General features: G+C 41.7%; 65 protein-coding genes (2 of these 65 running past the window's edge). 54 read left to right on the top strand and 11 right to left on the bottom strand.

Features of this window, described 5'->3' with window-relative positions; genetic code table 11:
• The 6 genes from nagE to MKY63_RS27555 all read left to right on the top strand — a co-directional run.
• A protein-coding gene (gene nagE, locus MKY63_RS27580; protein ID WP_076135196.1) for an N-acetylglucosamine-specific PTS transporter subunit IIBC crosses the window boundary here: on the top strand, positions 1-1340 show its 3' portion. 115 nt of this gene lie to the left of the window's left edge; the window shows 1340 of its 1455 coding nt (coding positions 116-1455); the start codon falls outside the window, past its left edge; it ends in the stop codon at positions 1338-1340.
• A gap of 143 nt (positions 1341-1483) precedes the next feature.
• Positions 1484-1801: a hypothetical protein gene (locus tag MKY63_RS27575; RefSeq protein ID WP_076143974.1), complete on the top strand. Its 318-nt coding sequence runs from the start codon at positions 1484-1486 to the stop codon at positions 1799-1801.
• Positions 1802-1920: 119 nt separating this feature from the next.
• Entirely contained in the window at positions 1921-2439 is a 519-nt protein-coding gene (locus tag MKY63_RS27570) for a sigma-70 family RNA polymerase sigma factor (RefSeq protein ID WP_036686680.1), read from the top strand.
• Positions 2440-2485: 46 nt separating this feature from the next.
• Entirely contained in the window at positions 2486-3571 is a 1086-nt protein-coding gene (locus MKY63_RS27565) for a DUF4179 domain-containing protein (protein WP_076297197.1), read from the top strand.
• The gene (locus MKY63_RS27560) at positions 3571-4563 is read left to right on the top strand and encodes an ABC transporter ATP-binding protein (protein ID WP_076275186.1); all 993 of its coding nucleotides are present in this window, start codon (positions 3571-3573) and stop codon (positions 4561-4563) included. Before MKY63_RS27565 ends, MKY63_RS27560 begins: the two co-directional genes overlap by 1 nt.
• Positions 4560-5444, top strand: a complete 885-nt coding sequence (locus MKY63_RS27555; protein ID WP_036686685.1) for an ABC transporter permease subunit — start codon at positions 4560-4562, stop codon at positions 5442-5444. Before MKY63_RS27560 ends, MKY63_RS27555 begins: the two co-directional genes overlap by 4 nt.
• Before the next feature lie 77 nt (positions 5445-5521).
• On the opposite strand, the gene MKY63_RS27550 is transcribed toward MKY63_RS27555, so the two are convergent.
• Positions 5522-5848 carry a winged helix-turn-helix transcriptional regulator gene (locus MKY63_RS27550; protein ID WP_036686688.1) on the bottom strand — a complete coding sequence of 109 codons (327 nt, stop codon included), beginning with the start codon at positions 5846-5848 and terminating at the stop codon, positions 5522-5524.
• Positions 5849-6042: 194 nt separating this feature from the next.
• Here MKY63_RS27550 and MKY63_RS27545 point away from each other — a divergent pair, with 194 nt between their 5' ends.
• The 6 genes from MKY63_RS27545 to MKY63_RS27520 all read left to right on the top strand — a co-directional run bounded on the left by MKY63_RS27545 (position 6043) and on the right by MKY63_RS27520 (position 11538).
• Entirely contained in the window at positions 6043-6825 is a 783-nt protein-coding gene (locus MKY63_RS27545) for a GTP cyclohydrolase II (protein ID WP_036686690.1), read from the top strand.
• Between the two features lie 78 nt (positions 6826-6903).
• Positions 6904-7959 carry an ABC transporter ATP-binding protein gene (locus MKY63_RS27540; protein WP_038570639.1) on the top strand — a complete coding sequence of 352 codons (1056 nt, stop codon included), beginning with the start codon at positions 6904-6906 and terminating at the stop codon, positions 7957-7959.
• 127 nt (positions 7960-8086) lie between these two features.
• Positions 8087-8836, top strand: a complete 750-nt coding sequence (locus MKY63_RS27535; protein WP_051491475.1) for an ABC-2 family transporter protein — start codon at positions 8087-8089, stop codon at positions 8834-8836.
• 6 nt (positions 8837-8842) lie between these two features.
• Positions 8843-9628 (top strand): ABC-2 family transporter protein, encoded by a 786-nt coding sequence (locus MKY63_RS27530; RefSeq protein ID WP_036686696.1) that lies wholly within the window; start codon positions 8843-8845, stop codon positions 9626-9628.
• Positions 9629-9741: 113 nt separating this feature from the next.
• Entirely contained in the window at positions 9742-10371 is a 630-nt protein-coding gene (locus MKY63_RS27525; RefSeq protein ID WP_339810611.1) for a hypothetical protein, read from the top strand.
• A gap of 36 nt (positions 10372-10407) precedes the next feature.
• The gene (locus tag MKY63_RS27520) at positions 10408-11538 is read left to right on the top strand and encodes a GNAT family N-acetyltransferase (protein WP_339810609.1); all 1131 of its coding nucleotides are present in this window, start codon (positions 10408-10410) and stop codon (positions 11536-11538) included.
• Between the two features lie 101 nt (positions 11539-11639).
• On the opposite strand, the gene MKY63_RS27515 is transcribed toward MKY63_RS27520, so the two are convergent.
• Positions 11640-13943: an MMPL family transporter gene (locus tag MKY63_RS27515; RefSeq protein ID WP_339810607.1), complete on the bottom strand. Its 2304-nt coding sequence runs from the start codon at positions 13941-13943 to the stop codon at positions 11640-11642.
• A 47-nt stretch (positions 13944-13990) separates the two neighbouring features.
• A complete protein-coding gene (locus MKY63_RS27510) occupies positions 13991-14611 on the bottom strand; it encodes a TetR family transcriptional regulator (protein WP_036686703.1) in 621 nt (206 codons plus the stop codon).
• Positions 14612-14906: 295 nt separating this feature from the next.
• On the opposite strand from MKY63_RS27510, the gene mraY reads away from it, so the two are divergent.
• From mraY to MKY63_RS27440, 14 genes are all read left to right on the top strand, one after another.
• Positions 14907-15860 carry a phospho-N-acetylmuramoyl-pentapeptide-transferase gene (mraY, locus tag MKY63_RS27505; protein WP_339810604.1) on the top strand — a complete coding sequence of 318 codons (954 nt, stop codon included), beginning with the start codon at positions 14907-14909 and terminating at the stop codon, positions 15858-15860.
• Positions 15861-15966: 106 nt separating this feature from the next.
• Positions 15967-16278, top strand: coding sequence for a winged helix-turn-helix transcriptional regulator (locus tag MKY63_RS27500; RefSeq protein ID WP_051491476.1), 312 nt, complete (start codon positions 15967-15969; stop codon positions 16276-16278).
• Between the two features lie 81 nt (positions 16279-16359).
• Complete coding sequence (locus MKY63_RS27495) at positions 16360-17529, top strand: MFS transporter (RefSeq protein WP_036686708.1); 1170 nt, start codon at positions 16360-16362, stop codon at positions 17527-17529.
• Between the two features lie 152 nt (positions 17530-17681).
• Positions 17682-18302, top strand: a complete 621-nt coding sequence (locus MKY63_RS27490; RefSeq protein WP_076275184.1) for a thermonuclease family protein — start codon at positions 17682-17684, stop codon at positions 18300-18302.
• A 67-nt stretch (positions 18303-18369) separates the two neighbouring features.
• Positions 18370-18813, top strand: coding sequence for an NUDIX hydrolase (locus tag MKY63_RS27485; protein ID WP_038574424.1), 444 nt, complete (start codon positions 18370-18372; stop codon positions 18811-18813).
• Between the two features lie 103 nt (positions 18814-18916).
• Complete coding sequence (locus MKY63_RS27480) at positions 18917-20020, top strand: PRK06851 family protein (RefSeq protein WP_076100927.1); 1104 nt, start codon at positions 18917-18919, stop codon at positions 20018-20020.
• 148 nt (positions 20021-20168) lie between these two features.
• Entirely contained in the window at positions 20169-20885 is a 717-nt protein-coding gene (locus MKY63_RS27475) for an AzlC family ABC transporter permease (RefSeq protein ID WP_038570649.1), read from the top strand.
• A complete protein-coding gene (locus MKY63_RS27470) occupies positions 20882-21193 on the top strand; it encodes an AzlD domain-containing protein (protein WP_038570653.1) in 312 nt (103 codons plus the stop codon). The genes MKY63_RS27475 and MKY63_RS27470 overlap by 4 nt, the downstream gene beginning before the upstream one ends.
• Positions 21194-21224: 31 nt before the next feature.
• Positions 21225-22724 carry a PLP-dependent aminotransferase family protein gene (locus MKY63_RS27465; RefSeq protein ID WP_076224177.1) on the top strand — a complete coding sequence of 500 codons (1500 nt, stop codon included), beginning with the start codon at positions 21225-21227 and terminating at the stop codon, positions 22722-22724.
• 36 nt (positions 22725-22760) lie between these two features.
• Positions 22761-23750 carry an ROK family protein gene (locus MKY63_RS27460; protein WP_076275183.1) on the top strand — a complete coding sequence of 330 codons (990 nt, stop codon included), beginning with the start codon at positions 22761-22763 and terminating at the stop codon, positions 23748-23750.
• Positions 23751-23832: 82 nt separating this feature from the next.
• The gene (locus MKY63_RS27455) at positions 23833-24102 is read left to right on the top strand and encodes a PQ-loop domain-containing transporter (RefSeq protein ID WP_036686720.1); all 270 of its coding nucleotides are present in this window, start codon (positions 23833-23835) and stop codon (positions 24100-24102) included.
• 31 nt (positions 24103-24133) lie between these two features.
• Positions 24134-25024: a serine/threonine protein kinase gene (locus MKY63_RS27450; RefSeq protein ID WP_076100921.1), complete on the top strand. Its 891-nt coding sequence runs from the start codon at positions 24134-24136 to the stop codon at positions 25022-25024.
• A gap of 47 nt (positions 25025-25071) precedes the next feature.
• A complete protein-coding gene (locus tag MKY63_RS27445) occupies positions 25072-25491 on the top strand; it encodes an NUDIX domain-containing protein (RefSeq protein WP_143758684.1) in 420 nt (139 codons plus the stop codon).
• A gap of 64 nt (positions 25492-25555) precedes the next feature.
• Complete coding sequence (locus MKY63_RS27440; protein ID WP_038570668.1) at positions 25556-26089, top strand: hypothetical protein; 534 nt, start codon at positions 25556-25558, stop codon at positions 26087-26089.
• 12 nt (positions 26090-26101) lie between these two features.
• Here MKY63_RS27440 and MKY63_RS27435 read toward each other — a convergent pair whose 3' ends face one another.
• Positions 26102-26536 carry a DUF4395 domain-containing protein gene (locus MKY63_RS27435; protein ID WP_038570671.1) on the bottom strand — a complete coding sequence of 145 codons (435 nt, stop codon included), beginning with the start codon at positions 26534-26536 and terminating at the stop codon, positions 26102-26104.
• 96 nt (positions 26537-26632) lie between these two features.
• Between MKY63_RS27435 and MKY63_RS27430 the strand changes: the two genes are divergently transcribed.
• The 3 genes from MKY63_RS27430 to MKY63_RS27420 all read left to right on the top strand — a co-directional run bounded on the left by MKY63_RS27430 (position 26633) and on the right by MKY63_RS27420 (position 29759).
• The gene (locus MKY63_RS27430; protein ID WP_339810598.1) at positions 26633-27022 is read left to right on the top strand and encodes a hypothetical protein; all 390 of its coding nucleotides are present in this window, start codon (positions 26633-26635) and stop codon (positions 27020-27022) included.
• Positions 27023-27684: 662 nt separating this feature from the next.
• Positions 27685-28254: a TetR/AcrR family transcriptional regulator gene (locus MKY63_RS27425; RefSeq protein ID WP_036684998.1), complete on the top strand. Its 570-nt coding sequence runs from the start codon at positions 27685-27687 to the stop codon at positions 28252-28254.
• A gap of 50 nt (positions 28255-28304) precedes the next feature.
• A complete protein-coding gene (locus MKY63_RS27420) occupies positions 28305-29759 on the top strand; it encodes a DHA2 family efflux MFS transporter permease subunit (RefSeq protein ID WP_036685000.1) in 1455 nt (484 codons plus the stop codon).
• Between the two features lie 119 nt (positions 29760-29878).
• Here MKY63_RS27420 and MKY63_RS27415 read toward each other — a convergent pair whose 3' ends face one another.
• Complete coding sequence (locus MKY63_RS27415; protein WP_143766229.1) at positions 29879-30172, bottom strand: hypothetical protein; 294 nt, start codon at positions 30170-30172, stop codon at positions 29879-29881.
• A 261-nt stretch (positions 30173-30433) separates the two neighbouring features.
• A complete protein-coding gene (locus MKY63_RS27410) occupies positions 30434-31108 on the bottom strand; it encodes a hypothetical protein (RefSeq protein ID WP_339810595.1) in 675 nt (224 codons plus the stop codon).
• Positions 31109-31247: 139 nt separating this feature from the next.
• Between MKY63_RS27410 and MKY63_RS27405 the strand changes: the two genes are divergently transcribed.
• The 6 genes from MKY63_RS27405 (at position 31248) to MKY63_RS27380 (ending at position 37272) form a co-directional block, all read left to right on the top strand.
• The gene (locus MKY63_RS27405; protein WP_076141697.1) at positions 31248-31580 is read left to right on the top strand and encodes a PadR family transcriptional regulator; all 333 of its coding nucleotides are present in this window, start codon (positions 31248-31250) and stop codon (positions 31578-31580) included.
• Complete coding sequence (locus tag MKY63_RS27400; RefSeq protein ID WP_076222663.1) at positions 31577-32902, top strand: FtsW/RodA/SpoVE family cell cycle protein; 1326 nt, start codon at positions 31577-31579, stop codon at positions 32900-32902. Before MKY63_RS27405 ends, MKY63_RS27400 begins: the two co-directional genes overlap by 4 nt.
• A 59-nt stretch (positions 32903-32961) precedes the next feature.
• A complete protein-coding gene (locus tag MKY63_RS27395) occupies positions 32962-33873 on the top strand; it encodes a hypothetical protein (RefSeq protein ID WP_076222661.1) in 912 nt (303 codons plus the stop codon).
• Positions 33874-33887: 14 nt separating this feature from the next.
• Complete coding sequence (locus tag MKY63_RS27390; RefSeq protein WP_200870206.1) at positions 33888-34652, top strand: M15 family metallopeptidase; 765 nt, start codon at positions 33888-33890, stop codon at positions 34650-34652.
• Positions 34653-34784: 132 nt separating this feature from the next.
• Entirely contained in the window at positions 34785-35525 is a 741-nt protein-coding gene (locus tag MKY63_RS27385; protein WP_339810592.1) for a copper amine oxidase N-terminal domain-containing protein, read from the top strand.
• 247 nt (positions 35526-35772) lie between these two features.
• Positions 35773-37272 carry an MDR family MFS transporter gene (locus tag MKY63_RS27380; RefSeq protein WP_339810590.1) on the top strand — a complete coding sequence of 500 codons (1500 nt, stop codon included), beginning with the start codon at positions 35773-35775 and terminating at the stop codon, positions 37270-37272.
• A gap of 62 nt (positions 37273-37334) precedes the next feature.
• On the opposite strand, the gene MKY63_RS27375 is transcribed toward MKY63_RS27380, so the two are convergent.
• The gene (locus MKY63_RS27375) at positions 37335-38228 is read right to left on the bottom strand and encodes a DMT family transporter (protein ID WP_076141704.1); all 894 of its coding nucleotides are present in this window, start codon (positions 38226-38228) and stop codon (positions 37335-37337) included.
• A 128-nt stretch (positions 38229-38356) separates the two neighbouring features.
• Between MKY63_RS27375 and MKY63_RS27370 the strand changes: the two genes are divergently transcribed.
• The 7 genes from MKY63_RS27370 (at position 38357) to MKY63_RS27340 (ending at position 45481) form a co-directional block, all read left to right on the top strand.
• Entirely contained in the window at positions 38357-39232 is an 876-nt protein-coding gene (locus MKY63_RS27370; protein WP_038570683.1) for a LysR substrate-binding domain-containing protein, read from the top strand.
• 354 nt (positions 39233-39586) lie between these two features.
• On the top strand, positions 39587-40336 hold the full coding sequence (locus MKY63_RS27365) for a sulfite exporter TauE/SafE family protein (protein ID WP_076105574.1): 750 nt from the start codon (positions 39587-39589) through the stop codon (positions 40334-40336).
• A 188-nt stretch (positions 40337-40524) separates the two neighbouring features.
• A complete protein-coding gene (locus MKY63_RS27360) occupies positions 40525-41568 on the top strand; it encodes a LacI family DNA-binding transcriptional regulator (protein ID WP_076296761.1) in 1044 nt (347 codons plus the stop codon).
• Between the two features lie 10 nt (positions 41569-41578).
• Positions 41579-42739: a Gfo/Idh/MocA family oxidoreductase gene (locus MKY63_RS27355; protein WP_038570692.1), complete on the top strand. Its 1161-nt coding sequence runs from the start codon at positions 41579-41581 to the stop codon at positions 42737-42739.
• Between the two features lie 25 nt (positions 42740-42764).
• Positions 42765-43487 (top strand): ThuA domain-containing protein, encoded by a 723-nt coding sequence (locus MKY63_RS27350; RefSeq protein WP_076105575.1) that lies wholly within the window; start codon positions 42765-42767, stop codon positions 43485-43487.
• A gap of 20 nt (positions 43488-43507) precedes the next feature.
• Positions 43508-44611, top strand: a complete 1104-nt coding sequence (locus MKY63_RS27345) for a Gfo/Idh/MocA family oxidoreductase (RefSeq protein ID WP_076105576.1) — start codon at positions 43508-43510, stop codon at positions 44609-44611.
• A gap of 75 nt (positions 44612-44686) precedes the next feature.
• On the top strand, positions 44687-45481 hold the full coding sequence (locus MKY63_RS27340; RefSeq protein WP_076274419.1) for a hypothetical protein: 795 nt from the start codon (positions 44687-44689) through the stop codon (positions 45479-45481).
• 90 nt (positions 45482-45571) lie between these two features.
• On the opposite strand, the gene MKY63_RS27335 is transcribed toward MKY63_RS27340, so the two are convergent.
• Positions 45572-46393 carry a DUF2785 domain-containing protein gene (locus MKY63_RS27335; RefSeq protein ID WP_339810586.1) on the bottom strand — a complete coding sequence of 274 codons (822 nt, stop codon included), beginning with the start codon at positions 46391-46393 and terminating at the stop codon, positions 45572-45574.
• Positions 46394-46421: 28 nt separating this feature from the next.
• Positions 46422-47306, bottom strand: coding sequence for an AraC family transcriptional regulator (locus tag MKY63_RS27330; protein WP_076105579.1), 885 nt, complete (start codon positions 47304-47306; stop codon positions 46422-46424).
• 122 nt (positions 47307-47428) lie between these two features.
• On the opposite strand from MKY63_RS27330, the gene MKY63_RS27325 reads away from it, so the two are divergent.
• From MKY63_RS27325 to MKY63_RS27315, 3 genes are read left to right on the top strand one after another with little or no spacing between them, the layout of a single operon-like run.
• Entirely contained in the window at positions 47429-48316 is an 888-nt protein-coding gene (locus MKY63_RS27325) for a sugar phosphate isomerase/epimerase family protein (protein WP_038570709.1), read from the top strand.
• An 18-nt stretch (positions 48317-48334) separates the two neighbouring features.
• Complete coding sequence (locus MKY63_RS27320; RefSeq protein WP_036678288.1) at positions 48335-49366, top strand: Gfo/Idh/MocA family oxidoreductase; 1032 nt, start codon at positions 48335-48337, stop codon at positions 49364-49366.
• A gap of 41 nt (positions 49367-49407) precedes the next feature.
• A complete protein-coding gene (locus MKY63_RS27315; RefSeq protein ID WP_036678422.1) occupies positions 49408-49881 on the top strand; it encodes a GNAT family N-acetyltransferase in 474 nt (157 codons plus the stop codon).
• Positions 49882-49943: 62 nt separating this feature from the next.
• Here MKY63_RS27315 and MKY63_RS27310 read toward each other — a convergent pair whose 3' ends face one another.
• Positions 49944-50438, bottom strand: coding sequence for a hypothetical protein (locus tag MKY63_RS27310; RefSeq protein ID WP_076105582.1), 495 nt, complete (start codon positions 50436-50438; stop codon positions 49944-49946).
• A 170-nt stretch (positions 50439-50608) separates the two neighbouring features.
• Here MKY63_RS27310 and MKY63_RS27305 point away from each other — a divergent pair, with 170 nt between their 5' ends.
• The 9 genes from MKY63_RS27305 (at position 50609) to MKY63_RS27265 (ending at position 56675) form a co-directional block, all read left to right on the top strand.
• Positions 50609-51475 carry a S66 peptidase family protein gene (locus tag MKY63_RS27305; protein ID WP_076099342.1) on the top strand — a complete coding sequence of 289 codons (867 nt, stop codon included), beginning with the start codon at positions 50609-50611 and terminating at the stop codon, positions 51473-51475.
• Positions 51476-51492: 17 nt separating this feature from the next.
• Positions 51493-52065, top strand: coding sequence for a DJ-1/PfpI family protein (locus tag MKY63_RS27300; RefSeq protein WP_339810582.1), 573 nt, complete (start codon positions 51493-51495; stop codon positions 52063-52065).
• Positions 52066-52096: 31 nt separating this feature from the next.
• On the top strand, positions 52097-52603 hold the full coding sequence (locus MKY63_RS27295; protein ID WP_036678279.1) for a DUF2569 domain-containing protein: 507 nt from the start codon (positions 52097-52099) through the stop codon (positions 52601-52603).
• Between the two features lie 27 nt (positions 52604-52630).
• Complete coding sequence (locus MKY63_RS27290) at positions 52631-53158, top strand: ClbS/DfsB family four-helix bundle protein (protein WP_076141689.1); 528 nt, start codon at positions 52631-52633, stop codon at positions 53156-53158.
• Positions 53159-53173: 15 nt separating this feature from the next.
• Positions 53174-53689 (top strand): TlpA disulfide reductase family protein, encoded by a 516-nt coding sequence (locus tag MKY63_RS27285; RefSeq protein WP_051491011.1) that lies wholly within the window; start codon positions 53174-53176, stop codon positions 53687-53689.
• A 166-nt stretch (positions 53690-53855) separates the two neighbouring features.
• Entirely contained in the window at positions 53856-54290 is a 435-nt protein-coding gene (locus MKY63_RS27280) for a hypothetical protein (protein WP_176462545.1), read from the top strand.
• A 3-nt stretch (positions 54291-54293) separates the two neighbouring features.
• Entirely contained in the window at positions 54294-55337 is a 1044-nt protein-coding gene (locus MKY63_RS27275; RefSeq protein WP_036678270.1) for a serine hydrolase domain-containing protein, read from the top strand.
• 94 nt (positions 55338-55431) lie between these two features.
• Positions 55432-56325 carry a PhzF family phenazine biosynthesis isomerase gene (locus MKY63_RS27270; protein ID WP_339810578.1) on the top strand — a complete coding sequence of 298 codons (894 nt, stop codon included), beginning with the start codon at positions 55432-55434 and terminating at the stop codon, positions 56323-56325.
• Positions 56326-56459: 134 nt separating this feature from the next.
• Positions 56460-56675 carry a sulfurtransferase TusA family protein gene (locus MKY63_RS27265; RefSeq protein ID WP_076146126.1) on the top strand — a complete coding sequence of 72 codons (216 nt, stop codon included), beginning with the start codon at positions 56460-56462 and terminating at the stop codon, positions 56673-56675.
• Between the two features lie 2 nt (positions 56676-56677).
• Here MKY63_RS27265 and MKY63_RS27260 read toward each other — a convergent pair whose 3' ends face one another.
• Positions 56678-57352, bottom strand: partial view of a LysR family transcriptional regulator gene (locus tag MKY63_RS27260; protein WP_036678261.1) — the 3' portion only. The gene runs 210 nt beyond the window's last position; the window shows 675 of its 885 coding nt (coding positions 211-885); its start codon lies off the right edge, out of view — the gene reads right to left on this strand; it ends in the stop codon at positions 56678-56680.

Below are 57352 nucleotides of genomic sequence, written 5' to 3'. Positions count from 1 at the left end.
TAGGAGCGACCATTGGTGGATTTCTGAATCAATACTTTGCTCCATTTCTAAACGCCGGAGCGAATGCGATCTTCGGTAACCTAGCCTTAATCTTCGCGGTAGGGGTTGCCATTGGATTTGCCGGTGACGCCGTAGCAGCTTTGTCAGCAGTAATTTCTTACATGGTACTGACTAAGATTCTGCTTATCGTACCGCTTCAATTCTCTTTCATCAATGATGATGTTGTATTGAACATGGGTGTGCTTGGTGGTATTTTTGCCGGTGCTTGGGCAGCGTTCTTATACAAGAGATATCACAATATAAAAATGCCTGATTGGCTCGGATTTTTTGCAGGTAAACGTTTTGTCCCAATCATTACGGCAGCTTCTATGATGGTTCTTGCTGTATTTGTGGGTATGATCTGGAGTCCGATACAAGATGTTATTAGTGACTTCGGGAACTGGGTTGTGTCACTGGGGGCTGTTGGAGCATTCATCTTCGGTACAGCTAACCGCTTGCTGATTCCGTTCGGTCTTCACCACGTGCTTAATACGATTGCTTGGTTCCAAATTGGTGATTTTACGAATGCAGCTGGTGAACTGGTGCATGGTGACTTGTACCGCTTCTTCGCTGGAGATAAAACTGCTGGGATGTTTATGACTGGATTCTTCCCAATTATGATGTTTGCGCTTCCAGGGGCAGCACTTGCATTTATTCATACAGCTAAACCGGAAAAACGTAAAATGGTTGCTTCCATCTTCATCGGTTCTGCCATTGCTTCTTTCTTAACAGGGATCACTGAACCACTTGAGTTCTCCTTTATGTTCGTAGCACCACTCTTGTACGGAGTTCATGCTTTATTAACAGGATTCTCCATGGCCTTGATGTACATTTTAGATGTTAAGCTTGGTTTTGGTTTCTCCGCAGGTTTGATCGATTATCTTGTAAACCTGAAACTGTCTACTAATGCATGGATACTTATTCCTGTGGGTCTTGGATTCTTCGTCTTGTATTATGTACTATTCCGCTTTATTATCTCATTGTTCAAGCTAAAAACACCTGGACGTGAAGATGATGAGGAAGAAAGTCTGTTAGCACCACCTGGAGGTAATGGAACGCCTTCATCGTCTTCTAAAGCTGCTCAAATTCTTGAGAACATCGGCGGTCCATCGAACATCCGCAATATCGATGCATGTATTACACGTCTTCGGTTGATTGTTAATGACGAAAAAGCCGTTAAAGATTCCGCATTGAAACAGCTCGGAGCTTCCGGTGTTATGAGACTGGGTCAAGGGGCTGTGCAGATCGTATTTGGTCCAAAATCAGAGCAAATTAAAGACGATATTCAAAAGCTGTTATAACTAAATTGATCATGTTAAATTCATTAAACAGGGCTGGTTCTTATACCAGTCCTGTTTTTTTGCTGTGTCCAGAGATAAAGGGTTGCTTTATAGATAATGCCTAGTATAATACTTGGTATAAGTAGGAAAAGGAGTCGGTACACATGTCAGTCGATGATTATTTGGATCTTTTAAATTACGCCAAGGCGATTAAAGATGGACAGTGGCAGGCTGACATCATTGAGCGCTTAAAGAATCTTAGTGCAGCAGAGGAAAGTCCTCAGATTCAAGAAGAAAGTGTAATAGAATTATGGTCAAGATTTGATGCCATTAACATAATGATCATGAAGCTGTTTGAGAAGCTACGTGAGAATGAACATTCAGAGCAACAGTTTCAGTGGAAAGAGCAGCTCTGGGAGCTTAGGCTGGAACGAAGTATTTTATCAAAAAAGATTCTTAATCGTTACATTCGAATTAGGTAAACACTAAAAGACAGTTTCCTTATTAATTTAGGGGCTGTCTTTTTTTACGTAATCTTGATACAAAAATGCATTGATAGTCGTCTTACTTATAGCTGCAGCTGATAAGGAGGATTTACAAGATGGAAATTCCGGAATCTGAAATTTTTAAAGCAATATTCTATGAACATTATCCTATTGTCAGACGTAAGCTGACCGCTTTGGTTCGTGATGAGTCGGCAGCAGATGATTTGGCACAAGAAGTTTTTCTGAGATTGTATCGTAACCCCCCAGATGATCCAGCAGCGCTGGGTGCCTGGCTTCATAGAGTCCTTACTCGTATTGGATATGATTATCTAGACAAAAAAGCAAGGGAACGGCGGCTGCAAAATAAACAAGAACAGTTATACGAAGTGGGGGAATCACCTCCTTCAGGAGAGGAAGTCTTAATCAGTAAGCTGGATCAGGAGGATGTTCATGAATGGTTGAACGAGCTGCCTGACAGGGATAGACAAGCGCTTCTGCTTAGATACTCTGGTTACAGTTATGCGGAAATAGCAGGCGAGCTTGGTCTAAGACCTCCCGTAGTAGGGACATTACTGCACCGTGCGACCCTGAGGTTAAGACAAAATGCAGCAAAATCACTATCTCAGTCAGATTAACAAACCGAGATAAACGAAGCTCCAAATTATTTAGGAGGGTTTACTAATGACTAAACAACCGCTAAATCAAGATCATAATAAACAATATACAGATGAAGCCTGGGCCAAATTGCAAAACAAGTTAGCGTCTGAGCATGCAAGTCCTAAATGGGCTGTGTGGAGTCAGCAGTTGGCAGTGGATGTTATGAAAGATGATGATAAACCACACCCAGAAATGGGCCAGCCTCAATCTACAGATGACAATCCGATAACTAATCGCCGATCCAAGCGACCTCGCATGAATCGTCGGCGTAAGTGGGGAGTAGCAGTGGCAGGTGCCGCGATCTTTGCGGTTATACTTGGAACTCCAGTAGGAAATACGGCTATGGCATCGCTGCTGAATCAGTTTCGGATGGAAGAAGTTACAGTTGTGAATGAAAATGATATTCGGGATATTTTTTATCAGGTTAATGAAAGTCAATCCATGAATGAAGCTATGAACAAATTTGGTGTGTTTACAAGTACCTTTGGTTCAAATAAAGGGATTATTCCGTTAGATCAGGTGGAAGAGACTCTAGGTTTTACACTTCCAAGCGGAACTTTGCTCAAGAATGTGAAGAGCGCATATATAACCAATTCACAAGAAATAACCTTGAAGCTTAATATTGAAGCGGTTAATAAAGCAATGAAAAGATTGGGTGCAAAACAGCTTCTTCCAGAAGCCATAGATGGGAAAGAAATTAAATTAGATCTTTCGGAGATCGTGAATTATGATCTTTCGATGGATAATGATAAATGGGCTAATCTTACACAGACGAAGACTCCTTTAATTACTGTAGATCCAACTATAAAGGTTGATGAAGCTTTGGAAGCTATAATCGATTTTCCATTGCTGCCAGATTATCTGAAATCGAGCTTAAAGCAGAGCCGCATTTTATCAGGTGAAATTCCTCTGCCACTGGTAAAAGGCCTGAATACCGACCAAATAAAGATTAAAGATACTACGGTTCTACTGAATCAGAATGAATATAGTCAAGGGATTGTATACTCGGCCATTTGGGTACAGAACGGGCAATTGTTCGATTTCAACGGGGGAAGCGTGTATACAGATAAAGCTGTATTCTTAGAGAAGCTAGAGGAGTTGATTGAATAATGACGGCTGCTGCAATAGAAGCGAAGTCTTTGACCAAAGAATATGATAACGGACGTGGTTGCCGTGATGTAACGATTACTGTTGGGAAAGGGGAAGCCTTTGGCTTCCTCGGCCCTAATGGTGCGGGGAAAAGTACCTTTGTCAAAATGTTGGTAGGTCTCATTCGTCCATCGAATGGTAGTGCTACTCTATTAGGCCATAAGATCGGTTCACTTGAAGCCAAGTCCCAAATCGGATATTTACCGGAATTATATCGCTATCAAGAATGGCTTACCGGGGAAGAAGTAGTAAGACTGCATGCCAAGCTGTGCCGTGTAGAGCGATCTGTAGCCGATAAAAGAATTCCAGAGCTTCTAGCGGAAGTTGGAATTGGAAACCGTGGACGGGATCGTGTGAAACATTATTCCAAAGGGATGCAGCAGAGATTAGGGCTTGCTTGTGCTCTTGTAAACAATCCGGCCATCGTTTTTCTGGATGAGCCCTCATCGGCGCTAGACCCGATTGGACGTCAGGAAGTTCGGAATATTTTGCAGAGGCTAAAAGAGAAGGGAGTTACGATATTTCTTAACTCTCATCTACTGGAGGATGTTGAACTCATCTGCGACCGTATGGCACTGCTGAATAACGGAGTTATACTGCGGCATGGGAAAGTATCTGAGATCTTAAATAAGCGAACAAGCTGGCATTTTAAAGTGGGCGGTTTTACGCCTATTTTGTTGTCTTGGCTACAGGATAGTACTGATCTTAAGATCAAAGTTTCAGCGGATATTGGATCTCAATCTGAAAAAGGAGCTTCAATCCCAGCTACATTGGAAAGTAGCACAGTTTGGCTGGAAGCGGAACTGGAGAATGAGGAGCAAGTAGGCTGGCTGAACACGTTAATTATTGAACAAGGAATGACCTTATATGAAGTCTCACGAAAGCAAGTACGTCTGGAAGACTGGTTTATGAGTGCTGTATCCGGCCTAAGTCACAGAGGTGAACACGAATGAGAATAATCATGGGAATGACCTGGAAGGAATTGCTGCGGAAACGAGTAATGATATTAACACTGCTTATGACCATTGTCTTTCTTATAGGATTTTGGTTTGTGGCAAATACGATCGGACAAAGTGGAATACCGAATAGAACAGATATTAGCAGTGGCGAGCATCTCTTAGCTAATTTTACAAATGGTGCTTTTATATTATCACTTGGATTCTTTTTTGGCGCTTTTGTAATCGCCTTTTTGGCGATCTTCAGTTCCTTCTCAGCTATTGCAGGTGAAGCGGAACAAGGGGTTATGCAGGCTTTACTGCCAAGACCGCTGCCGCGGTGGAAATGGTACATAGGTCGCTGGCTTGGATATGTGACGCTTGGGATTGGTTATGCCCTGATTTTATTTATTTCTATTTTATGGATTACTGAGATCCATGCAACCGTTCCTAGAGATGCCGTAGTCCTATTGAAATCATTTTTGTTATTCTCCTCTATAGTGCCTTTGCTAATTACGATTTCTATGCTGGGTTCTGGATTCTTCTCAGCAGTGGGGAATGGCGTCTTTATGACAATGTTATATGGAGCGGGCTGGTTAGGTGGGATGATTGATAAGATCGGAGGATCGCTGAGATTAGAACCCGATGTTCTTGACACATTAAATAATCTGTCAGGAATGATGGCACTGCTTATGCCAGTGGATGGTTTACAGCGGAAAATGACCGCCGTCCTGTTCAGCGCTAATGAAATGAGTGGAATGATGGGATTGTTCGGCAGCATGAATGGATTGCTGGATTTTAATACGGTTCCGTCAAACATGTTTATTATTTATGCGATAGGATATACCCTGTTAGCTTTTGTTATAGGTCTACTTCGCTTCGAGCGAAAAGACTTATAAAGGGGATGTTAATCCAAAAAGAGCCCTCTTGTCTCATGATCGGGACAATTAGGGCTCTTTGTGTTGTGTAGCGGGAATCATTTCTTAATACCAAGCTCAATCCATTCGGTAGACCAGTTTCCAATTTCACCAAGTATAGGAGCAAGCGCTGTGCCTTTTGGAGTCAGAGAGTACTCAATACGTACTGGCATTTCAGGATATACAGTTCGCTCTATAATGCCTTCGGTTTCCATTTCCTTCAATCGGTCAGATAACACCTTGCCACTGAGATTGGACAGACAGCTCTCAATTTCACCAAAACGGCGTGGCCCTGGCATAAGCACGAAAACGATCAGCGCGACCCAACGTTTACTTAGCAAGTCTACCGCTTTTTCAAAGCGAGGACACATGTTGAAATCATTCATAATATCACCTCGACATTCATTATATCATAAACTTACATAAAGTAATTATAAATATTTAAAGATATATTATAACTTGACGAAGTTATATTACAATGATAAACTTACTTACAAATAGTTACTTATAATTTAACTAATATTTTATCCTTATGCTTAGCTCTATCTAAGCATTGATGAACAATGAGGAAGGTGTAATTATGATTAAACCAGAAATCACTTCTATTTTACAGAATAAAATCACGCGAATTCCTTTAGCAAATTCCACAAATATATTGGTTGGACCCATCACGTTACCGGTGAATTTAGACGGCGAGACCGTTGTTTTTAAATGGTACAACTGGCTGAATACAACGGATGCAGAGCTTCTTCAAGAGGATAGCAGTAAAGCAACGGCAGCTTTAATTTCACGTTTGCCATCCATGAACTTAGCAGAAGGACAACAATCAAGTGTGTTGGTATATGGCGATTTCGAAGGGTCTGAGGATGCATTGATCCGGATGCATAGCATCTGCCATACTGGCGATATTTTTGGCAGTAAACGTTGCGATTGCGGATTCCAGCTGCATCAATCCATGAAAATGATTGTTGAGCATGGCTCTGGGGCATTATTTTATCTCGCGAATCATGAAGGAAGAGGCATTGGCCTGTTCAGCAAATCTTTAGCGTATCTTTTACAGGAAGAAGGATACGATACAGTTGAGGCTAATTTAGAGTTGGGATTTGCTGATGATTCAAGAAACTACGAAGAAGCAATCAGTGTTCTGCAAACTTTACGTCACAAACCAGTGACGCTGATTACGAATAATCCGAAGAAATTGGATGCGCTCAAGGCTGCAGGGATGAATGCCGTAAAAAGAGTAGCGTTATGGGGAGATGTATCTTCTTTTAACGAGAAATATTTGCGGACTAAAGTCGCTCGCTCAGGGCATTTAGAAGCTGTGAAGGACACCCATTCGCTAAATGAAAGACTGGCTAAGTAAAGATTGAAGTAGTGCTTTTGCGCTTCTTCTATTATAATGGGGTACTGGGAACCAACTCTAAGCTTAGTGAGGTACAATATGACTGCTATTCAAGTACAAGACTTACGCAAAACATTCAAAGTACAAAAAAACCGCGAGGGTCTCAAAGGGGCCTTCGCTGATTTGTTTAAAAGGGAATATACGGAAGTGACTGCAGTGAAGGACATTTCCTTTTCCATTCCTGAAGGGGAGATCTGTGGTTATATCGGCGAGAACGGTGCTGGGAAATCGACCACGATCAAAATGCTCACAGGTATTCTCGTGCCGACTTCCGGAAACCTGACAGTAGGTGGGTATGTTCCGTATTTGGAGCGCGAGAAATTCGTGAAAAATATCGGTGTGGTATTCGGGCAACGCAGTCAGCTATGGTGGGACATTGGCGTGATTGAGTCGTTCCAGCTCCTGCGCAAGGTTTACCGGGTGTCTGAACAAGATTTCAAGAAACGGCTGGATGAATTGGTCGAACGACTGCAGCTGCAAGAACTGCTGAATCGTCCGGTTCGTAAGCTTAGTCTAGGTCAGCGGATGCGTTGTGAATTAGTGGCAGCATTGCTTCATAATCCGTCGATTGTATTTCTGGATGAACCGACCATTGGCTTAGATATTGTGGTGAAGTCAGAGATCCGTGAATTCCTAAAAGATATGAACCGCGAGCATGGGACAACCATACTGCTGACTACACATGACCTGCAAGATATTGAGGCGCTTTGCTCCCGAGTGATAATGCTTGATGATGGCCGTATCATTTATGACGGAGGACTGGAAGACCTGAAGCAGCGTTGGGGAACCGGACGTGAGGTTCAATTTCAATTTGGAAATGCAACGAAACGTCAGCAACTTGAGTTATGGACTGAGGGGTTGCCTGTTACTTGGTCTGCGGAGAACGATCTAGGGGCATCTGTCTGGATACCGCTAGATATAAATGTATCGGATGTATTAAGCAGAGTAGTGGGAAAAGCAGACATTACTGATATCAAAATCATAGAGACCAATACGGACGATATTGTTCGCAGTATTTATCAATCCGGGTCTGCAGACAAGCCTGATGAAATGGCTGCCGCTCTGAAGGATGAAAGAGAGGCTTTACATGTCTGATAAGCTTAATCCTGCAACGGCTATGTCCTCCTCCTCAGGAGGCGCGTCTTCTGGTGGTCCTCAGGAGAATAGCCGTAAATTACTATTCGGGGCTTACTTAGATTTTATACGCATCCGTTTCCTTACCATGCTTGCTTATCGGATTAACTACTACTCAGGTATTCTTATCTATTCACTGAATATTGGGGTTAACTATTTCACTTGGATGGCCATCTATGGTAATGGGGATTCATTGGGTGGATTTACTGCAACGCAAATGACATCATATGTTGCTGTGTCGTGGATGGCTAGAGCCTTTTATTTTAATAACCTAGACCGCGAGATCTCTACGGATATCCGTGATGGAAGTATCGCTATCCAGTTTATAAGGCCCTATAACTATGTCTTAGTCAAAATGATGCAAGGTCTTGGAGAGGGAATGTTCCGCTTCCTCTTATTTATGATTCCCGGCATGGCCATAGCGATGCTGCTGTTCCCGGTTCAATTGCCAACAGCGCCATCTGCTTGGGCAGGGTTCCTGGTGATGCTCTTTTTCAGCTTTTTAATTAATTCACAGATCAATATCATCACAGGGCTCTCGGCATTTTTCGTGGAAAATAATGAAGGCATGATGCGAATGAAGCGGGTGATTGTAGACTTATTCTCCGGCTTAATCGTACCGATCAGTCTGTTTCCTAACTGGTTATCTTCCGTACTTGAGGTGCTGCCGTTTCAGGCGATTACCTACTTGCCAGGTTCAGTGTTTACGGGACGGGTGCAAGGGGTTGGAATATGGAATGTATTAGGGATACAAATTATTTGGTTCCTGGTATTGCTGATTCCAATTGTCTGGTTATATCATGCGGCGCGGCAGCGTCTCTTCGTGCAGGGAGGTTGAGGAAACATGTATTACCTGGGATTATTAATTGAATATATCAAAAACTATATGAAGAGCCGGCTCACCTATCGCGCTGACTTTTGGGTAGAGGTCATTTCAGACTTACTTTTTCAAGCTACCAACTTTATCTTTATTCTCGTAATTTTTATGCATACAGATAGCCTGGGCGGTTGGAATCAGAATGAAGTAGTGTTCGTTTATGGATTCTTTATGGTGCCTTTTGGGGTGTTTAGTTGTTTTGTGAATCTATGGGGATTTAGTGAACGTTACATCGTTAAAGGTGAGATGGACCGTATTTTGACACGCCCAGCTCATAATTTGTTCCAGATCTTTTTGGAAAATGTTGATCCGCCAGCACTTATGGGCTCATTCATAGGTATTATTATTATGGCCATCAGTGGCAGCAATTTGGGTCTTCCCTTTGAATGGTGGACGATACCGGCTCTGATCATTCTAACGTTAAGTGCGGTCGCCATCTATACGGGGATTTACACAACGTTGACTTCATTGTCTTTCTATTCGGATGCTCCTACTGGCATTCTTCCGTTAATGTACAACATTCAGACTTATGGCCGTTATCCGGTAACGATTTACAATCGTGCTATACAGGTATTGCTTACTTGGATCATTCCATTTGCATTCGTCGGAGTGTATCCAGCCGCGCTTTTTCTGCAGCGGGAGGAGATGACCAGCCTTGCTCTGATGACACCTGTAGTAGGTGCTATATTTCTGGGGATTGGTTTGTTAGCCTGGAGTTATGGCGTTCGCAGATACAAAGGTGCGGGGTCTTAAGTTAAGCTAGTGTCTTGTTATGTTGGAAAGGCTACCTTCGGGTAGTCTTTTTTTCACCCGGAATTCATGAATATGCTAAAATCATTAATATCTACATTGGGGAGGAATCATAGATGAATGTGTTAGATATTTTACCAGCACCCGACAACTTAAAAAAACTTATGAAAATACTTGCTTCTCTAAATATTGTCCTATGTCCTGAGGAATGGCTTCGCTATCATAATTTTGATTCTAAATTTGATAAGAATGTTTCTCTAGCATCGATCGATAATGGCTCAGGCGATAATTTGTTTATTATTTTTACACCTCAAGGAACGATAATTAAAGGTTTTGATCATGAGTCCGAAGTAAGTCCATATGCGCGTGACGAACATGAAGTTTGGCCAGGAATCTTTGAAGAGGTCCCAACCTCGCTATTGTCTTTACTGGAAGATGAGGCGATAGCTAAGGATGATGTTACTTTTTGTTTTTGGCGTGAAAATAACGACTTGACGTGGCAGAAGGGGCAAGTAGAGATTCCAGCGGGGGCAGAAGATGGTTCGGACTTTTTGCTAGGGACTATTTTCCGCACAGCTGAGGATTTTGTGGAATTTGCCGAAGGTTATTTTGAACTCACACTTCCTTTAGAGGTTGTTGCACAAGTTTATGAGGGTGCAGCCATTACAAAAGAGATGATCAAAGCGTTAAATCCTGATGGTGATTTAGAGACAATCCTTCAGGAGTTAGCAGAGCTAGACTCTTAGGGACTTATCGATTTTGAAAACAAAGGGGGATGTGAAATGGAACTTTACGTGGAAAAGCTGAATGCTGATGCTGCTAAGGATATTTTAAGCTGGCAATATGATCCACCCTATGATTTTTACAATAATGAACTAACTCCTGAAGCTATAAGTGAAATGCTAGAGGAAGCATTTTTTTCTGTACTTGATACAGATGAACAATTGATTGGTTTCTTCTGTGTAGGAAGTCCGGCACAGGTTCCAAATGATATATATACATATTCTCAGGATTTTATAGATGTGGGTTTAGGAATGAAGCCAGAGTTAACCGGACAGGGGAATGGGACACTATTTTTCACAACAGTCCTTAACTATATTAATGAGAGATGCGAGGAAAAACCAAAGCGGCTGACAGTGGCGAAGTTCAACGATAGAGCGATACGCTTGTATGAAAAACTAGGATTTAGCCGGGAAGCTGAAATCGTTAAAGGAACTACAGAATTTATTATTATGATTTGTAATGAAAATGATAATCTTACTTCCATGTATGAGCGGGCAAAACCCGGTGAAATAATTACTTTTGGCTCTTATCTGCAAATGGCGGACGGAGCAGACAAAATGCCGATAAAGTGGCGGGTGCTGCAAAATTCAGGTAGAGAGCTGTTCATTTTGAGCGAGTACATTTTGGATTGCAGGCGGTATCACGGTGAATATGTTGAAGTTACATGGCATGACTCCGATTTGCGAAAGTGGTTGAACGATGAGTTTTATAATGCCGCTTTTAATGACTCCGAGCACAGACTCATCAAGACTACACAATGCACAGATAACGGAGAGGGAAGTATAAACACGGAAGATAAGATTTTTCTGCTCAGTGTTTCGGAGGCGAATGAATTGACCTTTAAACTTGGTGAAGATACTTTACGTGCGAAGCGTAGGGCGATAGGAACGGGATTCTCCAAAGTGAAAAAGAACGATGGATGTAAATTATATGTGTATGATAAAAAAGTCAAAGCTGATTATATCCTTGAGAAGGATGAAGAGTTTGGCTGCTCATGGTGGTGGCTGAGAACTCAACCTGCGATTTCTTCACGTGCGTATTTTGTAGGTACTCGTAGCAGTATTCGCAGTTACGGACATGTAAACTTAGCTTGTTACGGTGTGCGCCCCGCTATAATCCTTAATTATTAAGCTCTTTCTCCAACATCGTTTCATGGGAAGCGAATCTTACCACAGAAACAAAACAGCCTGAACCCCTAGGAATACAGGACTCAGGCTGTTTATTATTGTTTCTATTTCATGGAATTAGATTTGTCTTTAGCATTGAGTGTAGCAATCAGTTTCTCGCCTTCGACATCCAGGTTTGGCAGAATACGGTCGAGCCATTTTGGAAGTGCCCAAGCTTTGTTGCCGAAAATAGACATTACAGCAGGGACTAATCCCATACGAATGATGAAGGCATCGATTAAGATCCCTACGGCCAGTGTAAAGCCAATTTGTTTAATCATGACATCATCCGTAAAAATAAACCCTGCAAAAACGGAGATCATAATTATAGCAGCGCCTACTACGACACGACTCACCTGGTTGTATCCATGAACAACGGACTCTGATCCCTCATGACCATGAACGTACGATTCACGCATGGAACTGACAAGGAAAACCTGATAGTCCATCGCGAGCCCATAAAGGATACCTGTGACGATGATTGGCATAAAGCTTAGCAATGGGCCACCGGTGTCGAAACCAAAAAGAGAATGAAGCCAGCCCCATTGGAACACGGCTGTGGTGATCCCGAAGGTAGCGAGTATGCTAAGCAGAAAGCCGATCGTAGCTTTGATAGGAACGATAATCGAACGAAATACCAACAGAAGAATAATGAGCGATAGGAGAATGATGATTCCTACATAAATGGGAAATACATCTGCCAGTTTGGCCGACATATCGATGTTAACAGCGGTAAAGCCGGTAACCCCGAGTTTAACATCATTACTTTGAGCGATACTAGATTCCGCAGCCCGTAAATCATTCACCAGATTTTTGGTTGTTATATCGCTAGGACCCGTTTCTGGAATCAGACTGAAGATAGCTAAATCCTTAGTCATGCCCAGAGGAGTCACCTGCGCGACATTCTTTTGAGCTTGGAGCTCTTTTACAAGATTTCCCAGAAGCTCCGGAGTGACTGGAGTGGAAGAATTCTTTGGTTCTGCAACCAGAATAAGTGGTCCGTTAAACCCCTCTCCAAAACCCTCGGATATAGCATCATAACTTTGTCTTGCTACCGTGTCCAAATTCGCTGAGGCAGCTCCGGGAATGCCCATTTCCATTTTCGCTATGGGGGTTGCTGCTACGCCAAGTACCACGACGATGGCAACAATAGTGACCCAACGATACTTGATGATGAATTTAACCCATCTATCAGCTATACCGCGGTTACCCGTTTTATGATGATCCTTGTTTTTCTTGCGAGCTTTAGGCGAACAGATGCGTTCACCCACCAATCCGAGCAATGCCGGCAATAGGGTTAAGGCAACAAATACGTTGATGAGGACGGTAGCTGCTGCTACTAACGCCATCGTAGATAAGAAAGTGAGCCCGATTACAAGCATACCGCAGAGAGCGATAATAACCGTCAAACCGGCGAAAAATACGGCGCTGCCGGATGTGCCAATAGCTCTAGCCGCAGCTTCTTGTGCGCTTAATCCTTGATCAATAATCATCCGGCGTTGGCGATTTACAATGAAAAGAGCATAATCGATTCCGACGGCTAATCCAATCATAAGCGCCAAGACGGAAGTGACACTAGGCATTTCAATGAATTTGGAAATAGAAAATGCTCCACCCACACCGATGCCGACTCCAAGCAGTGCAGTTATAAGGGGCAGACCTGCTGCAACGACAGAGCCAAGCGTCACCAGCAAAACAATTGCAGCAATGACAAGTCCGACAATCTCAGCTGATCCTACACCGATAGATACTGATTTAAGTGTCTCGCCTGGCAGTACAGTAATGTTAGTATCTTTCTCGACATTCTTGACGGTATCAATTACAGAATCGAAAATATCTTGAGAGATAGCAGATTGCTCAATAGTAAACTGGAATTGGAACAATGCAATGCTACCGTCTGCGGAAAGAATAACTCCAGGTACTGGAACGCCATCTGCCATCAGAGGACCATAGGAAAGGGGTGCTGTGGCTGCTGCAGACTGATCCATACTGGCAGCCTGAGTTGCCTCAGTAGTTGAACTACTTGCTTCCGCTGCATAATCTGCAGGATTAATCACTTCGTTTATACCGTAAACCTCATTAACACCCTTAGTGATCGCTGCCAAACGTTCTGGCGTATCCAATCGCTCGTTTTGAGGTGCTTTGAACACGACACTCCCTTGTCCACCAGATGCAGCCGGAAGTTCTGTTGCTAATTGATCCAAAATCTTTTGCGATTCTGTGCCTTCAATCTTCATTTCTGAACTGATATGAATACCATTCATGCTGATCATAGAGATGACAATTCCTAAAATTAAAATCCAACCTAAAATGAAGTACCCAGGTTTGCGATAAGCGGTTTTTCCCACTCTGTACAATAATGTTGACATGTATCTATTTTACACTCCCTCGATGATGAAAACTGATGGTTAGCCTATTAGAATCCGTTGCGTAAATATCCGTAAATAGTTTCCAAAAATTGATCGAACGTAAGCGTTTCAGGACTTGGATCGTCGCTCGTCGTTTGTCCCGGAAGCAGCACATTAAGTTTTCCGTCAATTAAGGGAAGTACAGTTCCGTAAACCGAATTTATAAGCAGATAAGTATAGACCTCGTCATACTTACCATTTGACAAGTGCAACAATGTTTTTTGTGCTCCAGTTTGCGTAAGGTGTATTGCTCTTAGATAATGGGGCTCGAGAGCTGGAAATTTTCGGGATAGTAATGAAAGCTCACGTAACCTCCCTATAAGCTCAGCTGTAAGTTGCATCTTTATTAGCTGATATAGGGTGTCAAGCAAGGAGGCATTTTCAGGGATTTTGGTGAGCAATTCCTCATACTCATTCGTGTTCCGTACGGTAACTGCTCCCATCGCAACTGCCTCTTCCTTGCATGTGAAATAGTTTGCGAAAGTTCTTCTGGAGTAGCCGGCTTTTTGCACGATATCTTCAACAACAAAACCGTCCAACCCATGTTCAAGTGCAAGTTCGAATGCCGCTTCAGCTAGCGCTTTTTCTGTGGCTTCTTTTTTGAAATCTCTCAACGTTTGTTTAATCATAATTTATGTATACACCTCCCATATAGCTGTAATTGTGGTGAAGATTAGGATTAATGACTATATACTAATGTAACCTTGCCCAAAGTGCAAACTTTCTCATTGGGCAAGTTTATACTTTGGGATCTGCTTATAGAAAATTCCCAGCAGTTTCACAGCAGAAAACAGGAAATAAAAATAGAATAATTTCTCTTTATCAACAGATGAAAAGAGTACATAATTACAGACGACCTCATTAACTCTAGAAATATTTTGTGAGTATTATAAATGATCTTTTTCAAAGAGGGGAGTTCGTTATATGTATGGAATTCTGGCTGTTTCCGGCCTGTCTTTTCTTCTGGTGGCGGTGTTTACGCCTCTATTAATCTGGACGCTGCATAGACTGAGGTTAACGCAGCCGATTCGTGCCGAGCTTCCAGCAGAGCATCAGGCCAAACGGGGTACACCACTAATGGCAGGGTTGATCCTGCTTATCGGGATAGCGATTTCGCTGCAGTTTCAACCCGGGCCTCTAATGTTACTCTTATGCGTTACGTTTTTGTTGTTTAGTTCAGTCGGATTTTTGGATGATTTCAAAAAGGCTTTTTGGCAAAATCCATCCGGCATCAGCGGCCGCTCAAAACTAGTGCTTCAATTTCTTTTTACTGGAATTATATTATATGTGTTGTTCCATTCGTTCGGCCTGACGAGTGATATCGAGTTATTTAAAGGGCAAAATCTGCAGTTGCCTGTGTACCTTTATGTGGCCATCATTTTGCTGTTTGTGGTCGGCTCCGCGAATGCCATCAATTTTACAGATGGTCTCGATGGGCTACTGATCAATGTTGCCATACCGTCGTATTTTTTCTTTTTTATGATTTCGGACAAACCTGAAGTGCAGACATTTTCACTTGTTATGATCGGTTGTCTGCTAGGGCTTTTGCTTTACAATATTTATCCAGCAAGAGCGTTTATGGGCGATACTGGATCACTGGCGATCGGGGGCTCCCTTTCCGTTCTGGCTGTCATTGAGAAGGTTGAGCTTTTACTTCCAATTTTGTTTTTCGTTTATTTTGCGGAGCAGTTGTCGGTCATTTTACAAGTTTGGTACTACAAACGGACGAAGCTGCGGCTATTCCGGATGGCTCCGATTCATTACCACTTCAGCTTAAAATACGGATGGAGTGAGAACAAAATCGTGATGATTTTCGGTTTCATTTCGTGGGTATCCGTACTGCTTTGCTGGTTGATTTGGAAATATTTAATTCACTAAACGAACAATTCGATACGAAACATGAATCTACATAATGTTATTGCAACAACGAGACATCGGCATCTTTTGTATTTACAAATCTATAAAAATAGATATAATGGAACACATGGAACCTTTAATGATATTCAAAGCGTTGTCTAACGAGACTCGTAGTCAAATTATGATGTGGCTAAAAACTCCCGAGGAATTTTTTGATGAAAAGCCTTATTTACAACAAGGCCTAAATTTTCAAATCGGGATTTGCGTGGGCGATATTCAAGCTAAAGCGGGGCTTGCACAGTCGGTTATTTCGAGCTATCTATTGACCATGCAAAAAGCTGGTTTGCTGGAATCTGAGCGAATTGGGAAGTGGACGTATTATCGTCGAAACGAAAAGATAATTCAAGAATTTTCCGATTATATTAAAGAGAAACTATAGGAGAGAGGAGGAAGGGCTTTTTTTTGATAATACATATCTACAAATCTAAATATGTAAATATAAATGGAGGATTATTTTAAAATGAAAAAGGTTAACCCTTTACTTATTATTATTTTGGCTTTAGGCGTATTTGGCATTATTACAACGGAAATGGGGATTATAGGTGTTCTGCCACAGGTAACTCAAAAATTTAATATATCAACTTCTCAGTCTGGATGGCTTGTAAGTATATTTGCTTTAGTTGTTGCTATTTCAGGTCCATTTCTGACCTTATTGGCTTCTGGAATTAATCGTAAAGTAATTCTATTAACTGCCGTACTTATTTTTGCAATTTCAAATATTGTTTATGCGTATACGACCATGTTTGAAGTAATGCTGATTTTTCGTATTATCCCTGCTATTTTTCATCCCGTATTTTTTTCAGTTGCACTTGTTACCGCTGCCCAACTTGTCCCTCCGGAAAAGAGCACCAAAGCAGTTACAAAGGTTTTCGCCGGAATAACGGTCGGGTTTGCTTTTGGTGTGCCTTTGACTTCTTATCTCGCGGACAAAATTTCTTTAGAAGTCGCTTTTCTCTTTGGAGCTGTCGTAAGTATAATTGCCTTTTTAGGAATACTAGCTTGGCTTCCTTCCATGCCAGTTAAAGAAAAAATGTCTTATGGTAAACAACTTGGTATTTTACGCAAACCCCTATTGTGGTTAAATATTGTGGCAGTTATTTTTATCTTTGCAGCTATGTTTTCTGTGTACAGTTACTTTGCTGAATATCTTGGGCAGGTAACACATATGAACGGGTCATGGATTAGTATCATGTTGATGGCCTTTGGGATAATCATGATTTTTGGGAATTTTTTATTTGGAAGCCTTTTGCATAAAGGCATTACAAAGACCGTTATCATGTTTCCATTGTTATATGCGGTAACTTACTTATTCGTATATTATCTAGGTTCTTATTTCCTTCCGATGGTTGTTATCATAATCATTTGGGGGGCAGTGCATTCCGGCGGACTGATTGTCAGTCAAGCATGGTTAACGACCGAAGCGAAAGAAGCTCCCGAATTCGGTAACAGCTTGTTTATCTCATTTTCTAACCTTGGAATTACTATAGGGACTGCTATCGGTGGTTGGTTTATTTCTCATGCAGGAATACATCAACTCATCTGGATCGGAATTATGTTTTCCCTGCTTGCTTTCTTATCGATCATAATCAAAATAAAGATTTCCAAATTAAACGTGGTGGAAGTAGAGTAAAGGCGAAACAGCGATAACCAAGTATCTTTTTTCTGGTACATGGCTGTCGCTGTTTTCTATGATTAGTATTACAGTCTTGTGTTTTTAAGTGTTTTAATTTATTTTTATTAGACCCCATGAAATTACATACGTGTATAAGAAAGAGGTTATCAATGAATAAGATTTATCTATTAAAAAGCTTTCTAGCTATCACACTCTTACTTGGAACAACAACTGCCTGCAACTTAGCCGAGCAGATTACTTTAGAACCAGTTCCAACGATTACGGCCGATTCCAGTTCTGGATTAGATTCTACGCCAGACAATACAACAGAGGACAACAAACGTTTAATAGATGCAAAGGTAACACGAGTAGTCGATGGTGACACCATGAAGCTGACTATAGGCGGCAAAAAGGAAACCATTCGTTTATTGCTGGTCGATACTCCAGAGTCAGTGAATCCGAATATCCCCGAACCACAGCCATTTTCGCTAGAAGCTTCTGATTTCGCCAAAAAGATGCTTACGGATAAAGATGTACAAATTGAACTAGATGTATCGGAGCGGGACAAATATGGCCGCCTACTTTGTTACCTCTATATAGATGGGAAAATGTTCAATGAGATTCTGCTAGAGCAGGGTTATGCACGTGTAGCCTATGTATTTGCACCTAACACAAAATATGTTGATCAATTTAGAGCGATTCAGGATAAGGCGCGAGAGCGGGGATTAGGTATTTGGAGCATTGAAAATTACGCGCAAGACAAAGGTTTTCATGTGCAGAAAAAGAAATGAACTTCTATTAACGTAGGGTATTTGAGCCTATTAGAAGACAGGGGATAGTTTATTGAGCGATTATATTATGGAGTTAAGAAAGCTGGTAGGTACCAGACCGCTTATAATGGCAGGAGCCTGTGTTTTATTGTGCAGCAATCATCAATTATTATTGCAACGTAGAACGGACAACGGGTGCTGGGGTTTGCCAGGTGGTTCAATGGAGCTTGGGGAGACTTTAGAAGAGGTCGCTAAGAGGGAGCTTTTTGAGGAAACAGGCTTAACAGCCAAAGTTCTTGATTTGTTCGACATGTTCTCTGGAAAAGATCTTTATTATAAATACCCGCACGGTGATGAAGTATATAATGTTGTGGCTGCGTATCTATGCACGGACTTTGATGGGGCGCTAAAAGTAGATGGAATTGAGGTGCAAGAATTGCGTTTTTTTAGTTATGAAGAATTGCCAAGCGAGCTGTCTCCTCCAGATGTTCCCGTCATTAAGAGGTTTATGGATCGTTTTGTTTGTAACTGAACCGGCTAACGAAACCACATCTCACTCAAAGCGTCACCTTTCCCTGGGTACATTAATAAGATGAACAATGAAACATGACATCAGCCCGGAAAGGTGTGCGATTATGGACGGAACAATCCTGAATTTCTTTGCTGGCGGCAACACAGCTCACGGCTTCTCTAACCTTTATGAGTCGTCATTGCAAGATTTAACGCGTTTGTTTGTTTTAAAAGGAGGCCCCGGTACGGGGAAAACTAGAATCATTCGAGAAATCGGAGATCTTCTGGCTCAACAAGGTTATGAGATCTGGTTAATTCACGCAGCGTCAGATAATGATTCACTCGACGGAGTGGTTATTCCTGAATTAAAAGTAGGAATTATAGATGGTACGGCTCCACGGGTCATTAAGCCAGAATTGCCTGAAGAGGCCATCGTACATGTGAATTTGGAGCAGGCCGTCGATACGCTCCAGTTAAGCCAGCGTTGTGTTGAGATCGACAGCTTAGTTGATCAGTACACGGAAGAGCATGAACTCGCTTATTCAGGCTTTGCTGAAGCACTCCGCATTCATGACGAGTGGGAAGCGATTTATATTGCGACAATGAATTTCCAAGCCGCTGATGAGCTGACTCAGGAGTATATTCAACTTCTGTATGGTGATCAGAACTTCGAAAAAGTAAGCCGGGTGGATCACCGTTTTTTAGGTGCAGCTACGCCTAAGGGTGCAGTGGATTTTGTACCTAATTTAACCGCAGGACTAAAAAGATATCTTGTAAAAGGTCGCGCGGGATCCGGTAAATCTACACTTTTAAAAAAATTGGCAGCTGAAGGAATAAAACGTGGTGTCAATGTTGAGATTTACCACTGTGGTTTCGATCCGAACAGTCTTGATATGATTATCGTACGCGAGCTTGGGTTTGCTATTTTTGACAGCACAGCTCCGCATGAGTATTTCCCTGACCGTGCCACCGACGAGATTGTTGATATGTATTCACGGTGCATACAGTCAGGTACGGATGAAGCTTTTGCCGAAGCCATCGCAGGTATTAAAGAGCGATATTCCAGCACCATGAAACGATCCATTCAACATCTGACAGATGCCAAAGTATTTTTGGATGAGTTAAAGACAATCTATGCCGCCGCTACAGATTTTGACCATGTAGATCAGATTAAATCCCAAATTCAACAAGAAATCAGCGGGATTGTGGAAAGTCCTCAGGAGGTTTAACCTTCATTAAAGATCGCTCTCTTAGCGGGCGGTCTTTTTTCTATGTCAAGAAATTGGTATGGTACATACGCACCCATGCGGTTATTTCCACAAGAATTGTATCCAAGTATGCTCTCTCTAGGGACAACGATAAGGGAGAGAGAAACTTATGAGTGATCAGAAAGTGATGTTTAGAAAGGGTCTTAAGGATTCTGTAGCTATTGTTGCAGGATTTATTCCTGCTTGTTTTACGTTTGGATTGGTCGGTAAGGGATTAGGCCTAGGGAGTCTGGAAGTGTTCTTATTGTCAGCGCTCGTATTTGCGGGAGCCAGCCAATTTATTGGCGTGAAAATGCTTGCTGCTGGGGCCGCCGCTCCAATGATCCTGCTGCTTACGTTGATCATTAATTTAAGATATTTGTTTATCAGCCTATCTTTTGGGGGTCAGCTTGACCGTACAATCAATCCTCTGGCCAAAGTCTGGATTGGGTTTAGTTTAACAGAAGAAGTGTACGCTGTTAGTATGATCCCCCGCAATCATTCAAAAGAAAATATAACTCTTCCATATTTGCTGGGTCTACAAATTCCTCCGTATATAGCAAATTTACTGGCAACAGCTGCGGGAATATCGCTGGCATCCTACATTCCGGCTATATACTTACCTGCTTTGAACACCTCATTATATGCCTTACTGATAGCACTAATAGTGCCACAACTAAAGGGAAGCATTCGGAATTTGGCCATATGTTTAGCAGCGGCGGGTTCTTCATGGCTCCTACATCCCGTACTTGGAAACTCCTCGATACTTGCAGCTATGTTAATTGGTATGGCAGTAGGCTCCTTATTTCCAGAGCAAGCTGAAGTAGAAAAGGAGGTATCCGTATGACTATTTTGATCATTATCGGGATGGCAATCCTTACATTTTCATTTCGTTTTGTACCTTTGCTGCTGACAAAGCATACGAATGGCTCTTCCAAAGTCCAAGCTTTGTTGGAATATTTGCCTATCGCGGTTCTTAGTGCTCTAACGGTTCCTGGGATATTTCAGGTGGACGCAGATGACAATCTTGTAGGTATCGCTTCGGGTATAGTCGCTGTTATACTGGTATTAATTAGGAAAATCCCGCTGTTACTCGTGATCTTAGGTGCTGTTTCTGCAGCAATAATTGTAAAAATCCTTACTATGAACCATTAAGAAAACCCGGATTAGAAGGGTAGGAAATCTTATGAAGCATGAATTGCTGATTACTCTCGATAAACAAAGACCCATTCCATTAAGCCGTCAAATTTATGAGCAGGTTCGTAATGCTATCCATTCAGGAGCTTTAAGTGGGGGAGATTCGCTACCTCCATCAAGAACTTTGGCCAATCAACTGGAAGTATCCAGAAGTGTAATTCTTCAATCCTACGAGCTACTTCAAGCAGAGGGTTATCTGGAGATGAGAAAAGGGGCAGGTACCTATATAGCGGGGCTGCCGGTGGAGGAGAAAGACCCCCAGGATTCTGATAACCCTTACAATTTTATAACGAAGGGTCCTGATTTCCTTACACTCAATCCTTCTTCTATTATAGAAAACGACTTGAACACAGTATTATGTAATTTTCGGCACGGTGTACCTGCATGGGACGCTTTTCCAATGGATCAGTGGCAAAAAGCATTAATGAATGCCTGTCGTCGTGCATCTCCTGATACTTTGGGTTACGGCCCGGTCGAGGGCTCTTTGGGACTACGCCAAGAGATTGCACGTTTATTACGGTCCACACGTTCGATGCCCGTGGTTCCGGAGCAAATTGTGATTACATCCGGGGCAACGCAGGCATTGGATATATTATCGAGAATTTTTGTTTCAAAAGGTGATGATGTTATTGTTGAAGATCCATCACATAACGTTGTGCGGGAGATTTTTTCGTTCGCTGGAGCGGTGGTTACACCCATCAGGGTTGACCTAGAGGGAATCTGTGTAGATGAGCTCCAAGCAAGCTGTGATCACATCAAAGAAGGTCCTCATAAAAAACCAAAACTAGCTTATGTCACTCCTTCGCATCAGTTTCCTTTCGGGGTGACCCTGTCGATGAAACGAAGAGTGCAGTTACTGGAATGGGCCAAAGCCAATCAAGCTTTTATTATTGAAGATGATTATGACAGTGAATACAGGTACGAGGGTCCGAAGCTATCATCGCTTGCTGGACTAGATGTTGACGGTAGAGTAATTTATGTAGGCAGTTTTAGTAAAGTGTTATTTCCTTCTCTGCGCATAGGTTATGTTGTATTGCCTCCGACTTTGATTCAACCTTTTTTGGCGGTCAAATGGATAACAGATCGTATGTCTTCTGCTTTGGATCAGGAAGCGTTGGCGGAATTTATTCAGAATGGACATTATGCGAGGCATGTTACGCAGATGGGGAAACTTTATGCTGCCCGCAGGGCTTGTCTAGTAAAAAGTTTGGATGCTGAATTTGGCAGTCGTGTCCGCTATTATGGGGAAGAGGCGGGTCTTCATTTATTAATTGAGCTGGAATCTGGTGCCGAAGAGCATCGTATAGCTGAATTGGCGTTACGATATGGAGTTCGGGTCTATCCTGCGTCTTCTTATTTTGTGGGCAGTAAACCTCAAGGTCCTGTCTTTCTACTTGGTTATTCTAATCTCACCGAGAATCAGATTAAGGTGGGTGTGAACCGCTTGATGTTAGCTGAAACGGAAGCGGCAGTTAGTACTAGAACTTAATCGAAAGCGATAGATTATCTAATTCTGGAGGTTTTTATGAAACGGTATATGTTAGGCATTGATCTTGGCGGAACCAATATTAAAGCAGGGATTTACGATACTGATTTTATAGCTGTTAAAGAAAGATCTATACCAACAGAGGCTGCTAAGGGCCCAGCCCATGTGTTGGGACGGATTAGAGAAGCCGTACGTTTAATCACGGATGAAGCGAATATTCCATTAGATTTGGTAGAAGGAATGGGAATCGGAGTGCCAGGATTACTTGATCCGGTAGCGGGAATTTCTTTTTTTTCACCGAATTTTCCGGATTGGGAGCATGTACATGTTGTAGATGAGATGAAAAAATTCTATGACTTTCCTACTTTTATTGATAATGATGTTAGGGTTAATCTTTATGGTGAATGGCAACAAGGTGCAGGAAGAGGGTATAACAATCTGGTTCTGATTACATTGGGAACGGGATTAGGGTCAGGTATCGTGAATGACGGAAAAGTGATCTACGGTACGTCTTATAGCGCTGGTGAAATTGGGCATATGAATATGTACAGGAACGGACGTCCCTGCAAATGTGGAAGCTCCGGTTGTTTAGGGCGATATGTGTCCGCGATTGGCATGGTGAATACTTTTAAAGAGAAGCTGAAAGAAGGACGAACAAGTATTATTCAGACTTGGACTAAGGAACAAGAAGAGCAAATTACCGCGTTAATGATATCTGAAGCTTACGAACTTGGAGACGCTCTCTCTATGGAAGTAATGCAGGAGACTGGAGCTATACTTGGATTTGGATTAGCGAATGTTGTGAATATCCTCAACCCGGATCTTATTATTGTAGGTGGGGGAATGGCAGCGGCGGGAGATAAATTGCTCCAACCCGTAAGAGAGACTGTGCATCAGCATGCGTTGAAGCTATCAAGCATTAAGTGTAAAATTGTTCAAGCAGAGCTTGGGAGTCGGGCAGGAACAATAGGTGCGGCCTCTTATGCGTATAATAAGCTGCAAGATGCAGGAAAATTAAACTTTGGTTAGTGTTATTTGTTTTTTTTACATGAAATGGAACCAGATTGAGCCGCCCGGAATACAACTGTATAAAATCCGTGGAGGTGCTCTTATGTTTGCAATCATGCAATTAATAGGTGGAGTGATTCTTTCTTTGGGATGGATCCCGCAGATTGTTCAAATCCTCAAATCAAAATCCGTAGCCGATTTAAATCTAAAATCGTATTTACTTATGCTGCTCGGGATTAGTCTAATGGAAGCTTATGCGATTAGTTTGGCGGTTACGGGGGTTGGATTAGCTTTTTTGATTACAAATACGATGTCTTTATGTGTTGTATTGCTGGTTATTATTCTAGTGATTAAATATCGAACAAGACAATGAATGAAGCTTATAAATTTAATCTAGATAGTGAATGCAGGAGGTTAATTTGCGCGAAAAAAATTATACATATGAAATCGATGCGGTAACTTTTCAATTGCAGGAAGCCTGTGATTTTGCTTGGTTAACTAAGCTGGGAAAAGTGTTTAAAGTGTTCGATCAGCAAGACTCCGGAAATTTTTCTTTTGGTGTGGAGCAGGATGGAAAGAAGTTTTTTGTGAAATTTGCTGGAGCGAGACCTTTGACTTATGCCGGCAATCCTCAGGATGCTGTTAACCGTTTAATTGAAGCTATTCCGTTATATAACGAACTTAGATCTGATGCACTGATCACGCTACTGTCGCATTATGAGGTTGAGTCAGGGTATGTAGCAGTCTTTGATTGGTTTGCAGGTGAATGTTTACATTCGCATTGGCTATTTGCGGGAGAAGCGAAGCTGAGTCATCCGGAGTCGCCTTTTTTTCGTTATAAGCAATTATCCGTTGAAAAACGTCTGTCTTCATTAGATGTAATCTTTTTGTTTCATGAACATGTTGAGTATCGAGGGTATGTAGCTGTGGATTTTTATGACGGAAGTATTTTATATGATTTTGTAAACGATGGAACTAAAATTTGTGATATTGATTATTATAGACTAAAGCCTACTGTAAATGATCTGGGAGAGAACTTCTGGGGTTCATCCAGATTCAAGTCACCGGAAGAGTTTAGCTTGGATGCGCCGATTGATGAAGTTACGAATGTATTTAATATGGGCGCCACAGCATTTGTTTTATTAGGAGGAGCATCCGATCGATCGTTTGTAAAATGGGAAACCAGTCAAGCCCTCTACGAGGTAGCTTTACGGGCCGTCAGTGCGGTGAGGGAGCAGCGGTATCGGAATGTAGCAGAATTTAAATTGGCTTGGGATGCGGCAAAAAATGTTTGAGGCTGGTGGGAAGGCGAGGGATATAATTGCAGGTAAACTTTTTTGAGTTGGATAAGGAAAAAGAAGTTGTGCTGAAGTACGTTGTTATTATGGTTAAACATGGTGAAGAATGGATCTTAGCGAGACATCAGGACCGTTCGACGTGGGAGTTTGCCGGAGGGCATATAGAGGTTGGCGAAATCCCGGAGCAGGCTGCTGCCAGAGAATTATATGAAGAAACGGGTGCGGAACAATTCTCACTTTTTCCAATAGCTATTTATAGGGTCACTAGTATCGACGCTCCAGAAAATTATGGTAAGTTATATTTTGCAAATGTGGAACAGTTCGCAGAACTTCCTCCTTATGAGATGGCAGAAATCAGAGGATTTACTGAGATACCAAAAGAGCTGACGTATCCCTTGATATACCCAGCTTTGATTTCAAAAGTTCAGGATTTCATTAACCATTCATCTTCAGCTGTAAGATAAGAATGATAGCCCTGCTGTTGTCACATGATATGATTAATAAATAGAACAAGCAGGAGGGATTTCATTGAAAAGAGACATTCAGCATGTACCCTATGGCTATGAGCAACCAGTTGAGCAACGTAAAGGGACTTTAGTGTTTTACGATTCTTTTGAACATATAACAGATCAAGAGCTTGAAGTGGCGGCAAAAACTGCAGCAGACCGGCGTTTCACTAAACTGGTGTTATATCCACTTCATGAGGAAACGGTGCGACGGATGACCAAAGAGCCGGTGAGTGCTTATTATAAGCGAGAGGACCGGCTGCATGAATGGAAAAGAGAGCAAGGACGTAGCTTTATCACGGTAGAGAGTTTGGAAGGGAAGCGAAAAAAGTATACTCCGCTTGATTCTGCGCTGCGGCATCTTTTGGAGATCTATCCTTCGCCGATTTTTCTGTATTTAACGCCTGAGGTGGCGAATCAGTTTGCGTCTTATTCTTCTTTTGAAGAGTGGATTGTAAAGATTCGGTTATTGTTGCCAGCTGCACCTTCATCACTGCATCCACGGTTACTAAAATTTCGCCATCGCTGGGATGTTGTTGGAGAAGAGAAAGATTAAGAATTAACAAATTTAATTTGTGCTGCTTTGTTTACGTCTGTAATTGTACATTCTCCATTGATAATGGATAAAACATCCGATACAAAAACCAAAAATCGCCACAGTGGCAGCCACTGCAACGAGCGCTGTGAAAATGTAAGCTGCGATCGTCCAGCCAACGATGAAGCTGATCAGACCCCCTGCGAGGCAGAAGACAGCTATGCTTTGATTAAACTGTTGTTGTGACCAGTCTTCGAGTACATAGTGGGAACGCTCTTTTGTCAGAAACCTGGCAGCTAGCTTAATGATGGGATTATAACCGAACAAAAGACCGAGCAATCCGGCAAACAAGGGCAGCGCTAGTATCCAGTGTTGTCCTGTTAGCCATGTTAATATTACAGAAATGACGATAAACGCCTGATTAGTTTTTACTAATGGCCGGGCGATTCCTTTGGGCACGTTTTGCATTTTATTCACACCTTTCTCATTGGAATAATTATAGTATACGCTGGGATTGTGGGAATGGGAAGTAGATAATTTCGTGCGAGAGTGGATTAGTGAGGGATGGAGAAGGTATGGAGATGGCTGGAAGCGGATGGGGAAGATGGGGCGGATGGAGGTAGGTGGAGCAGATGGAGCGAATGGGGGCAGATGGAGCTGATGGAGCTGATGGAGCAGATGGGCTGGATGGAGCAGATGGAGCAGATGGAGCAGATGGAGCAGATGGAGCAGATGGGCTGGATGGAGGCAGTTGGTAATTTATTGAGAAAATACAGATGGACATTAATAGCATCCCACCCACCTAGCATGTTACGTCCTCATCTCCTCTCGACAGCACATTGGGCCTTCTCTCCTTTACCGCATCTGGTTCACTCCATTTCCTTCAGTCCAACTGATCCACTCTATCTCCTTCACTCCATCGGACTCCAGAGTCCTTATTTGCTCGAAAAGTAACCTTTTGAAAGATTAACGGACCCCAATGCAGCTATGAGCACAAAAAGGGATGAAAACAGCCCGGTTTGAGTGGAATAGCGACGGTGAGGTCCGAAAATGTGTCCAAAAGCCTGATTTAGCGCAAATAGCTGCATCTGAGTCCGATAGAAATGTTAGCTTGAGAGCAAAGTGTAGTACATGGAAAACAAAAGTGTGGGAGTAAGTGCGAAGCAAGGGAGTACACGGACAAATGCATGCGCGGAAATAGTGTGGGACAAGTGTAAGAACTAACGAAGCTAATAGCTCGATGGGAAGTAAATGTGATGTAGAAGGATGCTCGAAGTTAGGAGCGATCGGACCCCAGAGTTCTTATTTGATCGAAAAGTAACCTTTTGAAAGATTAACGGACCCCAATGCAGCTATGAGCACAAAAAGGGATGAAAACAGCCCGGTTTGAGCGGAATAGCGTCGCTCAGGTCCGGAAATGTGTCCAAAAGCCCGTTTTAGCACAAATAGCTGCATCTGAGTCCGATAGGGAGGATGGAGCTAACCCAACTCAACCCAACCCCCACGATCTTCCACCAAAATTACTTTGAATTTAAGTAATTTATGTGTTGACATATCTCTTTAAAATATGGTTTTATTATGTAGACCAATTGTTATAATGCAAAGGAAGTGTCAGCTTGTCGAACAAGCCGAATACGCGTGAGGCGATTTTGGACACAGCTTCGAAATTGTTTTTTTCTCAGGGATATCATGCAACAGGACTGAATCAGATTATTAAAGACAGCGACTCGCCGAAGGGATCTCTTTATTACTACTTTCCCCACGGCAAAGAAGAACTGGCTTTAACATGTATTAACCGGACTAGTGAAGTTGTCGCTCAGAAGCTTAGACATCATATGGAGAACAGCAAGAGTGCGTCTGAGGCAATGGAGGATTTCATTCTAGGAATGGCTAAAGATGCAGTGGAATCCTCATACGAGGGGATAGTTCCGTTTAGTTTTTGGTTGGCGGCGGAAACATCCTGTATTAGTGAAGAGCTGCGGACAGCATGTAAATCTGTGTTTATGGACTTGCAGGATGTGATCAAGAAACGTCTTTTGTATGAAGGCGTAGAGAACAAGCCCGCGGCCGATAAGGCTTCAGTGGTAATCTCTTTATTTGAAGGGGCGCTTCTCCAGACGCTGACTTTTCGGGATGAACAACCGCTTCTCGCGGCGGCAAAGATTATCCCAGCAATACTTGGTTAGATACAGACAAATAGACAAGATTATCAGGAGGATTAAGGGTGGAAGCAACTATGCAAGGGAATCAACAAAAAGAGGTCAAGAAGTTTAAGACTATTCCGATTCTTGTCTCTTTATTACTAGCAGGTTTTATTGGAATGTTCAGTGAAACGGCATTAAATGTTGCTTTAAGCGATCTAATGAATGTCCTACAAATTACCCCAGCAACAGCACAATGGTTGACAACAGCTTATCTGCTTACACTGGGTATATTAGTACCAATTTCGGGGATGCTGCTTCAATGGTTCTCGACGAGACAGCTGTTTATAGCGGCTTTATGTTTTTCAATTCTAGGAACATTCCTAGCAGCAGTCTCACCTAACTTTGAGTTCTTACTTACAGCAAGAGTGGTTCAAGCTATGGGAACAGCGCTTCTGTTGCCACTGATGTTTAATACAATCCTTATCATCATTGCTCCTGAAAAACGGGGGGCTGCAATGGGGATGATCGGACTGGTTATCATGGTTGCTCCGGCGATTGGACCTACCATTGCTGGACTTCTTATTGAAAGCCTCAGCTGGCACTGGATTTTCTGGTTGTCATTGCCATTCTTAGTGATTGCATTGATATTTGGGATTCTGTTCATGCAGAATGTAACAAAGGTGACGAAACCGAAAATTGATATCCTCTCCATTGTGTTATCTTCACTCGGGTTTGGCGGTATCGTGTTTGGTTTCAGCAGCGCGGGTGAAGAAGCGGGCTGGGGAAGTCCGAAAGTGATCATTGCGATCATCGTAGGTGTAGTAGCATTGTTATTGTTTGGACTTCGTCAAATGAAGATGAAGGAGCCAATGATTAATCTGCGTGCTTTTAAATATCCAATGTTCGCTATTGGTGTAGCTATGGTATTTATCTGTATGATGGTTATTCTGTCCTCCATGCTAATTCTTCCGATGTACCTTCAACAAGGACAAGGTTATACAGCTTTCAAAGCAGGTCTGTTGCTGCTTCCAGGCGGAATTATAAACGGATTGATGTCCCCAATTATGGGTCGTATGTTTGATAAATACGGTCCGAAATGGCTCGTTATTCCAGGTCTGATTATTGCAGCGGTAGCCTTGTGGTTCTTCTCCAGTATTAGTGTAGCTTCTACGGTTGTGTTCGTAATCGTACTTCACAGTACGCTTATGATTGGTATTTCGATGGTATTTATGCCGGCACAAACAAATGGTATTAACCAGTTACCACTAGAGCTATATCCAGATGGTACAGCTATCATGAATACACTGCAGCAGGTTGCTGGTGCAATTGGTACTGCATTAGCAGTCAGCATTATGTCCGCGGGTTCAAAAAGCTATATGAAAACTGTAGAGAACCCAGCAGATCCAGCTAATATGTTACCTGCGTTCACGAACGGTGTACAAAATGCTTTTATTTTCGGAATGAGTATGGCGATTGTAGGACTAATTCTTGCTTTCTTCATAAAAAGAGTAGTTGTTAATCATAAAATGAATACTCCAATGCATTAATAATTAGAGGAATTCGATTAAAAGGAGTGCTAACTGGCAACAGTTCTAGCACTCCTTTTTTGTCGTCAATCATTGTGTCCATTCCATCATATATACTCGTTTTAATTCCACGTTAAGGATCACGATACAGTAGCTATCATCATCTTTTTCTTATAGTAATACAATCCACTTTCTTCGAGTTCTATAAGGTTCGCCCAAAATAATTTTTCGTATTTTTCTTTTTCATTTGGATAAATGGCTATCACGGAATCTTTGAAACTTGATATTCTCTCTTTTAAGGGGTCAATGGATTCAACATTGAGGGGATGCCAAAATGCTGCGTTTTTGATTTCTTTGAATTGCTTATCGTTATAATCTAATACGTAATAGCTTTCGCCATCCCCATGGAAACTGGGTGGACTTTCAAATATCACTTTTGACTCTGTAGGTTTAGAGATCGCTATTCCCCAATTTATCTTCCACGCCTCATAATAGGTCAAAGAATTGTTATGGAGCATATATCCAACGAAAATAACTATGAAAAGAACGAAAAACTCCAGATGGCTATTGTTGTTTTTTGCATGGTAGATCTCCTCAAAATGTCGCTTGTATTACCATTATTATACATGGGAGAGTGGGGAATAGGGAGGGATAAGAGGAACTTTACATACATAGATTTACGATGTATAGTTGTCCTAGGTATAAAAGGATAAATAATATTCATGTATACAGATATTAGTCATTGGACGAAGAAGCAAATCAACGGTATAAATCCCGTAGAATGAGCCGAGCCCGGTCCGAGGAGGCAAATCAACGGTATAAATCCCGTAGAATGAGCCGAATCCGGACCGAGGAAGCAAATCAACGGTATAAATCCCGTAGATTAAGCCCACGCCGGCCCGGGGGTGCAAATCAACGGTATAAATCCCGTAGAATGAGCCGAATCCGGACCGAGGAAGCAAATCAACGGTATAAATCCCGTAGATTAAGCCCACACCGGCCCGGGGGTGCAAATCAACGGTATAAATCCCGTAGAATGAGCCGAATCCGGACCGAGGAAGCAAATCAACGGTATAAATCCCGTAGATTAAGCCCACACCGGCCCGGGGGTGCAAATCAACGGTATAAATCCCGTAGAATGAGCCGAATCCGGACCGAGGAAGCAAATCAACGGTATAAATCTCGTAGATTAAGCCCAGTCCGGGCCAAGGAAGCAAATCAACGGTATAAATCCCGTAGAATGAGCCGAATCCGGACCGAGGAGGCAAATCAACGGTATAAATCCCGTAGATTAAGCCCACGCCGGCCCGGGGGTGCAAATCAACGGTATAAATCCCGTAGATTAAGCCCACGCCGGCCCGGGGGTGCAAATCAACGGTATAAATCCCGTAGAATGAGCCGAATCCGGTCCAAGGATGCAGATCAACTACTATGATGAGTGAAATTTGTTTAGTGGATCAGATACATCCACGCCAATTGTAAAGTTTAGAATTTAGGAGGTGTTAGCCGTTGAAAGTAAGTAAAGAGATGCTGAAGGGCAGTACGGGTACGTTGATTCTGACTCTTTTACTGGAGAAGCCATTATATGGTTATGAGTTAATCAAAGCACTGGAGCTGAGATCTCAGGGTGTTTTTTCATTAAAAGAAGGAACCTTGTATCCGATTCTGCATGCGATGGAAAGTGAGCGCTGGGTGGAGGCTTACTGGATGGAGGTAGAAGGAAGGAAGCGTAAGTACTATAGAATCCTGGATGAAGGTAAAGAGAAACTCAAGGAGAAAAAAGCAGAATGGGTTATGTTCAAAGGTGCAGTTGACTCCGTTCTGGGAGAGGGTGGTGTATGATGAAAGAGAGGCAGCAGCAATTTTTGGATGTAGTGTGTGCAGAGATTAAAGCGAAAAAAACTCACCCAGAGATACGTCAAGAATTAGCTAGTCATCTAGAAGATTTAATTTGTGAAAAAGAAGCCGACGGTGTATCACGGGAAGAAGCCATAGCTTGGGCGATCGAACAAATGGGGAGCCCGCAAACGTTAGGGAAGGAACTTCATCTAATACATAAACCACATGTACCTTGGGGATTGTTTGGAGTTGTAGCTTTGTTATCCGCGATCAGTCTGATCGGAATGAGTTCTGTGGATGTAGGCTACAGTGATATCGTTAAGGGTTCTTTTTTGGATAATGCGTTTAGACGCCAAGCGATAAATATACTCATTGGAATTGTATTGATGTTTGGATTGTATTTTATCGATTTCAGAAAGCTGAAAAGTTTCTCGTGGGTATTATACGGAACATCAATAGCCGGAATTCTGTCGAGTATATTCTGGGGGATAACAATAAATGGAGTGAATTATGGTCCTAGGATTTTTTTGATCTTACCTGATATGACATCCTATCGTCCTTATGTATTGATAGTCGCGTTAGCAGGGATTTTAGTGAATCGTAAGGAATCGGCTAAAAAGAAAACTTGGCGGAGTGGTTTGTTCAACATAAGCATTCTGTTAGCACCTGCCTTGCTTCTTATCTCTTTAAACTCTCTTCCAGAGCTTGTGGTGTATCTAATTTCTTCATTAGTATTATATGTATGGATTACTCGCGATTGGATTAAGAGTGTAGTATTATTAGGATTCTTTGTAATAGTTGGACTAATGTTCATCTTCAATAGCGACTACCTGATGGTCAGAATCATTAGTGCTATAAATCCCTCTTTAGATCCAGACGGTTATGGCTATATATACCAAGTAATGCGTGAAGTTATTAGTTCAGCGGGTTGGTGGGGGCACGGATTCGGAGCAGTAGAACAAAAGCTGCCGTATGTCTACTCAGATATGTTGCCTGTCTATCTTATTCATTGTTTTGGTTGGGCGGGGGCACTGCTTTTGCTGGCAGTTATCTCCTGGTTCTTCATCAAGCTTCTATCTACGATACGAGCGATTCGTGAGACCTATGGACAAGCTCTAGTGTTGGGTTTGGCATTTTTGCTAGCGATAAGACTAACCTATGGTCTTGCTATTTTGAGCGGTGGAATGATGCTGACTTCTATCCCGTTCCCTTTCCTGAGCTATGGGAGTCATGTGTGGTTTGAATATGCGGCTATTGGACTTCTGATGGGTATTTATCGTAGGAAGGACATTGGAGGCGTCCAGAATAATACTGTACTAAGTTAGATTCAGGATCCTCTCGTATGTCTAATTATTAAGTATGAATACTTAAGGGAGGTCTTTTAATGGGATGGAAAAAAACAGGCTTGTTAAGTGTTGCCTTTGCCCTAGGCTCTATGGGAGGGTTTGGGAGTATACATACAACAGATACTGTAGCTGCCGCAACTGTGAAAGAATCTGCAAAAGTCTATAATCAATTCCAGCAATATGTACAGAAGCCGGCATCTCTGGCTAACGCACGGAATTATTTGATTAACCATATCAAAGAAGTGGATACCTGGACAGCAACTCAGATGACACTCCAGCTCGAAAATGCACAGAAGGCATATTTACCTGTGTACTCTGAGAAGGTTTTTCCGGAGAATGTTCAGAAAGAGATAAATAATGCTTTATCCAAAAGCAAAAATCTAACCTACAGCACACTCCTTAATTCGATCAAAGATGCCAATGTACGCAATATGTTAATTGAAGGACGGGATAAGGGATATAAGCTGCAGACTAGTGAGGGCATGTACTATCCAGTGATGCATTATGAGGGCTTCAAAAGCTTTAAGCCGTATGTCACGAAGGACATCGCAGCTTACATTGACATCATGGCCACTGAATCGAATCAACCAAGTGTATTTGATGCAGCTATTGTGATTAGTTGGACAGAGTTAACGAACAGGGCGCTAGCACTGGAGGATTTTGTGACGAAATATCCAGCTTCCAATCGGTCAACCGTTCTTCAAAAAGAGCTGCTTAATGCAACTTCACGCTTATTATATGGGTCAAGCAACACACCAGCTTATGACTATGATGAGCAAATAATCAAACCTGAAGTGAAAAAGGCGTATGAGAATGCATTAAAAGGAAACAAAGGCGACACCAGAATCCTAATGATTTTAGAAAAATTACTGCAGTTACTTGATTCCACGAATAATAAACTCACACCTGAAGTGGAAAAATTTCTGAATCAAACGGTTAATTCGAAATGAAGAGGCGGGATCTATTGAGAACCGGATTTAGAGGAACAAAAATCATAGTTTTCGCATTTGTGCTGTTGTTATGGACAAACACTATTGTTATGGGCAGCGCAGATGCAGCTTACGTTGGATCATCTACAGACAATGTACTGCAGCAAATGCAGCTGGAGAAGAAACACCGTCTGCCGCAAGGATTTGTCTATTTGGATGAAGTGATTCCTACTGCCCATTTTGAAATTCGTTATTACGGAGACAATAATTTTGTAGGGGAGCGGATTGATGGATATAAAGCGCCTTTAGCGATCTTTTCAAGGACTGCGGCTACAGCCTTGAAGGCAGTAAGTGAGGATTTAGCCAAAAAAGGATATATCCTAAAAATCTATGATGCTTATCGTCCGCAGACCGCGGTGAATCATTTTGTAAGATGGTCACAGAATTCCGCGGATACTAAGATGAAGCAGCAATATTACCCGCTACTGGATAAACGTAATTTATTCAAACTCGGATTTATAGCGAAAAAATCAGGACATTCCCGTGGCAGTACCATCGATTTAACGATCGTCAATAAAGAGACCGGTGTAGATGTAGATATGGGCAGCCCGTTTGATTTTTTCGGAGATATCTCTTTTTATGATACATCGTTAATCACCAAGACTCAGAAAGCAAATCGCGCAATTCTCAAAGAGGTTATGGTGAAGCAAGGCTTTAAACCTTATAGTAAGGAATGGTGGCATTTTACGCTGATAAAAGAACCTTTTCCTAAGCAGTATTTTGACTTCAAAGTGGAATAGTTATTTAAAAGAAGCGGCCCAACATAATGTTGAACGGCTTCTTTTTTTTGCTTGTCTTGATTATCATTAGGATTAGCACATGCTGGAAACGCACATAATACTTGTAATAACTAAAAGGGAGGTTTCGAACGGATGATCAAAATGGCAGCGGTTGTTGTGTTAGGTGTTCTATTTTTAACTAATGGATTTGGTGGATTTGCCGCTCCAACAGTATGGGCAGACTCCGGCCAGGTTAGCGTAATTTTGAATGGGAAAGTACTGGATACTGATCCCCATTCAGCCTTCAACAAGGGTTCCACAGTCATGATTCCGCTCAGAGAGGCTTCTAATGCATTGAAATATAAAACAACATATCAAAAAAGTTCGGAAACTATAACACTAACAAGGATAAATGAAATAATTAAATGGAAGCTTAACGAACATTTGGTTAGCATCAATGATGCACAAGAGTTGTTTTTTAAAGATGATATCGAATTCAGAGAGGATCATATCTACGTTCCAATCTCTTTTTTTAAGACTATTGGTTTAGTAACCATATATGATGGTGATTCCAATCAAGTTGAAGTGTATACCCCTGAAGTGACAGCGAGCGTTATAGCGGGGTTACTGGTCGGCGGTAAATATAATGAATTATCGGAGCGATATCATTATGATGTGGTCGTAAATAAGCCGAGCTCAAATGGATTACTGGAAGACTGGAAGCAAATTACGGTAAAAGCCGGGAATTATCATGGGATTAAATCTACAAAAAGTAGCTATAACGAGGATCAATTTTCTATCCGCTGTGTATTGGATTTTGCAGAGACAGAGATTCCACTTGAAATTATATTGAACACATCGGGCAAAATTATAGAATTAAGAGAGACGCTCTAATCGGAAAATGATTCCATGATGACTATGCACATTTCCCAAGCGAGAAGATTTAAGGGGATTATGCATAGTCTTTTTGCTGTTCTAATATACATTTCAAGATAATTTCTGAAGGGTATCGTAAACCCGATGTGTTTTTAATGGGAAAAATGGTTTTATTTGTTGACTTCCAGATTCATCGAATGTAAATTAAAATTTGAAATAATCAATAAAGCATTTAATTAAATTAGAGAAATGAGTGGAGTACTGGATGACAAAAACTATGACTGGAATGAGTACTGCAGAAGATCAACCCTTTTCGTTAAAAGCAATCATCCCCCCGCTTCTTGCTATTATTGTCGGCATGATTATGGTTATTCTGGATGGTACTGTTGTGAATGTGGCCGTTCCCAAGCTGGTTGATTATTTTGCTTCCGATCTCAAAACGATTCAGTGGGCGATTACGGGTTATACTTTAGCTTTAGCGGCTGTAATCCCACTCGCGGGCTGGATGACCGATCGTTTTGGATCGAAACAAGTTTTTCTGGCAACTCTTACGATGTTTATTCTTGGCTCTATGTTATGTTCGGTTGCACAAAGCTCATCTCAGCTCATTATTTTTCGAGTCATTCAAGGTCTTGGCGGGGGGATGGTTGCTCCCATTGGGATGGCGATGGTTTTTAAATTAGCTCCAGTAGAACGTCGAGGTTCTATTATGGGGATGCTTGGTATTCCAATGCTCTTAGCTCCGGCACTCGGTCCAGTCTTATCCGGTTGGCTGGTGGAGTATGTAAGCTGGCCTTGGATCTTTCTGATTAATGTACCTATTGGAATCGTTGGCATTATTCTTGGTGTTAAATATTTGCCGAATTCTGAAAAAAAGAGCAAAGGCAAACTCGATATCCTAGGCATTATCCTTGCCCCAATTGCCTTCTCTATGTTGGCTTATGGGGTGAATGAAGGCGGTGGAACAAGCTGGTCGTCTACTCCCGCTATTGTTGGCTTATCTGTTGGAGGGGTTGCATTGATCCTTCTTGTCATTGTGGAGCTGCTTCACAAAAATCCGCTTTTACTACTGCGAGTTTTCCGTTCGTCGGATTTCACTCGGGGTATTATTTTAACTTGGGTTATGCAAGCTGCTTTGTTTGGGTCCATGTTATTTGTGCCCCTTTACCTGCAGCAGATTCGAAGCTATACCCCGCTGGAAACCGGTCTGATTCTACTTCCGCAGGCTTTAGCTTCAGCAATCGGAATGCCGATTGGCGGCAGGTTGTTTGATAAGATCGGGGCTCGTCCGCTGGCGTTTGTTGGACTTAGTATCATTACGGTCACCTTGTTCCTGTTATCCGGAATTAGTGTTACAACAAATTTATCGTTAATTATGACATACCTGGGTTTCTTAGGTTTTGGTATGGGTCTAACGATGATGCCTTTGAATACTCATGTCTTGAATGCTGCTCCACGTGAATGGGTGGGAAGTGTAACTTCACTTACTGCTGCTGCTCAACAAGTCGTTGTTTCATTTGCTATAGCTGGAATGACAGGTTACCTGACTAGTCAGATCGCTGTTCATATGGGAGCACTGAAAGCGGGAAGTAATCCTTTGACAGCCGCAGTTAGTGGTTTTGATGATGTGTTCTTCCTGTCTGGCTGCATAGGTGTGGTAGGTGTATTAATGAGTATTATTTTGCGCAAGCCTAAGCTTTCCGCTGGCGATCCTTCCTCTGGAGAGGGACAGAAGGCAGATGCGGCGATGATGATGGGGCATTAATTGAACCAATAAACATAGAAAAGGCGTCGTTCAGCTTGTATAGTTGAACGACGCCTTTATTGTTATAAATGCTCTGGTTTCTTCTGAGCCCACGATGCGGGGAGTGTTGCTTTACCAAGCAATTCAGAAGCCACGATTCCGAGCAGAACAAGCGCTGCGCCAGCATAACCCTGCATCGATAACTTCTCAGCAGCGAACCAATAACCAAACATCGCAGCGAAGACCGGCTCAAGGGAGAAGATTAGTCCGGTGCGGGTCGGTGAAGTATATTTTTGAGCAATAGGTTGCAGGATGAAGCCACAGGCACTGCATAAGATACCAAGCGCAAGAATTGCAGTCCAACCTGGCAAAGTAGACGGTAGCGCAGGTGTCTCGAAGAGTGCGGACAACACTAAGGCCAACCCTCCGGCAAATCCTAACTGCAAGATTCCGATATTCAGGGAATCACATTCTTTTACCGCCTTGCCTGTAAATAAGATCTGTACCGCATAGAACACTGCCGAAAGGATACACAGGAAATCACCCGGCTGAATAGTTAAGGTTGCATTTAAGGTAAGGAGTCCAATCCCGGCTATGGCGAGGATGGAGCCGAACACTTGTGGAGGTGCAACTCTTTTTTTGAAAATAACTCGATCCAAGATCGGTACAAAAATAACCGTCAACGCAACTAGAAATCCTGCGTTTGAGGTGGTGGTTGTTTGAAGTCCGAAGGTTATACATGTGAATACGCCGAGCAGGAGGAATCCGAGTAGGGCGCCATATTTTAATGTTTTGATGTCTACTCGTCTTAATCGTTTGTGGAATATCATAACGGCTAATATAAAAGCAAGTCCGAAGCGCAGTGCAATCAGATTGAATTCGCCTAACGTACCTAACCCCATTTTCATAAATATGTAGGAGGAGCCCCAAAATAATGTTACAACTAACAGCAGCAGCTCAGCTTTGAGCGGTTTCATCTCTTCATCCATCCTTCTTCATTTTCAACTCAATATAGTATAATACGGCTCTATACATAAGGTAACTGAATGTTTATCATAGAATACATGAGTAAAACTTATGCAATTTATAAGGGTGGGAACAGAGGTTGAGCATTAATAAATATGAGATTTTTCTGAAAGTTGTGGAGCTAGGCAGCTTAACAAAAGCAGCAGATGTACTGGGTTTTACGCAATCCGGAATTAGTCACACCATTAGCAGCTTGGAGATGGAGTTTGGGTTCGCGTTATTAATTAGAAATAGATCCGGTGTGAAATTGACGGTAAACGGAGAACAAGTTCTGCAGCCTATCCGTGAAATCTTGAAGTGGAACGAGAAATTGAAGCAGGAGGTAGCGGACATCCACGGGCTAGAGATTGGCACGATTACCATCGGTACGTTCACCAGTGTGTCTGTGCATTGGCTGCCAGGGATGATTAAGCAATTTCGCAGTGAATACCCTTATATAGAAATCAAGCTGATGGAAGGCGGTTATTTGGAGGTTGAGCAATGGATAGAGGCTGGAGTCGTAGACTGCGGTTTTATTTCACTGCCTACACGTGAGAAGTTTGATGTAATTCCTTTAAAAAAAGACCGGATGTTAGGGATTGTATCTAAAGAGAATCCGCTAAGCACGGAGCCCTTTCTTTCCTTATCGCAAATTGCTAAGGAGGATTTCATTATCCCGAAAGCAGGTTCGGATTATGATGTTAGACGTGTGCTGGATAAGGCGGGGATTAAACCAAATGTTAAATTCTCTGCGGGTGATGACTATGCCATTATGTCTATGGTGGAGAAGGGGCTTGGGATTAGTATTTTGCCAGAGCTTGTCTTAACCCGGCAAAATTATAATGTAGCCATGTTAGAATTAGAGGAACGAAGTTTCAGATCGTTAGGAATTGCTGTCCACTCTATGAAATACGCTTCTCCCGTCACCAAAAAATTTCTAAAGCATGTGCAAGTGTGGCTGAAAGATAACGCCTAAATAAATACGTCAAAAAATAAGAAACTGATACCTCTTCAACGTTAGGGGAATCAGTTTTTTTAGATACTTAGTTGTTTTTTAGATAAAGGGAAATACATACGGGCCCCTGTAATCGATTTTAAGGGGTTTTCGTTAACTATATGTATATCTCCATTATTGTGTAGTTGTAACGGCGTTTGGATGGATTTTAGGGATGTTAAAATGCACGTTTGTTCTCTATAGATATCTGTTTTTTAGCGAATGATATGTTATAATTAGAAGAGTGGGAAAAAGAAATGTATTCCAGATGATCTGTCTATGTGATGATTTTAGACACAATTACGGATGGATGAGATTAGGAGGAGGATTATACGATTGAGCGTTACAATAATTACACTAGTCGTAGTAGCAGTATTTATAGGTGCCTTGATGAGAACCATGTTTGGTTTTGGTGAAGCGATTGTGAGCATGCCACTGCTTGCACTGCTCCCGATTCCTATACATACCTCAGTTTCTTTGATTGGATTGGCAGGCCTCACGGTTGCCTCACTTACAGTTGTGAGTGGGTGGCGGCATATAGAACGACCTATTCTGATTCGATTAGCACTCTCAACAGTGATAGGAATTCCTGTAGGACTAGTCATGCTTTATTTAGCACCTGCAAGTGTAATTATGACTGGACTTGGTATATTTTTGATTGTTTATGGAGTTTATTCAGTGATTAAGAAGAGAATAGTTAAGACGATCGATCATCCCTTGCTTAAGGCAAAAGGCTGGGTGTATCCCTTCGGATTCGCTTCGGGTGTACTTGGCGGTGCTTATAACTTTAATGGTGTCCCGGTCGTGATCTATGGTACTTTACGACAGTGGAATCCTGATCGCTTTCGGGGTACGTTGCAAGCTCATTTTCTTATTTCTGGTGTACTTGTTGTAACTGGTCATGCTATCGGGGGATTGTGGACTACGGATGCTCTTGTTCTTTATGGATATTCTATTCCAGCAATTATCTTAGCTACAGTGCTTGGTGTATATGTGAATAAACGTATTCCTGCTAAGAAATTTGAGAGTTACTTATTTCTGATTATCATTTTACTTGGTGTCCTATTGCTAGTACCTCGCGGATAGTTGAAAAGAAATAGAAAGACGTTCTTCTCCTTAGTGTATATGAACGTCTTTTAAATTTATCCAATCTTAGGGTTGACGAAGAGCCTTGTTCATGAGAAAATGTACGCGCGTACATTAAATGAATGCGTTTTCGAATAGTGTATTGAACGAGGCTAAATGTCACTGTTCATAACCTATGAGAAGGAGGAATTTATATCGCCAGCCGTAAAGAGGTTGCCGAGCTTGCAGGTGTGTCAGAAGCCACAGTATCTCGCGTGTTAAATAACGTTGGCCCGATTAAGGAAGAAACGAAGGAACGTGTGTTGGCAGCTGCTCTGAAGCTAGGCTATACCCCTAGTTCACTCGCTCAGAGCTTTGCACGTAGACGGAGCGGGAACTTGGGTGTAGTGATGCCTTATTTGCCGAAAGCCCGCTTGTTCTCCACTTATTATTTTTCGGAAATATTAAGTGGAATAGGGAGCAAGGCGCGAGAAGAGGGTTATGATCTGTTAATGCTGTTTCGGAATGCCGAAGAGCCAATGGATTATAGCGGGTTGTTTAAGATGCGGAAGATCGATGCTTGCATTGTGCTTGGCGCTAAAGAAGAGCCAGGTGAGCTAGCCTCACTCCGCCGTTTGAAGGAAGAAAACCATCCTTTTTGTCTGATTAATCAGCATTTTGCAGGGGAAGCTTTTCACGAGGTGGATGCCGATCATGTCGAAGGAAGCTGGCAAGCGGCTAAACACTTACTGGAACAAGGTTTTACGAGGATTGCTTTTCTAAATGGGCCTGAATCTTATTCCAACAGCCGAGATCGTCTAACGGGGTATGCCCGCGCTTTGGCAGAGGTGAATCTTTCTGTAGATTCTTCACTTTTGTTCGAAGGTAACTTCAGCCGGAAAAGCGGGATTATAGCTGCCAAAGAAATGTTGCCTCTGCTGGATGAGATTGATGCGATTATGGTCGCCAATGATCGGATGGCCATTGGTTTGCAGCAAGGGCTGCAGGAGCTAGGAATACCAAGGGATCGCCTGCCAGCTATTGTGGGTTATGATGATTCGGAAGCTGCGGAGCTTACCACACCTGCATTAAGCAGTGTGCGGGTTCCCTTTTACGAACTAGGTGAACTTGCCGCAGCCCAAATCATTGAATTGCTGGGAAACAATCTGGCAGAAATACCCGCACCAGCCGTACAGATCAAATTACCGACAGAACTAGTTATACGAGCTTCATCTAAATCTATCAACACTTAGGAGGAATAAGATGAAACAGCTTCGCATTGGAATGATCGGTTATAAATTTATGGGTAAAGCCCACAGTAATGCTTATCGCAGTTTACCTATGTTTTTCCCGAAAGCGCTTAAACCGGAAATGTCTGTAATCTGTGGACGTAATAGTGAAGCGCTTGAAGAAGCTGCATCGCAGTTAGGCTGGGCGGATTGTGTTACGGATTGGAAGGATCTGATCGCTCGAGAGGATATTGATCTTATAGATATTAATGCTCCCAGCAACGCGCACAAGGAGATAGCTTTGGCAGCAGCCAAAGCAGGTAAACATATTTTTTGTGAAAAACCACTTGCGCTGACCTTGGCAGATTCCCGTGAAATGCTGCAAGCTGCTGAAGACGCGGGAGTTACACATATGGTTGGTTTTAATTATCGCTTTTCTCCGGCAGTTCGACTGGCTAAGAAGCTCATAGAGAGTGGGCGTCTGGGAAAGATTTATCATTTTCGGGCTTGGTTTCTACAAGATTGGATAATAGATCCGGATTTCCCTTTAGTATGGAGACTGCAGAAGGATATCGCCGGTTCAGGTTCGCATGGAGATTTGGGGGCGCATCTTATAGATTTGGCTCATTTCTTAGTAGGCGATATGAAGGAAGTAATCGGTATGAGCGAGACCTTCATAAAAGAGCGTCCGCTTGCCGCTGAAATGACTGGTTTAAGCGCTAAAGGAGATAAAGATGCACCCAAGGGTAAGGTTACCGTCGACGATGCCACCTTGTTTTTAGCCCGTTTTGATAATGGTGCTCTGGGCAGCTTTGAAGCTACAAGATTCGCAGCGGGTCATCGCTCTACCAATTCTTTTGAGATCAATGGGAGTCTTGGTAGTGTGAAATTCGACTTCGAACGTATGAATGAATTAGAAGTTTATTTGACCTCGGATGCCGAGGATGTACAAGGTTTTCGTCGTGTGCTGGCGACCGATCCTGCTCATGAGTATGCAGAGGCTTGGTGGCCGCCTGGTCATACGATTGGTTTTGAACATACGTTTATTCACGAAATGCTGGAGCTTTCTAACGCAATTGAAGAAGGTCGTCAGCCAGAACCAAATTTCAATGATGGAGTGAAATGCCAAGCGGTGTTAGAGGCTGTAGAACGTTCTATTGATGAACGCCGTTGGGTCGATTTATCCGAAATGTAATCTAACCTTAGAAGGAGTGCTGAAGATGAGAAAAGCATTGATTGTATGGGGCGGTTGGGATGGTCATGAGCCTGAGCAGGTAGCTGATATAATCGCTAAAATGTTGCAAGAGGAACAGTTTGAAGTTGAAGTATCGAATACACTGGAGGCTTTTGCTGATGCAGATAAGCTTCTTGGACTAGATTTGATCGTGCCGGTATGGACAATGGGCACAATCGAGCAGGAACTTGTGAATAATGTCTCCGCAGCTGTACAACATGGAACAGGTCTTGCCGGTTGCCATGGCGGGATGTGTGATTCTTTTCGTAATAATGTAGATTGGCAGTTTATGACGGGTGGACAATGGGTAGCTCATCCTGGTAATGACGGCGTTAACTATACCGTAGAGATTTGTCAAAGCTCAAGTCCTCTGGTAGAAGGATTAGAAGATTTCAGCATTTGCTCAGAGCAATATTATCTGCATGTAGATCCAGCTGTTGAAGTTCTTGCTACGACTCGTTTTCCAGTAGTTGAAGGGCCTCATTCGTATAATAAGGCTGTTGATATGCCAGTAGCTTGGACAAAACGTTGGGGCTTGGGCAGAGTTTATTATAATTCACTCGGGCATCATGCGGACATTGTAGATCAGCCGCAAGTGCGTGAAATGATGCGCAGAGGATTAATATGGGCAGCTGAAGGTAAAGCGCAGGCATTGTCCAATGTTATGGAGGTTAGTAATAGCTATAGTGGAATGGCAGACAGTCAATAAATTCTGGGAGCGATCAGCGAATGGATAAAGTCAAAGTTGGTATTATTGGATGCGGTAAAATCAGTAGTATCTATATGGAGAACTGTCAAAAGTTCGAGATCCTTGATCTAGTTGCATGTGCGGATTTAGATTTGGTGAGAGCACAAGAACAAGCGGATAAATACAATATTCCAAACGTCTATACCACAGAACAATTACTGAATGATCCAGAGATAGAAATCGTAATCAACTTAACGATACCAGCTGTTCATGCGGAAGTATGCCTGAAAGCTATTGAAGCGGGTAAACATGTATACGTTGAGAAACCTCTAGCTGTGACGAGAGAAGAAGGACGCAAAGTTCTGACTGCGGCGCGGGAAAAGGGAGTACTTGTGGGCAGTGCACCGGAGACGTTCTTCGGAGCGGGAATTCAAACGGTTTTGAAGCTGATAGATGAAGGAGTAATTGGCGAACCTGTTGCAGCTACTTCGTTTATGCTGGGCCGTGGACATGAGCATTGGCATCCAGATCCGGAATTTTATTATGCCGCTGGTGGAGGTCCAATGTTCGATATGGGTCCTTACTATTTGACGGCTTTGGTGCAGCTGCTGGGTCCTATTCATACGGTTAGCGGAATGACTGGGAAAGCGCTGGAAGAACGTACGATTACAAGCGAGAAGAAATTTGGGAAAAAAATTCCTGTTCAAATTCCAACTCACGTAGCCGGAACCTTACGATTTGAAAATGGTGCCATTGCAACGTTGATTACAAGCTTTGATATCTTTGGCGGGAGCAACCTGCCGCATATAGAAATCTACGGAACGCTAGGAACGATTCAAGTTCCAGACCCGAATAACTTTGGGGGTCCCGTGAAACTCCGGCTTATGGGTGAGAATGAGTGGACGGAACAGCCGTTGTTGTCAGGGTATGATCAGAATACCCGCGGGATTGGACCAGCAGATATGGCTTACGCCATTCGAACGGGTAGAGGGCATCGTGCCAGTGGAGAACTGGCTTATCACGTATTAGAAGCAATGTGGGCTTTCCATGATTCTTCTGATGCTCATTCATTCTACGAAATGGAAAGCACCTGCACTCGTCCTGCGGCACTTCCAATCGGTCTTGCTCCTTACACTTTGGATTAGAGAATTCTTCCTGAATCTGCAACCTATCACTTCCGGTCTTCGTTTGAGAAGATGAAGAGTGGAGGTGTTAATAGGATGCGTAAGATAATTATTGGTTGGATATGGATTCCCGTTGTTATTTTGTTAATCAGTGGCTGTTCAGAGGCTCAACAAGCGAATAAGGAGCCGGTTCCTACTCCTGTAATTAGTTCAGAACCACAAATTCTAGCTTCTAAGAACTCTGCAATGGATGATCCAGGCGAGGTTAAGACTTTCTTATCTGCTCAGAAGATTCCTAACGGAGATATTTATCTGCAAGATAACAAGGTTCATATTAATATTGTAGGTTTGAACTCGGAGATTGAGCAGAGCTTTGCTCAGGCTTTCACTGCAGGTACTTATGAGCTTCATGATGTGAAATATACAATGCAAGAGTTATTAGCTGCTCAAGAATTGTTGCATGAACAAGAACTCTACCAGAAGCTGAATCTCTACGGCTCTGGTGTAGATACGATTGGTAATAAAGTAACTATTACCATTCCGTCTGATGATGCGGAAGCAGCCAAGCTTGAAATTGAAAAGTGGATCGATCCAGAGATGTTGACCTATGATATTTCAGAAATAGGTGATCCACATGTAGTGGGTACAATCGTTGAGATCGACACTAAACAGGCAAAGCGGATACTAATCCTTGAACCTGGAAACGAAGATCCATCTTACTGGTTCACATTCAATGCGAAATCTGAAATGTTTAATGAAGCTGGAGAGACCATCAGCTTTAAGGATTTGCAGGTTGGACAGCAGGTTAAGTTATGGAATACAGGGATGGTGCTGGAATCTTTTCCCGCGCTTGCGAGTGTGCGGAGAATGGAGCTAGCAGTTACTGAATAATCTAATAGACCCGTCAACAGGTAGCAAGTTCTCCACGCATTTGAACAGTAGATGGAAAGTGAGGGTGCTCTAACCCTCACTTTTTCTTAATTAGGAATAGTATACTTTTTCTACTTTGTATAATGTATGCTCGATTGTTGGACAGAGATTGGCATCTACTTTGTAATACTTAACTCGAAAATATAAACTTTTCAAAAAGTTCTTTATATTATTTTTTTGTTTAAAGGCAGGAAGAAATTCTTGATTTTTCTCCACATCACCAAAACTTCGAATCCATTGCTCTACATAAGTCTGACTAAGTATTTTTCTATCTAAAACACTAATTATGGGTCTTACCATTCGCTCATCTTCCCCATCGGAGTATATTCGATCTGTTATGGTCATCTTTTCGTGAACCAAATCGAGGATAGTTATAAGGTCATTTTTATCCAGTTCGGAACATTGAGCCAATTCATCTAAAGTATCTGCTGCATGGGCTATGGCATGAGCCCAGCCTTTTTCTTCGTCATACCCCCGGTAATCGCGCTCATTTTGCACACTGCAAAATACCTTCTCCTTTATCTGATGAATTTGCTCTCTTGAGAGAAATGGTGATTCTTTATGCCTCATGAAGAGGAGTGGGATGACTAGCATAGAGAAAGATCTGGTAAAGACAGAGTCTGCATTGGTTTCGCCAAGCTTAAAATGCAAATGGTTTTTATCCAAGATAACGGGTATAAGTTGCTCCAGTTCGTTTGTAGTTAGAGCATTACCTGGGATCCAATGTGATAAGGTTGTATAAATTAGCTCATCCCGTAGTTGGGCATCTAAAGAACCAATGTTATTTATCATTTCTTGTACCAACTGGATTGTATCGGGAGGTGCTTGGTAATCATTTTCTTTTATGCATATCAGCGTTTCTTTTAAATTCATTTTACATGCTCCTATTTTCCAGTGTGAATTATTTTCTAATACCGGATGGTGTAGTTCCTTTATATTGCTTAAACAGCTTGGTAAAATAATTAGGATTGTCGCAGCCCACTCGTCCAGCAATCTCCGTTACAGTAAAATCTGTCTCCAGCAGCAGTCGTTCTGCTTCATTTACGCGGCAAAGATTAACATAATCGATGAAGGTTCGGCCGGTGAGCTTCTTAAAGGTTTTGCAGAAATGGTATGGATTTAGATTAACGGATCTCGCGGCGCTTTCAATAGTCATTTTCTCATCAAAGTGGTTCTCCATATACTCCAGCAGTGGCTTAAAACGCTCACGATTGAAGGAATGACGTTCATTTGTTCTGCCAGAAACCCGCTCAGGCAAAAAGGTACGGGAGAGCAATACAAAAAGCAGATGAAGTTGATTTTTGATGATTAGCTGAAATGCAGGACCTTTCTGATGCACTTCATCCACGATAGTGTCTAGAAGAGAGTAATAAGTAGAACAGGTTGGAACTAGTGCTGCTGGTTTAACTGGTAGCTGATATCGATTTTCCAAATAGGGAGCTACGAACTGCTCATGTTGAGGATCTTGCTTCCAATCTTTAAATAAAGAACTATGAAATACGACGGATATAAATCGGACATGATCATCCCGCAGACTATATCCAACGTGCAAACCTCCAGAAGGAACAAACAAAACCTCTCCGGGATGCAGTTCGTAGGGCTTGCTGTCAATGTGGAAAATGGCGCTGCCTGCTTGCATGATAATGATTTCGAAATGCTCATGCCAGTGTAGAAAAAGGATGTTCTGGCCGATTTTCGCATGTCTGCATTCATTAAAAAACAATCGAAACGGATAGGTGCTTCCTTCTAATTGAGGGTATTCTTTAAGATCATTAGGATAGCTCAATTTATTCAACTCCCACAATATACGACTATATAAACACAATATAATAAGAGTTTTAAGCTTAAATGCAGTATATACTCGGGTTATAGAACTTACTATAAACCAATATTGGAGTGGTACACAAGATGAAGGATACAATGCGTATAGGCACATTAGTTGGTGGCGGAGATGCTGTTAGAGTGATTCCGCAAATCGTAGGTCATGGCTTCGAATCTTTTAGCTTAACCTTCTGGCAGACTACAGGTGAAACAGATCTTGTGGAAACTGGTAAGCGTGTGCAAGAACTTGCGGCAAAACATGATTTTGTGATTTCATCGGTTGGCATCTTTGGCAATCCTTTGACGAATACTGGTGACAATTCCGATGCATTAGCGAGCTGGGAACGGCTTATTGATCATGCTCATGTATTTGGTACTGATATGGTATCAGGGTTCACGGGACGACTACCAGGAGTGTCCATTGATGAATCGATTCCGAAGTTTACCGAGGTATTTGGTGAGCTGACAAAAAGAGCAGCAGATCGCGGGGTACGAATTGCCTTCGAGAACTGTTCCATGGATGGCAATTGGACTTCAGGGGACTGGAATATCGCTCATCATCCAATAGCCTGGGAAAAGATGTTTAACGCTGTACCTGCTGACAATATGGGACTTGAATGGGAGCCCTGCCATCAGATGGTGCAGCTGATTGATCCGATTCCACAGCTGCGCAAATGGACAGATAAGATCTTCCATGTACACGGCAAGGATGCCACCATCGCTTGGGATATTGTAAAAGAATATGGAATCCACGGCCCAAAACCTTATGTATGGCACCGTACTCCGGGTTTTGGTGATACGAACTGGACGGATGTTATTTCCATTTTGCGTCAGGCTGGTTATAAAGGTACCATTGATATTGAAGGTTGGCATGATCCTGTCTATCGGGATGAGCTGGAAATGATGGGTCAAGTACATGCCTTGAATTATTTAAAACAATGCCGCGGGGGCAGCTTTGTGCCTAATCCGCTTTAATAAGTCAGGGGGAGAAATATGACAGCACAGTACCGTGTAGCGGTTGCAGGTTGCGGAGGAATGGCTAACGCATGGATTGAATACGCTTTATTGCGTCCAGATACTAAGATCGTTGCTCTAGTAGATATAAGGTTGGAGTCGGCTGAGGCGATGGCTGCGAAGCATGGGATTTCATGTCTGACGTTTACGGATATTAAGCAGGCAATTCAGGAGACCGCAGCAAATCTCGTCTTTGACGTTACCGTTCCCGGAAGTCATTTCAATATTTCTAGTACTGCATTGGAACTTGGGTGTAATGTGTTTAGTGAGAAACCGTTAGCTGAGACTATGGAGGAATGTAATAAGATTGTTGAGATCTCGGAACGGACTGGAAATGCTCATGCTGTGATGCAGAACCGCCGTTATGATCCTCGAATTCGTTCTTTAAGAAAAATCATAGAATCAGGAACCATCGGAAGAACAGGATTTATCGGTGCAAGCTTTTTCCTTGGGGCCCATTTCGGGGGATTCCGTGATGTTATGAAAAGTCCGCTGCTGTTGGATATGGCAATTCATACCTTCGACCAGGCCCGGTTTATTAGTGGCGCGAACCCTGTGTCCGTATACTGTCAGGAGTTTAATCCTCCCGGTTCATGGTATGAGGGGAATGCGTCGGCAGTGTGCATTTTCGAGATGTCCGACGGTTCAATATTTACCTATCAGGGATCTTGGTGTGCAGAAGGTGCATCCACGTCATGGGAAGCTTCTTGGCGGGTTAACGGGGAGAAAGGAACAGCAATCTGGGATGGTCATGAGCTGCCATATGCTGAGGTAGTTACTGCAGGAGATCAGAGCGATAAGTTCATTCGTGACGTAAAGCGTATAAATGGAGATAATGTTGAGATGAATAAAACATTCCATCACGGGTGTTTGGATGAGATGTTCTTGTCATTGGCAGAGCAACGTCCTGCAGAGACGAATTGTAGAGATAATCGGTATAGTATGGCAATGGTGTTCGGAGCGCTGGAAAGTGCTGAATCTGGCCGGAAAATCGATCTAGTGGAGTTCTGAGATTGACTTCTGTTACTACAATCGCCAGCAAGGAGATCAAAATGGATATTAGAGCTTACCGAGAATCGGATATTAGTCAAATTGTCTCATTGTTCTACGAAACAGTTCATTCCGTAAACAAACAAGACTATTCACAGGAACAGCTAGATGCTTGGGCACCTAAAGAGGAAGAGGTACTTAAGCATAATACTTGGAGAGCTTCTTTGCGTCAAAATATCACTTATGTAGCCGAAATTGATAATATTATTGTGGGCTTTTCTGATATGACAGCAGAGGGACATTTGGATCGATTATATGTTCACAAAGATTACCAAGGACTAGGTATAGCCTCTGCATTGGTGAGTAAGCTTGAATTGAAAGCGAAAGAACTGGGTCTTTATGAAATGGATGCCGAAGCAAGCATCACTGCTAAACCTTTTTTTGAACGACGGGGATACCAGCTTATTGCGAAACAAAGTGTAGAACGAAAAGGTGTTCTGTTGGTCAATTATAGGATGAGTAAAAAAATAATGTAATTCAAAAAAGCAGGTTGCTCATTAGAGCAGTCTGCTTTTTGTGATAAGAAGGATATTCAAATTCACCCATCAATCAAGTTCATTAATGCTACAGTATCAAATCGATCCCCTTGCACTAACCATTTACCGTCCACATCAAAGAGAGTCAATATACCTTCCAAAGGCACACGTTTACTTTCTTTGTCATCCTTATCCAATAAGACAAGATCCACCGTATATTTTAACTCGATAATATCTTTTTTTTGTTCGGAAAGGTTAAATTTTAGGTTTTCCGGTTTTAAAGAAAGCTTTTGTTTATCAGCGATTTTAATTGGGATAGTTGTAATTCGGCTCGCTATAGCCTTTTCAGTAAAGTATTCTGTAAAATACGGTTTCATCTCTTCATTTCGCGCAAGAATGGATTCATCAGACATTAAATCCTCAGAAGCCTTGACGGTATATTCTACATTTTTATATTTCTCTGCGGCTTTAGTGGCATCATCTACCTCTGAACTACATCCGATAATTAACGCAAGAGATAATAATATCATACTCAATATCAACGGTGATTTACGCATTAGTACACCCCCAATGTATTTGATCTTGCATTATTATACTTATATTACCATGTTGTGGTTTCATAATTTCAAGAAGAAAATGATTCAACTCCCTAAATATGGTATGGTGTAAATATGATCGTAAATTTGCGGTGATTAAACTAAAAAGTAGAATCGAAAGGATTATTAAAATGAACACATCCTTAAAATTCACACACGGGAATAAAGTAGGACTGATTGCTTGTTCAGATGGTGTGAGAGTAGAGAACTTACCTAAAGTAGAGGAATTAAAAAAAGTTTTGCATTCATTTGGACTCCATGTAGAGGTGGCTAATACTTTGTTTAGAAAAGATGGTTATTCCAGTGGAAATCCAAAGGAAAGGGCAGCGGAGCTGAATCAACTATTTAAAAATACTGAAATTAGCGCAATATTCGATATTTCAGGTGGGGATTCTGCCAACCAAATCTTAGAGTACATAGACTACGAAAGTATCCGTATGAACCCCAAACCCTTTTTTGGAATGAGTGATTTGTCAGTTATTTTGAACGCTTTATTTACGCAAAATAATTCGAAATCCTATCATTATCAGTTGATGAATTTAGTGTCTTCTGATGGGGCAGAGCAGCAGAGGGCTTTTTATCGAACATTCTTCGAGGGGCAAAACGATCTTTACGATTTCCGGTATCATTGGGTCCGTGGTAACCAGATGAGCGGGATAGTAATCGGAGGGAATATTCGCTGCTTTTTGAAGCTGGCAGGGACAAGCTATTTTCCGGATCCTTCGGACAAAATATTATTGTTGGAGAGTTTAAGTGGCAGAGCTAACAAAATAGTCTCCTTTTTTGCTCAGCTCCAGCAATTGAAATATTTTGATGCTTGTGCTGGATTGATTCTAGGGTCATTTTCAGAACTAGAGAACTTTAATGAATTTCCGATAGTAGAAGCGTATGTGAAGGAAATTAGCCATTCCACCTCCACTCCTATCATAAAGACAGCTGAGATTGGGCATGGCAGTAACAGTAAGTGTATTGTTGTGGGCGATAAAATCACTTTGTAAAAAAGGTGGAGTGTGCGATGGGCAAAATTCTTTGCTTCATATCTGATGATTTTGCGGATTTTGAGATTACCTTGGCACTACATAAGATTAGAAATGTTGGAAAAAAAGAAGTGTTATCCGTAGGATACAGTTATGAATCTGTAGTTAGCGAATCTGGTCTGACTTATCAACCTGATTTGGTCCTCAAAGAAGCAGTTAAGCTTAATGATATTGAAGGGCTAATTATTCCCGGAGGTCCGATTGTAAATCAAAAACAGGATTTAACTGATCTGATAAACCATCTTGATCGAGAAGAGAAGATGCTGGCAGCCATATGTCATGGACCACAGTATTTAGGACGAGCGGGCATTTTAGACCATTGTAAATTCACTACTTCGTGTTCAGTAGAAAGAATCAGTAAACTTAATGTAGAGGATCCATTTCCAAGAGACAATTATGTTGATAAGAGAGTAGTTAGAGATGAACATATCATTACTGCTAAAGGCCGTGCTTTTGTTGATTTTTCATTTGAAATCTTTGATTATTTAGGGATTTATCAGGATCTAGATGAAGAAAAAGAACAATTGTTTAAGGATATTATGGATAAATAGCAGTGATAGATGATAAACAGGGAGAGTTGACGTGGAAACTAATTTAAACGAAAAGAAAAATGATTATAAACCATTAGGGATATCAGGACTTGGGGGATGGTTGATTCTTGTACAAATCGGTCTTTATGGGACGATTATCATTCAGTTGATGCAGCTTTTTCAGGATTCTTTTACAGCATTTGATGCCGATATCTGGACTGCTTTTACTTCTAAAGGTTCGGATTTCTATCATCCCTTGTGGGGATTTATAATTGTTTTTGAAACCACTTTCAATATAGCTATATTAGCGTTTAGTGTATATATTCTAATTAATTTCTACAGAAAAAAAGCATTTTTACCACGGTTATTGATTATTTTCTATATTGCAATCCCTGTAGTAGGAATCATTGATGTTGTACTACTTTATCAAATTCCTCTTGCCAGAGAACTTGGAAATGGAGATTCACTCAAAAGGATCATTAGGTCAGCGTTTACTTGTGCAATTTGGACTGCATATTTATTGAAATCAGAGCGAGTACATAATACATTTGTAAAGTAATTTAATAAAGTGATTTAAAGGAGGGGTATGATGTCAACCGATTATCTATCAAAAGAAGAATTGAAAGATGCGATTCATATTGCCTATCAGTCTCTTGATCAAGAATTTGACGGCATTGAGAACTCCCAAAGAGACAATCGTATGGAAGGGGTTGATCGAACCCCAGCAGAAATCATTGCTTATCAATTGGGCTGGTTGAATCTTGTTATGAAATGGGATAAGGATGAAAAAGCAGGGTTAACCGTTATTACACCTTCACCGGATTATAAATGGAATCAACTTGGCGGATTATATCAATCGTTTTATCATACATATGCTGCCTACTCATTAGACGAGTTAAGATCTTTATTTCAAGAGACAGAACATCAGTGGCAGAACTGGATTGATTCTTTAAGTGATGAAGAACTTTTTACGCAAGGCGTGCGGAAATGGACAGGAAACAATCCAAGATGGCCTATGGTCAAATGGATTCATATTAATTCAGTAGCACCGTTTAAGACTTTTCGTTCTAAGATTCGCAAATGGAAAAAACTTAATGTAACTAAGGAAGTATAAAAGGACGGATTATTTTTGAAGAAAATATCTATTATTGTAAGTACATTTATATTTTTGATTGCATTAAGCTCGATTATATTTGTCGTGGTAAACAACTCTGCAAAACCCATTAAAAGTCCTGAGAACATTGAACTAAAAGAGTTGGCGAATGGAAACAAAATACAAGTGGACTTCTCGAAGAAACCCACTGTATTCGTATTTTTCACCTCATGGTGTCCATATTGTAATGACGACGCTCCTAAGATTGTCTCATTGTATGAGAAATATAAAAATAGAGTGAACATATACGGAATCAATTTGCTTTATCAAGATGATCTTTCTGATGTAGAACAATACGTGGCGAATTACAACATTAAGTATCCCGTTCTCCTAGATGAAACAGGTGATCTCCATAAACAATTTGGTGAACAAGCTTTTCCTGCGTTGTTTTTTATAAACTCTGATGGCAAGGTTATGGATCAAATTATTGGCTCGACTGATTTTGACGCAATTGAGAGCTCGTTTAAGATTTTCATTAAAAACTATGATTAGTGTGAGATATATGAAATCAAAGAAACCCATAATCATCTTCGCATTTCTTTCATTTTTGCTTCTCACAACAACGATACTTTTGAACGATTTCGAACAATCGAGGGAGAGAGTTACTGAGTTCTTCGAAGATTTAAAAGACCAATCGAATCCAAGCTAGGAGGTTGAGATGAAGAAATTCATTATTGTAATTCTAGCTATAATTGCTTTATCGCCATTACATGCGGTCTCCGCGGATTGGGCCGGTTCGTTTGTTGTTTATTCAGGTGACATCTACGAAATATCAGATGATGAACTCATCCCCTCGGAAGAAATCGATAAGAAGATAGGGCATGTAACTAAATATTCCGATGAGGAAGGAACGTACAGGGGGAATTTCTCGAATATTTATCCTAAAGGTACGCCCTACTATTCAATTATCAATACCGATCCAAAAGATTTTATTGCTATTAAGACCCAAGAGGGTATCTTTGTAAAAGCTTATAATAAAGGCCATTATCCCAATGATGAATTGGTTGAAAAAACGATTTGGATGTATTTCTTATTGGGAACATCGGTTATTGTCTTATTAATTATTTGGATAATGAAGCGGAGGAAAGGATGATCTATGACAACTAATACATCACAAAAGATAGAACAAGCCTTCAAAAAAACGATAAGCTCACGTCACATTCACGAAGGCGTCCTATACATTGAGAATACAGATGGCGACTACTCCTATAATATTGGATATGGGGAGAAGAATATAGACTCACCTTTGCTAATGGCCAGCATCACCAAGCTGTTTACCACCACCTGTATTTTGGCCCTACAAGAGCGAGGTAAACTGTCGTTGGATGACAAGGTTACACAGTATTTTGATAACGCTGTGTTAAGTGGTCTTCATGTCTTTGGTGGTAATGATTATTCGTTTGACCTGACAATATCCGATTTATTGTTTCAGGTTAGTGGCTTGCCAGATGTATTTGAAGAAGGAAAAGAGAATGACAAGCGTCGTGCGATTAAGGAGGATTATTATATTACCTTCGAGGAACAGATTGCATTAATTAAAAAATTGAAGCCTCATTTTATGCCTCGTACCAAACGAAAAGCATATTATGCGGATATAAATTTTGATTTACTAGGTGAAATCATTGAGAAGGTAGAGCAGTCAACATTAGCAGAAGTCTATAAGCGGTTCATATTTGATCCCCTGTCACTCGTAAGTACATATCTCCCTGAAGGTGACAACGATTTTGTACCGAATATCTTTTATCAAAATAAATCAATTAACCGTTCCAAATTTATTAGGAGTTGTCGTGCGAGTGGAGGATGTATCACCACAGCTCGTGAATTAATGATATTTATCAAAGCTTTCTTTGGTGGGATGCTATTTAAAAATGAGTTGTTTAAGATGCTATCGGCTTCTAATAAACTTCAATTATCGATGGGACCTATTTACTATAGCAGCGGCTATATGAGAATTCCTTTGGATGGCTTGTCCACGCTTTACATGGGGAAAGGTGAGTTACTAGGGCACTCCGGTTCAACAGGTTCGTTTGCCTTTTTTTATCCTATTAAAAATTTATTCATTGTGGGGGATCTAAACCAGATGGGTAATCCTGCACTCCCCATTAGGCTATCAATGAAACTTGCTATGATGATGAAATAAAAAATAGTGAACGCCAAGAGTTAGGATATTCACTGCTGAATTATTATACTCAGTCATCCAACCTTCATAAATCTTTAATAAAGGAGACGTACCAGTGAACAACATCAAAGTGCTTCATTATGATGCGTTTTCTCCTTATCCGAACAAAGGAAATCCAGCTGGTGTAGTATTAGATGCGGCTCATTTGAGCGAAAGTGACATGCAATCGATAGCTCATAAGGTCGGTTTTAATGAAACAGTTTTTGTAGTCTCATCGGATGTAGCTGATTTAAGGCTTAAGTATTTTACGCCAGGCCATGAGATCAATCTTTGTGGGCATGCAACTATGGCTTCTTTATTTGCTTTAAAAACAAAGGGTATCCTTGGAGAGGCAAGCTCGGTAAAGATCGAAACAAACGTGGGTGTGCTCCCCATTCAATTCAGTATGGACAACAATAATCACTTACTAATAAAAATGAAGCAAGATCATCCCGAGTTTATTGAATTTGACGGTGATAGAGGGAAGCTTGCCCATGCTTTAGGCTTAACAGTTGACGAATTTGATGAGGATATGCCGATTGTTTATGGCTGTACTGGCGCATGGACTCTATTAGTTCCAATTAAGAGTATAGATAGCTTTAATAAAATGAAACCGATAAATGAGTTGTTTCCGGAGATTTTAACGCAGCTTCCAAAAGCATCGATACACCCATTTTCACTCCACACGCTTGATCCGCACGCTTTAATGCACGCCAGACATTTCTCATCGCCTTTTTCGGGAACCGTTGAAGATCCAGTAACAGGTACAGCATCGGGAGTTATGGGGGCTTATTATTTAAAATATATTAATCCGCACATGGACTCAATCCAATTTGATGTAGAACAAGGACAAGAAATCGGTAGAGATGGGAAAGTAAATGTAGAAGTGTACCGACTAGATTCTGATAGAATGGATGTGTTTATTTCTGGAACTGCGGTGTTTGTGGGGGAGGTAGATTTAGGGAAATGATAAAATATACTCACTTGGAGTGTACGGAGTCTTAGTGATACCCAGTTAGAAGAGTTACATCAACTCCTTTTGTGAAGAAAATAATGCTGGGTCATTATTAGAACTTTAATGATCTATGGAATGGAGGTAACCTCATGATTGAAATTGATTGTCTGGGAGAAATCTGCCCAGTACCAGTAATGATGTTAAAAAAACATCAAAAAGCCATTCAAAATGGCAAAAAAGTGATGCTGGTTACTGATCATAGCTGCGCGAAAGTTTCTATCACGGATTACTGTCGTGGTTCAAATCTAAAATGTTCCATTCAAGAAGTCATTAATGGGGTATGGGAGATTACGATTGAGCTATAAGTTCAACATAATGTATCAATCAATGTCTTTTCTATATAACGAATTAATTGTTTCGTATCATTGTCACAACGCTGATTGTGTTTTTTTACCATGTAGACATCGTTATTTACCTGGAACTGATCAATATGAATGATCTTGAGTTGTTTACTATACAACTCTTTTTTTATGGACATATAAGGGAGAAAGGCGACACCATGTCCTCTAATGGCAGCAAGCTTTACCGCCTCAATGGAGTCCAGATTAAACAGTATATTTAATTTAAGCTCCCCTGCAGATATGTTGTTCAAAGCCCTTTGCACACAATGAAGCTGTGAGGACCAGATTAAAGGATATTTAGGGAGCTCATTCAGTGTGATTTTATCAGGACATACAGTCGTACTGCTTGCCACTAACATAACTTGATCAGAAAACACCATATTGGAGCATAATTCAGATTTCGGGGAAGGCCCGGAAATAAAGCCAACATCACCTTCTTCAAGAAGCAAACGTTCCTCTACTAGTGACGATGCCCCTTCGTTTAGAGTGATATGGCAATTGGGAAAATGTTTTTTTACCTCATATAAGGTACAGGGCAGGGCATAATTACAGACTTCTGGAATCGCATAAATAGACAGCTCATGTTGTGTTGGCTGTAAATGATTGATTTCTGTGACCATATCATCATATAATTTACAGAT

Source organism: Paenibacillus sp. FSL R7-0189 (assembly GCF_037969925.1).
Lineage (GTDB): Bacteria > Bacillota > Bacilli > Paenibacillales > Paenibacillaceae > Paenibacillus_AQ > Paenibacillus_AQ odorifer.
This window is presented reverse-complemented; position numbering and strand designations above follow the sequence as displayed.

Bases quoted from the DNA above. Each gene is read 5' to 3' on its own strand.
- MKY63_RS27470 (WP_038570653.1), top strand. From the start codon at position 20,882: ATGACTATTTTGATCATTATCGGGATGGCAATCCTTACATTTTCATTT.
- MKY63_RS27465 (WP_076224177.1), top strand. From the start codon at position 21,225: ATGAAGCATGAATTGCTGATTACTCTCGATAAACAAAGACCCATTCCA.
- MKY63_RS27345 (WP_076105576.1), top strand. From the start codon at position 43,508: ATGGATAAAGTCAAAGTTGGTATTATTGGATGCGGTAAAATCAGTAGT.
- MKY63_RS27420 (WP_036685000.1), top strand. From the start codon at position 28,305: ATGCAAGGGAATCAACAAAAAGAGGTCAAGAAGTTTAAGACTATTCCG.
- MKY63_RS27515 (WP_339810607.1), bottom strand. From the start codon at position 13,943: ATGTCAACATTATTGTACAGAGTGGGAAAAACCGCTTATCGCAAACCT.
- MKY63_RS27480 (WP_076100927.1), top strand. From the start codon at position 18,917: ATGGACGGAACAATCCTGAATTTCTTTGCTGGCGGCAACACAGCTCAC.
- MKY63_RS27275 (WP_036678270.1), top strand. From the start codon at position 54,294: ATGACAACTAATACATCACAAAAGATAGAACAAGCCTTCAAAAAAACG.
- MKY63_RS27290 (WP_076141689.1), top strand. From the start codon at position 52,631: ATGATGTCAACCGATTATCTATCAAAAGAAGAATTGAAAGATGCGATT.
- MKY63_RS27555 (WP_036686685.1), top strand. From the start codon at position 4,560: ATGAGAATAATCATGGGAATGACCTGGAAGGAATTGCTGCGGAAACGA.
- MKY63_RS27280 (WP_176462545.1), top strand. From the start codon at position 53,856: ATGAAGAAATTCATTATTGTAATTCTAGCTATAATTGCTTTATCGCCA.
- MKY63_RS27350 (WP_076105575.1), top strand. From the start codon at position 42,765: ATGAGAAAAGCATTGATTGTATGGGGCGGTTGGGATGGTCATGAGCCT.
- MKY63_RS27535 (WP_051491475.1), top strand. From the start codon at position 8,087: ATGCTTGCTTATCGGATTAACTACTACTCAGGTATTCTTATCTATTCA.
- MKY63_RS27310 (WP_076105582.1), bottom strand. From the start codon at position 50,438: ATGCGTAAATCACCGTTGATATTGAGTATGATATTATTATCTCTTGCG.
- MKY63_RS27400 (WP_076222663.1), top strand. From the start codon at position 31,577: ATGATGAAAGAGAGGCAGCAGCAATTTTTGGATGTAGTGTGTGCAGAG.
- MKY63_RS27570 (WP_036686680.1), top strand. From the start codon at position 1,921: ATGGAAATTCCGGAATCTGAAATTTTTAAAGCAATATTCTATGAACAT.
- MKY63_RS27550 (WP_036686688.1), bottom strand. From the start codon at position 5,848: ATGAATGATTTCAACATGTGTCCTCGCTTTGAAAAAGCGGTAGACTTG.
- MKY63_RS27435 (WP_038570671.1), bottom strand. From the start codon at position 26,536: ATGCAAAACGTGCCCAAAGGAATCGCCCGGCCATTAGTAAAAACTAAT.
- MKY63_RS27495 (WP_036686708.1), top strand. From the start codon at position 16,360: ATGAAAAAGGTTAACCCTTTACTTATTATTATTTTGGCTTTAGGCGTA.
- MKY63_RS27395 (WP_076222661.1), top strand. From the start codon at position 32,962: ATGGGATGGAAAAAAACAGGCTTGTTAAGTGTTGCCTTTGCCCTAGGC.
- MKY63_RS27545 (WP_036686690.1), top strand. From the start codon at position 6,043: ATGATTAAACCAGAAATCACTTCTATTTTACAGAATAAAATCACGCGA.
- MKY63_RS27455 (WP_036686720.1), top strand. From the start codon at position 23,833: ATGTTTGCAATCATGCAATTAATAGGTGGAGTGATTCTTTCTTTGGGA.
- MKY63_RS27485 (WP_038574424.1), top strand. From the start codon at position 18,370: ATGGAGTTAAGAAAGCTGGTAGGTACCAGACCGCTTATAATGGCAGGA.
- MKY63_RS27335 (WP_339810586.1), bottom strand. From the start codon at position 46,393: ATGAATTTAAAAGAAACGCTGATATGCATAAAAGAAAATGATTACCAA.
- MKY63_RS27450 (WP_076100921.1), top strand. From the start codon at position 24,134: ATGCAGGAGGTTAATTTGCGCGAAAAAAATTATACATATGAAATCGAT.
- MKY63_RS27520 (WP_339810609.1), top strand. From the start codon at position 10,408: ATGGAACTTTACGTGGAAAAGCTGAATGCTGATGCTGCTAAGGATATT.
- MKY63_RS27460 (WP_076275183.1), top strand. From the start codon at position 22,761: ATGAAACGGTATATGTTAGGCATTGATCTTGGCGGAACCAATATTAAA.
- MKY63_RS27490 (WP_076275184.1), top strand. From the start codon at position 17,682: ATGAATAAGATTTATCTATTAAAAAGCTTTCTAGCTATCACACTCTTA.
- MKY63_RS27510 (WP_036686703.1), bottom strand. From the start codon at position 14,611: ATGATTAAACAAACGTTGAGAGATTTCAAAAAAGAAGCCACAGAAAAA.
- MKY63_RS27575 (WP_076143974.1), top strand. From the start codon at position 1,484: ATGTCAGTCGATGATTATTTGGATCTTTTAAATTACGCCAAGGCGATT.
- MKY63_RS27320 (WP_036678288.1), top strand. From the start codon at position 48,335: ATGACAGCACAGTACCGTGTAGCGGTTGCAGGTTGCGGAGGAATGGCT.
- MKY63_RS27380 (WP_339810590.1), top strand. From the start codon at position 35,773: ATGACAAAAACTATGACTGGAATGAGTACTGCAGAAGATCAACCCTTT.
- MKY63_RS27565 (WP_076297197.1), top strand. From the start codon at position 2,486: ATGACTAAACAACCGCTAAATCAAGATCATAATAAACAATATACAGAT.
- MKY63_RS27315 (WP_036678422.1), top strand. From the start codon at position 49,408: ATGGATATTAGAGCTTACCGAGAATCGGATATTAGTCAAATTGTCTCA.
- MKY63_RS27375 (WP_076141704.1), bottom strand. From the start codon at position 38,228: ATGAAACCGCTCAAAGCTGAGCTGCTGCTGTTAGTTGTAACATTATTT.
- MKY63_RS27560 (WP_076275186.1), top strand. From the start codon at position 3,571: ATGACGGCTGCTGCAATAGAAGCGAAGTCTTTGACCAAAGAATATGAT.
- mraY (WP_339810604.1), top strand. From the start codon at position 14,907: ATGTATGGAATTCTGGCTGTTTCCGGCCTGTCTTTTCTTCTGGTGGCG.
- MKY63_RS27340 (WP_076274419.1), top strand. From the start codon at position 44,687: ATGCGTAAGATAATTATTGGTTGGATATGGATTCCCGTTGTTATTTTG.
- MKY63_RS27300 (WP_339810582.1), top strand. From the start codon at position 51,493: ATGGGCAAAATTCTTTGCTTCATATCTGATGATTTTGCGGATTTTGAG.
- MKY63_RS27430 (WP_339810598.1), top strand. From the start codon at position 26,633: ATGGAGAAGGTATGGAGATGGCTGGAAGCGGATGGGGAAGATGGGGCG.
- MKY63_RS27305 (WP_076099342.1), top strand. From the start codon at position 50,609: ATGAACACATCCTTAAAATTCACACACGGGAATAAAGTAGGACTGATT.
- MKY63_RS27525 (WP_339810611.1), top strand. From the start codon at position 9,742: ATGAATGTGTTAGATATTTTACCAGCACCCGACAACTTAAAAAAACTT.
- MKY63_RS27475 (WP_038570649.1), top strand. From the start codon at position 20,169: ATGAGTGATCAGAAAGTGATGTTTAGAAAGGGTCTTAAGGATTCTGTA.
- MKY63_RS27540 (WP_038570639.1), top strand. From the start codon at position 6,904: ATGACTGCTATTCAAGTACAAGACTTACGCAAAACATTCAAAGTACAA.
- MKY63_RS27355 (WP_038570692.1), top strand. From the start codon at position 41,579: ATGAAACAGCTTCGCATTGGAATGATCGGTTATAAATTTATGGGTAAA.
- MKY63_RS27500 (WP_051491476.1), top strand. From the start codon at position 15,967: ATGGAACCTTTAATGATATTCAAAGCGTTGTCTAACGAGACTCGTAGT.
- MKY63_RS27325 (WP_038570709.1), top strand. From the start codon at position 47,429: ATGAAGGATACAATGCGTATAGGCACATTAGTTGGTGGCGGAGATGCT.
- MKY63_RS27530 (WP_036686696.1), top strand. From the start codon at position 8,843: ATGTATTACCTGGGATTATTAATTGAATATATCAAAAACTATATGAAG.
- MKY63_RS27265 (WP_076146126.1), top strand. From the start codon at position 56,460: ATGATTGAAATTGATTGTCTGGGAGAAATCTGCCCAGTACCAGTAATG.
- MKY63_RS27385 (WP_339810592.1), top strand. From the start codon at position 34,785: ATGATCAAAATGGCAGCGGTTGTTGTGTTAGGTGTTCTATTTTTAACT.